Origin of the sequence: Rhizobium sp. SG570, assembly GCF_012275345.1 — a bacterium.
Taxonomy (GTDB): Bacteria; Pseudomonadota; Alphaproteobacteria; order Rhizobiales; family Rhizobiaceae; genus Rhizobium; species Rhizobium lusitanum.
Genome location: NZ_JAAZQI010000004.1, coordinates 226935 through 283501 on the forward strand (window position 1 = coordinate 226935; position 56567 = coordinate 283501).

Annotated in this window: 54 protein-coding genes and 2 pseudogenes (2 of these 56 cut by a window edge); 21 read left to right on the forward strand and 35 right to left on the reverse strand. The window is 60.6% G+C overall.

Translation table 11 applies throughout. The annotated features are described in order from the left end of the window. Positions 1 to 768 carry the 5' portion of a GlxA family transcriptional regulator gene (locus FHT28_RS10940; RefSeq protein ID WP_047558744.1) on the reverse strand. The gene continues 225 nt to the left of window position 1, outside the view, so 768 of the gene's 993 nt are visible here — the first part of the coding sequence; it begins with the start codon at positions 766 to 768; its stop codon lies off the left edge, out of view. Between the two features lie 123 nt (positions 769 to 891). Here FHT28_RS10940 and FHT28_RS10945 point away from each other — a divergent pair, with 123 nt between their 5' ends. Beyond that, a complete protein-coding gene (locus tag FHT28_RS10945; protein WP_168596249.1) occupies positions 892 to 1686 on the forward strand; it encodes an SDR family oxidoreductase in 795 nt (264 codons plus the stop codon). Positions 1687 to 1816: 130 nt separating this feature from the next. On the opposite strand, the gene FHT28_RS10950 is transcribed toward FHT28_RS10945, so the two are convergent. After that, on the reverse strand, positions 1817 to 2458 hold the full coding sequence (locus tag FHT28_RS10950) for a dihydrofolate reductase family protein (protein ID WP_168596250.1): 642 nt from the start codon (positions 2456 to 2458) through the stop codon (positions 1817 to 1819). 211 nt (positions 2459 to 2669) lie between these two features. Next, positions 2670 to 3296 (reverse strand): TetR/AcrR family transcriptional regulator, encoded by a 627-nt coding sequence (locus FHT28_RS10955; protein ID WP_037192937.1) that lies wholly within the window; start codon positions 3294 to 3296, stop codon positions 2670 to 2672. A gap of 114 nt (positions 3297 to 3410) precedes the next feature. On the opposite strand from FHT28_RS10955, the gene FHT28_RS10960 reads away from it, so the two are divergent. From FHT28_RS10960 to FHT28_RS10970, 3 genes are all read left to right on the forward strand, one after another. Beyond that, the gene (locus FHT28_RS10960; protein WP_202032778.1) at positions 3411 to 4166 is read left to right on the forward strand and encodes an SDR family NAD(P)-dependent oxidoreductase; all 756 of its coding nucleotides are present in this window, start codon (positions 3411 to 3413) and stop codon (positions 4164 to 4166) included. Positions 4167 to 4237: 71 nt separating this feature from the next. Beyond that, positions 4238 to 5269: an aldo/keto reductase gene (locus FHT28_RS10965; protein ID WP_047640386.1), complete on the forward strand. Its 1032-nt coding sequence runs from the start codon at positions 4238 to 4240 to the stop codon at positions 5267 to 5269. Between the two features lie 369 nt (positions 5270 to 5638). Beyond that, on the forward strand, positions 5639 to 6319 hold the full coding sequence (locus FHT28_RS10970) for a hypothetical protein (RefSeq protein ID WP_168596252.1): 681 nt from the start codon (positions 5639 to 5641) through the stop codon (positions 6317 to 6319). 20 nt (positions 6320 to 6339) lie between these two features. Here the strand turns inward: FHT28_RS10970 and FHT28_RS10975 are convergent. The 3 genes and pseudogenes from FHT28_RS10975 to FHT28_RS10985 form a co-directional block, all read right to left on the reverse strand. Beyond that, positions 6340 to 6561: pseudogene (locus tag FHT28_RS10975) on the reverse strand (SDR family oxidoreductase); the annotation flags it as partial. 194 nt (positions 6562 to 6755) lie between these two features. Next, positions 6756 to 7598, reverse strand: coding sequence for an alpha/beta hydrolase (locus tag FHT28_RS10980; RefSeq protein WP_168596253.1), 843 nt, complete (start codon positions 7596 to 7598; stop codon positions 6756 to 6758). Between the two features lie 57 nt (positions 7599 to 7655). Next, on the reverse strand, positions 7656 to 8366 hold the full coding sequence (locus FHT28_RS10985; RefSeq protein ID WP_210255721.1) for an alpha/beta hydrolase: 711 nt from the start codon (positions 8364 to 8366) through the stop codon (positions 7656 to 7658). Between the two features lie 165 nt (positions 8367 to 8531). On the opposite strand from FHT28_RS10985, the gene FHT28_RS10990 reads away from it, so the two are divergent. Then, positions 8532 to 9155, forward strand: coding sequence for an ABATE domain-containing protein (locus tag FHT28_RS10990; RefSeq protein ID WP_168596254.1), 624 nt, complete (start codon positions 8532 to 8534; stop codon positions 9153 to 9155). A 232-nt stretch (positions 9156 to 9387) separates the two neighbouring features. Here the strand turns inward: FHT28_RS10990 and FHT28_RS10995 are convergent. Together FHT28_RS10995 and FHT28_RS11000 are read right to left on the reverse strand one after the other, a co-directional pair. Next, positions 9388 to 9516 (reverse strand): annotated as a pseudogene (locus FHT28_RS10995) (AraC family transcriptional regulator); the annotation flags it as partial. 227 nt (positions 9517 to 9743) lie between these two features. Next, positions 9744 to 10412, reverse strand: a complete 669-nt coding sequence (locus tag FHT28_RS11000; RefSeq protein WP_037193346.1) for a GntR family transcriptional regulator — start codon at positions 10410 to 10412, stop codon at positions 9744 to 9746. Positions 10413 to 10751: 339 nt separating this feature from the next. On the opposite strand from FHT28_RS11000, the gene FHT28_RS11005 reads away from it, so the two are divergent. From FHT28_RS11005 to FHT28_RS11035, 7 genes are read left to right on the forward strand one after another with little or no spacing between them, the layout of a single operon-like run. After that, positions 10752 to 11879, forward strand: coding sequence for a BMP family ABC transporter substrate-binding protein (locus FHT28_RS11005; RefSeq protein WP_037192951.1), 1128 nt, complete (start codon positions 10752 to 10754; stop codon positions 11877 to 11879). Between the two features lie 19 nt (positions 11880 to 11898). Then, complete coding sequence (locus FHT28_RS11010) at positions 11899 to 13029, forward strand: ABC transporter permease (RefSeq protein ID WP_168596255.1); 1131 nt, start codon at positions 11899 to 11901, stop codon at positions 13027 to 13029. Further along, complete coding sequence (locus tag FHT28_RS11015; protein ID WP_168596256.1) at positions 13029 to 13955, forward strand: ABC transporter permease; 927 nt, start codon at positions 13029 to 13031, stop codon at positions 13953 to 13955. The genes FHT28_RS11010 and FHT28_RS11015 overlap by 1 nt, the downstream gene beginning before the upstream one ends. A gap of 11 nt (positions 13956 to 13966) precedes the next feature. Beyond that, entirely contained in the window at positions 13967 to 14680 is a 714-nt protein-coding gene (locus FHT28_RS11020) for an isochorismatase family cysteine hydrolase (protein WP_168596257.1), read from the forward strand. Beyond that, positions 14677 to 16227, forward strand: a complete 1551-nt coding sequence (locus FHT28_RS11025) for an ABC transporter ATP-binding protein (protein WP_168596258.1) — start codon at positions 14677 to 14679, stop codon at positions 16225 to 16227. Before FHT28_RS11020 ends, FHT28_RS11025 begins: the two co-directional genes overlap by 4 nt. After that, positions 16227 to 16895, forward strand: a complete 669-nt coding sequence (locus FHT28_RS11030) for an isochorismatase family cysteine hydrolase (protein ID WP_168596259.1) — start codon at positions 16227 to 16229, stop codon at positions 16893 to 16895. The genes FHT28_RS11025 and FHT28_RS11030 overlap by 1 nt, the downstream gene beginning before the upstream one ends. After that, the gene (locus FHT28_RS11035; RefSeq protein ID WP_047558722.1) at positions 16888 to 17235 is read left to right on the forward strand and encodes a cupin domain-containing protein; all 348 of its coding nucleotides are present in this window, start codon (positions 16888 to 16890) and stop codon (positions 17233 to 17235) included. Before FHT28_RS11030 ends, FHT28_RS11035 begins: the two co-directional genes overlap by 8 nt. Positions 17236 to 17282: 47 nt before the next feature. Here the strand turns inward: FHT28_RS11035 and FHT28_RS11040 are convergent, their stop codons facing one another. The 10 genes from FHT28_RS11040 to FHT28_RS11085 form a co-directional block, all read right to left on the reverse strand. Then, a complete protein-coding gene (locus FHT28_RS11040; RefSeq protein WP_037192961.1) occupies positions 17283 to 17492 on the reverse strand; it encodes a hypothetical protein in 210 nt (69 codons plus the stop codon). Positions 17493 to 17560: 68 nt separating this feature from the next. Continuing rightward, the gene (locus tag FHT28_RS11045; protein WP_047558719.1) at positions 17561 to 18361 is read right to left on the reverse strand and encodes an ABC transporter permease; all 801 of its coding nucleotides are present in this window, start codon (positions 18359 to 18361) and stop codon (positions 17561 to 17563) included. Continuing rightward, positions 18358 to 19212, reverse strand: a complete 855-nt coding sequence (locus FHT28_RS11050) for an ABC transporter permease (RefSeq protein WP_168596260.1) — start codon at positions 19210 to 19212, stop codon at positions 18358 to 18360. Before FHT28_RS11050 ends, FHT28_RS11045 begins: the two co-directional genes overlap by 4 nt. 105 nt (positions 19213 to 19317) lie before the next feature. Continuing rightward, a complete protein-coding gene (locus FHT28_RS11055) occupies positions 19318 to 20490 on the reverse strand; it encodes an extracellular solute-binding protein (RefSeq protein WP_047558715.1) in 1173 nt (390 codons plus the stop codon). A 47-nt stretch (positions 20491 to 20537) separates the two neighbouring features. Further along, on the reverse strand, positions 20538 to 21632 hold the full coding sequence (locus FHT28_RS11060) for an ABC transporter ATP-binding protein (RefSeq protein ID WP_168596261.1): 1095 nt from the start codon (positions 21630 to 21632) through the stop codon (positions 20538 to 20540). A 1-nt stretch (position 21633) separates the two neighbouring features. After that, positions 21634 to 23697 carry a hydantoinase/oxoprolinase family protein gene (locus FHT28_RS11065; RefSeq protein ID WP_168596262.1) on the reverse strand — a complete coding sequence of 688 codons (2064 nt, stop codon included), beginning with the start codon at positions 23695 to 23697 and terminating at the stop codon, positions 21634 to 21636. Continuing rightward, positions 23694 to 25373 carry a hydantoinase B/oxoprolinase family protein gene (locus FHT28_RS11070; RefSeq protein WP_168596263.1) on the reverse strand — a complete coding sequence of 560 codons (1680 nt, stop codon included), beginning with the start codon at positions 25371 to 25373 and terminating at the stop codon, positions 23694 to 23696. The genes FHT28_RS11065 and FHT28_RS11070 overlap by 4 nt, the downstream gene beginning before the upstream one ends. Before the next feature lie 115 nt (positions 25374 to 25488). Further along, positions 25489 to 28089, reverse strand: a complete 2601-nt coding sequence (locus tag FHT28_RS11075; RefSeq protein ID WP_246704843.1) for a LuxR C-terminal-related transcriptional regulator — start codon at positions 28087 to 28089, stop codon at positions 25489 to 25491. A 272-nt stretch (positions 28090 to 28361) separates the two neighbouring features. Then, positions 28362 to 29276: a polyphosphate kinase 2 gene (gene ppk2 / locus FHT28_RS11080; RefSeq protein WP_037192980.1), complete on the reverse strand. Its 915-nt coding sequence runs from the start codon at positions 29274 to 29276 to the stop codon at positions 28362 to 28364. An 87-nt stretch (positions 29277 to 29363) separates the two neighbouring features. Beyond that, the gene (locus tag FHT28_RS11085; RefSeq protein ID WP_047558700.1) at positions 29364 to 30152 is read right to left on the reverse strand and encodes a 3-hydroxybutyrate dehydrogenase; all 789 of its coding nucleotides are present in this window, start codon (positions 30150 to 30152) and stop codon (positions 29364 to 29366) included. A 207-nt stretch (positions 30153 to 30359) separates the two neighbouring features. Between FHT28_RS11085 and FHT28_RS11090 the strand changes: the two genes are divergently transcribed. Together FHT28_RS11090 and FHT28_RS11095 are read left to right on the forward strand one after the other, a co-directional pair. Continuing rightward, positions 30360 to 31106, forward strand: a complete 747-nt coding sequence (locus FHT28_RS11090; RefSeq protein ID WP_168596265.1) for an acetoacetate decarboxylase — start codon at positions 30360 to 30362, stop codon at positions 31104 to 31106. Between the two features lie 35 nt (positions 31107 to 31141). Continuing rightward, complete coding sequence (locus tag FHT28_RS11095) at positions 31142 to 32299, forward strand: patatin-like phospholipase family protein (protein ID WP_168596266.1); 1158 nt, start codon at positions 31142 to 31144, stop codon at positions 32297 to 32299. A 19-nt stretch (positions 32300 to 32318) separates the two neighbouring features. On the opposite strand, the gene FHT28_RS11100 is transcribed toward FHT28_RS11095, so the two are convergent. Beyond that, positions 32319 to 33089: a metallophosphoesterase gene (locus tag FHT28_RS11100; RefSeq protein WP_168596267.1), complete on the reverse strand. Its 771-nt coding sequence runs from the start codon at positions 33087 to 33089 to the stop codon at positions 32319 to 32321. 154 nt (positions 33090 to 33243) lie between these two features. On the opposite strand from FHT28_RS11100, the gene FHT28_RS11105 reads away from it, so the two are divergent. Next, positions 33244 to 33966 carry a winged helix-turn-helix domain-containing protein gene (locus FHT28_RS11105; RefSeq protein ID WP_210255723.1) on the forward strand — a complete coding sequence of 241 codons (723 nt, stop codon included), beginning with the start codon at positions 33244 to 33246 and terminating at the stop codon, positions 33964 to 33966. 47 nt (positions 33967 to 34013) lie between these two features. On the opposite strand, the gene FHT28_RS11110 is transcribed toward FHT28_RS11105, so the two are convergent. The 3 genes from FHT28_RS11110 to FHT28_RS11120 are packed head-to-tail and all read right to left on the reverse strand — an operon-like array spanning position 34014 to position 37758. Continuing rightward, positions 34014 to 36302 carry a xanthine dehydrogenase family protein molybdopterin-binding subunit gene (locus FHT28_RS11110; protein ID WP_168596269.1) on the reverse strand — a complete coding sequence of 763 codons (2289 nt, stop codon included), beginning with the start codon at positions 36300 to 36302 and terminating at the stop codon, positions 34014 to 34016. Continuing rightward, positions 36299 to 37282, reverse strand: coding sequence for a xanthine dehydrogenase family protein subunit M (locus tag FHT28_RS11115; protein WP_168596270.1), 984 nt, complete (start codon positions 37280 to 37282; stop codon positions 36299 to 36301). Before FHT28_RS11115 ends, FHT28_RS11110 begins: the two co-directional genes overlap by 4 nt. Beyond that, positions 37282 to 37758, reverse strand: a complete 477-nt coding sequence (locus tag FHT28_RS11120; protein ID WP_168596271.1) for a (2Fe-2S)-binding protein — start codon at positions 37756 to 37758, stop codon at positions 37282 to 37284. The genes FHT28_RS11115 and FHT28_RS11120 overlap by 1 nt, the downstream gene beginning before the upstream one ends. 210 nt (positions 37759 to 37968) lie before the next feature. Here FHT28_RS11120 and FHT28_RS11125 point away from each other — a divergent pair, with 210 nt between their 5' ends. Continuing rightward, the gene (locus FHT28_RS11125; RefSeq protein ID WP_080760598.1) at positions 37969 to 38580 is read left to right on the forward strand and encodes a TetR/AcrR family transcriptional regulator; all 612 of its coding nucleotides are present in this window, start codon (positions 37969 to 37971) and stop codon (positions 38578 to 38580) included. Between the two features lie 46 nt (positions 38581 to 38626). Here the strand turns inward: FHT28_RS11125 and FHT28_RS11130 are convergent, their stop codons facing one another. After that, positions 38627 to 39961 (reverse strand): aspartate aminotransferase family protein, encoded by a 1335-nt coding sequence (locus FHT28_RS11130; RefSeq protein WP_168596272.1) that lies wholly within the window; start codon positions 39959 to 39961, stop codon positions 38627 to 38629. Positions 39962 to 40102: 141 nt separating this feature from the next. On the opposite strand from FHT28_RS11130, the gene FHT28_RS11135 reads away from it, so the two are divergent. Then, the gene (locus FHT28_RS11135; RefSeq protein ID WP_168596273.1) at positions 40103 to 40651 is read left to right on the forward strand and encodes a cupin domain-containing protein; all 549 of its coding nucleotides are present in this window, start codon (positions 40103 to 40105) and stop codon (positions 40649 to 40651) included. An 80-nt stretch (positions 40652 to 40731) separates the two neighbouring features. Next, on the forward strand, positions 40732 to 41361 hold the full coding sequence (locus FHT28_RS11140) for a ParB-like protein (RefSeq protein WP_168596274.1): 630 nt from the start codon (positions 40732 to 40734) through the stop codon (positions 41359 to 41361). Positions 41362 to 41434: 73 nt separating this feature from the next. On the opposite strand, the gene FHT28_RS11145 is transcribed toward FHT28_RS11140, so the two are convergent. The 3 genes from FHT28_RS11145 to FHT28_RS11155 form a co-directional block, all read right to left on the reverse strand. Next, positions 41435 to 42475, reverse strand: a complete 1041-nt coding sequence (locus FHT28_RS11145) for a fatty acid desaturase (RefSeq protein ID WP_168596275.1) — start codon at positions 42473 to 42475, stop codon at positions 41435 to 41437. A 557-nt stretch (positions 42476 to 43032) separates the two neighbouring features. Next, complete coding sequence (gene groL / locus FHT28_RS11150) at positions 43033 to 44667, reverse strand: chaperonin GroEL (RefSeq protein ID WP_037193007.1); 1635 nt, start codon at positions 44665 to 44667, stop codon at positions 43033 to 43035. 48 nt (positions 44668 to 44715) lie between these two features. Beyond that, positions 44716 to 45024, reverse strand: a complete 309-nt coding sequence (locus FHT28_RS11155) for a co-chaperone GroES (protein WP_047558842.1) — start codon at positions 45022 to 45024, stop codon at positions 44716 to 44718. 529 nt (positions 45025 to 45553) lie between these two features. On the opposite strand from FHT28_RS11155, the gene FHT28_RS11160 reads away from it, so the two are divergent. After that, positions 45554 to 46258: an SDR family oxidoreductase gene (locus tag FHT28_RS11160; protein WP_168596276.1), complete on the forward strand. Its 705-nt coding sequence runs from the start codon at positions 45554 to 45556 to the stop codon at positions 46256 to 46258. A gap of 57 nt (positions 46259 to 46315) precedes the next feature. Here FHT28_RS11160 and FHT28_RS11165 read toward each other — a convergent pair whose 3' ends face one another. The 8 genes from FHT28_RS11165 to hppD form a co-directional block, all read right to left on the reverse strand. Beyond that, positions 46316 to 47590, reverse strand: a complete 1275-nt coding sequence (locus FHT28_RS11165) for an MFS transporter (protein WP_168596277.1) — start codon at positions 47588 to 47590, stop codon at positions 46316 to 46318. Further along, positions 47587 to 48264 (reverse strand): FadR/GntR family transcriptional regulator, encoded by a 678-nt coding sequence (locus FHT28_RS11170; protein WP_047558672.1) that lies wholly within the window; start codon positions 48262 to 48264, stop codon positions 47587 to 47589. The genes FHT28_RS11165 and FHT28_RS11170 overlap by 4 nt, the downstream gene beginning before the upstream one ends. A 110-nt stretch (positions 48265 to 48374) precedes the next feature. Beyond that, positions 48375 to 49577 carry an MFS transporter gene (locus FHT28_RS11175; protein ID WP_037193019.1) on the reverse strand — a complete coding sequence of 401 codons (1203 nt, stop codon included), beginning with the start codon at positions 49575 to 49577 and terminating at the stop codon, positions 48375 to 48377. A gap of 216 nt (positions 49578 to 49793) precedes the next feature. Then, on the reverse strand, positions 49794 to 50309 hold the full coding sequence (locus tag FHT28_RS11180) for a DUF3455 domain-containing protein (protein WP_168596278.1): 516 nt from the start codon (positions 50307 to 50309) through the stop codon (positions 49794 to 49796). Between the two features lie 479 nt (positions 50310 to 50788). Next, positions 50789 to 51421 carry a maleylacetoacetate isomerase gene (maiA, locus tag FHT28_RS11185; protein ID WP_168596279.1) on the reverse strand — a complete coding sequence of 211 codons (633 nt, stop codon included), beginning with the start codon at positions 51419 to 51421 and terminating at the stop codon, positions 50789 to 50791. Then, positions 51418 to 52443, reverse strand: a complete 1026-nt coding sequence (locus FHT28_RS11190) for a fumarylacetoacetate hydrolase family protein (RefSeq protein WP_168596280.1) — start codon at positions 52441 to 52443, stop codon at positions 51418 to 51420. The genes maiA and FHT28_RS11190 overlap by 4 nt, the downstream gene beginning before the upstream one ends. 37 nt (positions 52444 to 52480) lie before the next feature. Further along, positions 52481 to 53842 (reverse strand): homogentisate 1,2-dioxygenase, encoded by a 1362-nt coding sequence (gene hmgA, locus FHT28_RS11195; protein ID WP_168596281.1) that lies wholly within the window; start codon positions 53840 to 53842, stop codon positions 52481 to 52483. A 59-nt stretch (positions 53843 to 53901) separates the two neighbouring features. Further along, positions 53902 to 55011, reverse strand: a complete 1110-nt coding sequence (gene hppD / locus FHT28_RS11200) for a 4-hydroxyphenylpyruvate dioxygenase (RefSeq protein WP_168596282.1) — start codon at positions 55009 to 55011, stop codon at positions 53902 to 53904. A gap of 130 nt (positions 55012 to 55141) precedes the next feature. On the opposite strand from hppD, the gene FHT28_RS11205 reads away from it, so the two are divergent. Next, entirely contained in the window at positions 55142 to 55621 is a 480-nt protein-coding gene (locus FHT28_RS11205; protein ID WP_037193029.1) for an Lrp/AsnC family transcriptional regulator, read from the forward strand. A 30-nt stretch (positions 55622 to 55651) separates the two neighbouring features. Here the strand turns inward: FHT28_RS11205 and FHT28_RS11210 are convergent, their stop codons facing one another. Further along, positions 55652 to 56113 (reverse strand): Lrp/AsnC family transcriptional regulator, encoded by a 462-nt coding sequence (locus tag FHT28_RS11210; RefSeq protein WP_037193369.1) that lies wholly within the window; start codon positions 56111 to 56113, stop codon positions 55652 to 55654. A 123-nt stretch (positions 56114 to 56236) separates the two neighbouring features. Here FHT28_RS11210 and FHT28_RS11215 point away from each other — a divergent pair, with 123 nt between their 5' ends. Then, positions 56237 to 56567 carry the beginning of a phenylalanine 4-monooxygenase gene (locus FHT28_RS11215; protein ID WP_047558656.1) on the forward strand. Its footprint extends 461 nt past the window's final position, so only the first 331 of its 792 coding nucleotides appear in the window; it begins with the start codon at positions 56237 to 56239; its stop codon lies off the right edge, out of view.

Below are 56567 nucleotides of genomic sequence, written 5' to 3' on the forward strand. Positions count from 1 at the left end.
CCGTTCGACGGCCTTGGCGGGCGACTGGCCGGTTTCCTCGCGAAAGATGCGGCTGAACTGACGCGCGCTAAGGCTTGCCGCCTCGGCCAGTTCCTCGACCGTCAGCGGATTGCGGAGATGCTCCTTGGCATGGACCAGGGCGCGACGAACCCGATCCGAACGCGGCTCCAGTTCCAACAGGGCCGAGAACTGCGACTGCCCGCCGGGGCGCCGATGATAAACAACCATTTTGCGGGCGATCGCGCGGGCGAGTTCTACCCCATGGTCGTCTTCGATCAGTGCCAGCGTCAGATCGATGGCGGAGCTCATGCCGGCCGAGGTCCAGATATTGCCATCGACAACGAAGATCCGGTCTTCATCCACTTTGATCGAGGGGAAGCGCTCCTGGAGAGTGCGGGCATGTATCCAGTGCGTGGTGGCAGTCCTGCCGTCGAGAAGCCCGGCCTCCGCCAGAAGGAATGCGCCGGTACATACGCCGGCGACACGGCGCGACTCCAGGCCCGCAGCCGCAATGTAATTCCGAAGGGCGGGAGTGATGGGACGAGGCACCATTTCCCCGATCACCATGAGCGTATCGGGGAAGTCGCCCAGCGCCTGTGTCTCGATACCTATACCGAGCGAAGAGCGGATCGTGCCTCCCCTCTCCGACATGACGCTCAATCGATAAGCTTCATGGCCGAGATCGGCATTGGCAAATTCAAACGCCGTCAGCGCCGCCATCCCCATCACTTGAAACCCGTCTTCCATGATGAAGCCGATCTGTCTCATGCGCATCTCCAGACGTTTGTCCGTTTTTGCCGGTTATATGACATTTGAGACATTGCCGTCCAGCGTTACCATTCTGTCATTCTTGAAAACAAAAACCCTTCGAAGCAGGACAAGGACAGTACAATGACTACCTCCCATGGAACCGTTCTCATCACCGGCGCATCGTCTGGCATCGGCGCCGTCTATGCTGACAGATTCGCAGCACGCGGCCACGATCTCATCCTCGTCGCACGCAATAGGCAAAAGCTCGACGCCGTCGCCGACAGGCTTGCCGGCCGGTACGGAGTGAAGGTTCGCACGATCGTCGCCGACCTGACCGATGGCGCCCAGCGCGACCAAGTCGAAGCGACCCTGAAAACGGACGATACGATCACCCATCTCGTCAACAATGCCGGCTTCGGCAGCGCCGCACCGCTCGTCTCGGCATCGGTCGACGACATGCAAAGCATGATCGACATCAATGTTACGGCACTCACACGATTGACCTATGCCGCCGTACCAGGGTTCGTTGCGCGTGGCAAAGGCACCATCATCAACATCTCCTCCATCGTCGCCATTGCGCCGGAGTTGCTGAACGGTGTTTACGGAGGGACGAAGGCATTCGTATTGTCCTTCAGCCATTCGCTGCGCAAGGAACTCAAAGACACCGGCGTTCATGTGCAGGTCGTGATGCCCGGCGCAACGGCGACTGAATTCTGGGATGTTGCCGGCTTGCCGTCCAGCAATTTGCCGAGCGAGTGGGTCATGTCGACCGAGGATCTCGTCGATGCGGCCCTCGTGGGCCTCGACCGGGCCGAGTTTGCAACGATACCCTCACTGATGGACGCGGCAGAATACGATGCCTGGGAAGCGACACGACAGATTATGCTGCCGCATCTTTCAAGCGCTGTTCAGGCCGAGCGCTACCGGTCAAAGTGATAGGGCCTAAGTGCATGGAGTGATCGATCGAGAAGCGCCGGATAACACCATGGCGCTTCAATATCGGGCTCACTCCTTCCGAATGAACTGGACAGGTTGGCATCCGGATTTCCGCGTCAACTTGGACTGACTATTTGGTCAGGACGACATGGGTCGCATGAGCAGTTGCGACATGCTCGCTGACGCGGAAGCCGAGGGCAGGCAGATCAATTCCCTCGAACATTGCCTCACCCTTGCCAAGCACGACCGGCGAGATTGCAAAATGGACCTCGTCAATCAGACCGGCATTCAGATATTGGCGCACTGTGCTGACGCCGCCGCCGATCTTGACATCCTTGCCACCGGCAGCAGCCTTTGCTTGCGCAAGCGCCGCCTCAATGCCGCCCGTGACGAAATGGAATGTCGTGCCGCCCTCCATCTCGATGGATGGGCGAGGATAATGCGTCAGGATGTAGGTTGGGGTATGGTATGGAGGATTGTTTCCCCACCATCCCTTCCAGCTATCATCCGGCCATTCGCCGCGGATCGGGCCAAACATGTTTCGGCCAAGAATGAAGGCGCCGAAATTGGCCATCCCCCGCGCCGCATAGTCATCGTCCACATCGGTCGAGCCCTCCTCCTTCCCGAACATCTGCTGGAACGTACGCGTGCGGAAAAACCAGTTGTGAAGCTCCATTCCACGCTTGCCCAACGGATCATTGAGGCTCTGCTCGGGTCCCGCACCAAAACCGTCAACGGAGAGGGAAAATGCTGCAACTCGCACCTTGCTCATGACGTCCTCCATCTGATTGCATTTCGCAACTGGCTATGATGTCGCATATCTGATGCAATAACGCAACTGGTTTTATTATCGAGACAGTTTTTTGAACTTCGTATATTTTTCTCGCTTCTGATGTTTTCGACATCAAAGCCGTTGCCCGGAAGAGCATAGGAACCGCTGCGGCGCTTGCTCAACACATGACGCACAGTAAACATGCGGCACGTTACCTAGGATTGTTCGCGCCCGCTCCGTAACGCAGGCCATCGATGAGCAGCGCTACCATCCGCCGCGCGTGATCAGGCCCGACATTATGGGCTGGCGTGCAGAGCCTTGCGACCGCATGCAGCAGGTCGTTCGGCTCGACCCCGGCCCGTATCTCGCCCGCCGCAGCGGCGGCATCCAGCAATGATTCCAGCGCTGGACGCAGCCGCTTGTCGAAATAGGCCGGCAAGGCTTCGTAGGCCGGATCGCCGGAATGAAGTGCAGCGGCCAATCCACGCTTGGCCGAGATGAAGTCGACAAAACGCTGCATCCACCGCGCCAGCGCTTCGCCGGGATCGTACTCCCCGGCCAAAACGGATGCCGCGTCCGCACAGGCATCGATCTCGCGACGGAAGACCGCCTTGATGAGGTCGGAGCGCTGCGGAAAGTGGCGATAGACCGTGCCGACGCCGACGCCGGCAGTCTTTGCGATTTCACGCACGGGAGCGTCCACCCCGGAAGCTGCGAACACCGCCATGGCCGCCCGCAGCAGCCCGTCGAGATTGCGCTGGGCGTCAGCGCGTACGCGCCGATCTGTCGAGCCCGTTGGCTCCCCGACATCATCCCGCTCGTCGATTTTATCGCTCATGCATTTTTCCATTTGCTAAACGGAACATTGTTCCGTATAAACCGGAATAGCGTTCCGTTTATCTTTCTAACACAGGACAGTGGCGCTTGCCACAGATCGCTGCGCCAAAGGAGAATGATTGTGCAGGACAAACCCGTCGCCCTCGTCACCGGGGCCAACCAAGGGATCGGTCTTCAAATCGCCAGGGAACTCGCGGCTAACGGCTACACTGTGCTCGTCGGATCGCGAAACCTCGAGCGTGGTGAAGAGGCAGCCAAAAGCATCGGAGCGGATGCCCGTGCCCTCCAGCTCGATGTCACCGATCAGGCCTCCATCGCCGCAGTAGCGGAGCGCATCCGGATCGAGCTTGGCCGCCTTGACCTGCTTGTCAACAACGCGGCCATCTCGCATGCGGGAAGGCCGGGCAGATCGCTCGCCGAGATACTGCAGTCGAGCCGCGCCAGCGTTGCGTCACTCGACGAGGTGCGCGCTGTTTTCGAGACGAATGTGTTCGGGGTCATTGCCGTCACACAGGCGATACTTCCTTTGCTGCGTGAAGCACCTGCAGGGCGCATCGTCAATGTAACGAGCGGCGTCGGCTCGCTGACGTTGAACGCTGACCCGAACTTTCCCTATCGCTCGGGATTCGGCGTCGTCTACGCCGCATCGAAGACTGCCCTCAATGCGATCACGCTTTCCTTCGCGATTGAACTCGAATCGACAAACATCAAGGTCAATGCCGCAGGTCCGGGCTTCACCGCAACGGCCCTCAACAACTTCGAGGGCATCGAGACGGTCGAACAGGGTGCCCGCAACCCCGTGCGCGTCGCCCTCGACGTGAACGGCCCGACGGGCACGTTTACGAGCGCGGACGGCCCGCTCCCTTGGTGATGCGCGCGCGGGAAATTTGACGCAGCAGGTGGGCACCGCCCCGGATCACTGAACAGAAGAAGGAATAGACCATGCAATATCGCACGCTGGGAAAAACCGGCATCAAAGTCAGCCCTTATTGCCTCGGCGCGATGATGTTCGGCGCCGCCGGCAATCCCGATCACGACGAAGGCATCCGGATCATCCACAAGGCCCTGGATGCAGGCATCAACTTCATCGACACCGCCGATGCGTATAGCCGAGGTGAATCGGAAGAGATCGTGGGCAAGGCGCTCAAGGGCAGGCGCGATAATATCGTGCTGGCCACGAAGGCGCATATCCCGATGGGTGACGATCCTAACCAACAGGGCAATTCGCGGCGCTGGCTCATGCGCGCCGTGGAGGACTCCTTGCGCCGGTTGCAGACCGACCACATCGACCTCTTCCAGATCCATCGGCCGGCACCGGATACCGACATCGAGGAAACCCTTTCCGCCCTCACCGACCTGATGCGGGCGGGGAAAGTGCGCGCCATCGGCTCTTCGACATTCCCGGTCTCGGAGATCATCGAAGCGCAGTGGATCGCGGAACGGCGCGGGCTGGCGCGCTTCCGCACCGAACAGCCGCCCTATTCCATCCTGAACCGCGGCATCGAACGCGAGGTACTACCTGCCTGTGAGCGCTATGGAATGGGTGCGATGGTCTGGAGCCCGCTGGCGATGGGCATGCTCACCGGCCGCTACCGCAAGGGCGAACCACAGCCCGATAGCGGACGCGCCAGACGTTTTCCGAAGCAGATGTCCGACGAACGCAGGCTGGACGCGGTCGAGCAGCTTATTCCCCTGGCGCAGGAAGCAGGGCTGCCGCTGGCGCATATGGCCTTGGCTTTCGTGATGGCACATCCCGGCGTCACATCCGCAATCATCGGTCCTCGCAAGATGGAGCACTTCGACGATCTGCTCGCGGCCTCTGAGGTCCGATTGACCGACGAGATCCTTGATCAGATCGACGCGATCGTCCCACCCGGCACCGATATCGGGCCGCTTGAGGCGAACTACAATCCGCCGGCGATTTTGAAGGCGGCGTTGCGCCGCAGGTCTATGACCGACCGCGCCGCCGCATAGGCAAGGCAAAGACCCCGTGTCCTGGAACCTTAGGACACGGCTGCCGGCCGGAGGAATACCATGAGGAGCAAGCTACATCGCTTGACATAAGCAGCACGGCCGAGAACATGGCGCGACTTTGTATTTGCCGATCTCCTCAATCAGAGAACCGTAAAGATGCGCTCCTTCCTGCTGTTGCCTCTCCTCTTCTCTTTCGCCCCTCTTTCCGCTGTAGCCGCCGGAACCCCATGTGCCGAGCTTGTCGACAGCAGCGCAGTCGTCCAACATAGGGATGGCTTTGCCATCTCCGAACTGCACGATGGCTGTGCGGTGACAAACGGACTTTTCAAGTCCGGCAACAGAATGGGATGGACCTTCGATCGCGCGGAATTGAAGGGCGACGACCTTGTCGCTTTCCTCAAGACCATCGCCAGCAAGCCCGACCATGTTCCCACCTGGGGACGATTCTCCGTCGAAGGCATGCGCTTTACACCGCTGTTGGACAATGCGCTTGCCAACTACATCGCCACGGCCCAGCAATGGCCGATGGATATTTCGGGCGCATTTCGCTTCGACCCCAAGGACGGCTATCTGGACATTCAGGAGTTGGAACTCACCAATCTACGCCTCGGCAAAGCGTCGCTATCGGCTGAGCTCACCCTGCCCAAAGACACGAATGTGCAGGCATTGACCCAAGGCGGTTCTGTCGGCCTGACGCATCTGCGCTTCCGGCTCGATAATCAGGGTCTGTTCGAGGGAATGGCCGTCCCGTCACTTGCTGCATTTCAACAGCAGCTGACGGGCGCGGACGATCCCGAGCAGGGCATCAACCAATTGCGCGGCAACGCGGTGGCAGCCCTACAGATTCTTCCAGACAACCAGATCGACGCGGAATCAAAAAAGGCCCTACTTCGCTTCGTGCAGGATCTACCGCATCCGACGGGCTTCTTTACCCTCGATCTCGCCTTCGACAAACCCTTGCAAATCGGCTCGCTCGGTCTCGACGCCACACAACTGGCCCAGACCGCTTTGGCAAGTGCAAAGATTTCGGTCAGCTACAAAGCGCGCTGACGCCAGGCGGCGATCGGTCTTCAGATGGACTTCACCTCGCCGCCATCCATGCGCAAGGTCAAGCTGGTCATCCAACGCGCAGCCGGCGAGACCAGAAAGGCCATCAGTTCGGCAATCTCCTCTGGTTCGCCATAACGAGCGATGCCCGCCTCCTGCGGAAACCTGGTGGTTGCCTCCTCAAGGGTAATAGCGTGCAAAGGCGCTCAATGCTCGAGATAGGACCGGCGCCGGCCGGTCATGACGGCCTTGGCCGTCTGCGCGACAAGCACCAGCGCGGAAAGTCTCTCGCGAGACGGACGGCGCTTGCCTGGCCAATGCCCTGGCTCGCGTCCGAGATGATAGCGACTGAATGAGACATGTCATCGTTCCCTATAAACGAAGGCTGGACGCACGCGATCACCCGCCGGCAGCGCGCCGGCGGGTGATCGTTCAGATCTCAGCCGAGGAAATCGCGGATAGCGGCGGCAATCTCGACCGCATGGGTTTCGAGCGCGAAGTGGCCGGTGTCGAAGAATTTGACGGTGGCGTCCGGAATATCCCGGCGGAAGGCTTCCGCTCCAGGCGGCAGGAAGAACGGATCGTTCTTGCCCCAGACCGCCAGGAAACGTGGCTTGTGGGTGCGGAAATAGGTCTGAAAGGTGGGATAGAGTGCCACATTGCTCTTGTAGTCGCCGAAGAGATCGAGCTGCACATCCACCGCACCCGGCCGCGTTATATAGAAACTGTCGAGTGAATAGCCGTCAGGAGAGACCTTGGCGATATCCGGGGCACCATGCGTGTACTGCCACGCTATCGATTCCGGTTCGAGGAAAGGCTTCAGCGCATTGCGATTTTCTTCCGACGCATCCTGCCAATAGGCCTGGATCGGGTTCCAGCCTTCGCTCAGGCCCTCTTCATAGGCATTGCCGTTCTGCGAAATGATCGCCGTAATCCGCTCCGGATGCTTTACCGCCAAGCGGAAACCGGTCGGCGCGCCGTAGTCGAAGACATAGACGGCATAGCGATCGAAACCGACGATCTCGGTAAAGCGATCGATCGTTTCGGCGATGCTGTCGAAGCTGTGGCCACGTCCCGGCAGGTCGGACTGGCCGAAACCTGGAAGGTCCGGCGCCATGATGTGATAGCGATCGGCGAGCAGGGGGATGAGATCGCGGAACATGTGGCCGGAGCTCGGGAAGCCGTGCAGCAGCAGGAGCTTCGGCTTATCGGGCGAACCCGCCTCGCGGTAGAAGACTTTGACGCCGTCGACGTTGATGGTGCGATAGCCGACGTTGGTCATGACAAGGTCCTTTCGTTAACCTTCTAATTCAATTTTTACCGGTTACTTTTCCCGCGTTCACGCGTCGGCCACTGCGGCGGCAGCATCGCGGATGACCTCGACGACAACCTCGGGTGCTGTCGTCATCGGCGTATGATCGACCGGAAACGAGCGCTGCGTGGCCTGCATGCGCTCGGCCATGAAGTGTTGATTGGCAGCGCTGATCATTCGATCCTCTTCGGCGATCAGGAACCAGGCCGGACGGCTCTTCCAGAGCGGGCGCGGCCCAGGAACGGTAATGCAGGCGGGCGATATCGGCCGCTGGGCGGCGGCGAGAACGGCCAGTTCCTCGCCCCTCGCATTCTGGGCATAGGCCGCTGCAAAGGCCTCATGGGGAAGGTAGATGAAGCCGTGGCTATCGGGTGCCAGCTTCGGCGCCTGCGGATGAGGTTCGCCGCGATAAAACACATCGGCCACAGTCTCGCCCTCTTCCGGTGCAAGCGCGGCAACATAGACCAGCGCCTTGACCTTCTCGCTCCGCACGCTGGCGATGACCGCTCCGGCATAGGCGTGGCCGACCAGAACGACCGGACCCGTCACACGCTCCAAGGCGCGCTCCAGGGCGGCGATATCATCAGCAAACGAGGTCAGCGGCAGCGGGGCGGCAGTCACCGCAAAACCGCTGGCCGAAAGCGGAGCAATGACCTTTGCCCAACCCGAACCATCGCCCCACGCACCGTGGACGAGGACAATATCGACATTCTGCGAGGATATCTTCTGCGGTGACATCGGCCTTCTCCCTGTGACCTGAAATCGAGTAACCACTTAAGCTGCTCCAGTAGGGTTACGCTCGATGTGCGTAACTTGTCAAGAGCCTTTTAGCAGGTTATATGCTATTCATGTTTTCGAGAGGCAGCCTGGCGTCCATGCCCGGCCACCAAAACAGGAGCCGCAATGGACAACCACTCTCCCGCCATTTTCGTCGGCGACACGCTGGGGCTGGATTTTCTGAATTCGGTGGCGACACCCCTCGATGTCCAGGTCGACTGGATCGAGGACGGCGAAGGCCTGCTTCGCTGGCTGGCGCAGGCGGGGCTGGTGCCGCGCGAGACGCTGGAAGTGATACGCAGCCAAGCCCTGCCGGGCGAACTCGACAAGATCGCCGATCAGGCAAGGAGCCTGCGCGAGTGGTTCAGAACCTTCGTGCATGCACATAGGGGGCGGCCGCTGACAGCCGCAGCGCTGGACGAACTTGAGCCGCTGAACCGCTTGCTGGAGCGTGACGAAGGCTTCAGCCGGATCACGGCAAAACAGCCGGGCGAAGGCGGTGGCCTTGATTTTCAGTCGATGCGCAAGTGGCGCTCGCCGGAGGCGCTGCTTCTGCCGATCGGCGAAGCGCTCGGGCGCTTCGTCTGCACGGAGGATTTTTCAGACGTGAAGGCCTGCGAGGGGCATGCCTGCACCCTGCTCTTCGCCGACCATACGCGCGGCCACCGCAGGCGTTGGTGCAGCATGGCCATGTGCGGCAATCGCGCCAAGCAGACGGCCCATCGGCATCGGCTGAAGCAGGGTCAATAGGCGGCGAAGGGCCGCTCGCGTCGTCTCTTTGCATGTCGCAGATCGGGTCGAGCCGAAACCTGTTCGTCCCGGCGTGACGTCATCTCTGTGCCTGCCTCAAGCAGGTGGATCCGGGGCTCGGCAAGTGAAAACCGAACGAGATCCCCCGCCTTCGGGCTACCTGCCGCCTTGACGAGAGCACGGACTTCGTTGCCGCACTTCGAACTCAGCGGAAGAGGACAGCAATTCCAGAAAGATGAATTTCGATTTCGGAGTGATAGTTCCAGGCGTTTCGCTCCCAGGGATAATCGTCCGCACGCCACAGGAAGGTCTCGTTCGCGTTCGTCACAATATGTTCGACGGCCGGGAGATTTGCTGACATTGCAGGCGGCTTCGCTCCCGATACACGCTTGCCTGCAGTAGGCCCAATGCTGAATCTCCTCGCGCTGTCGTTGAGATCTGTCAACATGGAATCCCAAAGATGCGGTGTTGCGACGGATCGCCAGGCGCGGGACGACCGGGCGGCGGTCCAGCCATATCGATTGTGTGGGAAAGCAGAGCTAGCGGCACGACTGTGACCGCAAGAGCGGCCGGGTCACGGAGAAACTATCAGTCTCCGGCAAAAACGATGCTGGCGTCGCTGACGATAGCGACATGCGAATAAGCGGCCTGGCTGGCAGCTGCAGCATCCGCACGCATGATTGCGGTCACGATGACATCATGCTCGCTGAAGGATTTGGCAAGGCGGCCCGGCAGACGAAACTGGGCACGACGGAAAGGTGCCAGCCTGGCGCGGGTCTGCGTTACCAGCTCGAAAATATGATCGTTGTGAGCGCCGCGATAGAGCTGGCTGTGGAACTCGGTATTGTAGGTGGCGTAGTCCTCCTCGGCGCCGGTACGCACGAGCCGCGCCGACGCACGGTGATCGAGCTCCAGTGTGCGGCGCTCATCAACCGTCATCCGCTCGGCGGACAGGCGCGCGCAGATCGCCTCAAGCTCCGCCATCGCCTCGAACATCGAATGCAGATAGGTGCCACTGACATTCGTCACCACGGCGCTGCGGTTCGGCTCCCGTCCGACCAGGCCCATGGCGCCAAGCTCCCGCAAGGCTTCCCGCACCGGCGTGCGCGACACCTCGAAACGGCCTGCCAACGATATTTCGTCGAGCTTCTCCCCCGGCAGAAGCACGCCCGTTACAATCATATCCGCAATGGAACGCACCATCTGCTCGACGGTCGTTCCGGCTCTGATCACTTCTCTGCGCTTGACTTGCTTCAAGGGGACGAATCTGCCTTCCAATTCTTGCATACAGATTTATGCCAGCGGTCCTCAAAGTCAATTGTTGAATTAAACATATGTTTTTAAATAGTATTTATACGCTTTCCGCCGCTAGAGAAGCGGGATATCGGCTTAGTCTCTCTTTCTAAAGATTAAAAAAAGAGCATCACTTTCCGGAAAGCCTATTTTGCAGCAGAAATCTGCATACACTTTTCGCACGCCTTTTTGCTGCAGGAATTTATGTCATAAAAATCAATATTTTAAAATCTGGCATGGTGATTGCATACACTTTTTCGTAACCCTTTTTACGAACCGGCTACCGCCCCAAGGAGCATGCCCATGACCAGCCTCCTTTCCATGAATCGCCGCAATTTTCTCCGCACCTCCGCAGCCGGCGCTCTCGTCGGCGCCGTGCCGGGCCTCCTGTCCTCCCGCGCCTTTGCCCAGAGCGCGCTCACCGTCGGCTTCATCTATGTCGGCCCCAAGGACGACTATGGCTACAACCAGTCCCATGCCGAGGGCGCGGCCGCCGTCAAGAAGCTCGCCGGAGTGACTGTTGTCGAGGAGGAGAACGTTCCCGAGACCGTCGACGTGCAGAAAACGATGGAATCGATGATCAATCTCGATGGAGCGGCGCTGCTGTTTCCGACCTCCTTCGGCTATTTCGATCCGCATATGCTCGCGATGGCCGCCAAATATCCGGAGGTGCAGTTCCGCCATTGCGGCGGCCTCTGGCAGGCCGGCAAGCATCCGGCGAATACCGGCTCCTATTTCGGCTACATCTTCCAGGGCCAGTATCTGAACGGCGTCGCGGCCGGCTATGCAACCAAAAGCAAGAAGATCGGCTTCGTGGCCGCCAAACCCATCCCGCAGGTTCTGCAGAACATCAACGCGTTCCTCCTCGGCGCCCGCTCGGTCGATCCCGCCATCACCTGCCAGGTGATCTTCACGGGCGAATGGTCGCTGGCCGTCAAGGAAGCCGAGGCCACCAATGCGCTCATCGACCAGGGCGCGGATGTCATCACCTGCCATGTCGACAGTCCGAAGGTGGTTGTCGAGACAGCCTCCGGACGCGGCGCTTTCGTCTGCGGCTATCATGCAAATCAGAGCCCGCTTGCGCCGGCGAAATACCTGACCGGTGCCGAATGGGCCTGGGGGAATGTCTATTCGGATTTCGTCAAGAAGGCGCAGGCCGGCGAAAAGCTCGGCAATTTCGTGCGCGGCGGCCTGAAGGACGGCTTCGTCAAGATGAGCCCGCTCGGTCCCGGCGTTTCCGATGAATCCCGCAAGAAGTTCGAGGCGACGCTCGCTCAGATGATGGCCGGCAGCTTCTCGGTCTTCAAGGGCGCGCTCAAGGACAACAAGGGCAATGTCGTCATCACCGCGGACAAGAGCTACGCCGAAGATGCGATCGAGCTCGAGAGCATGAGCTATCTGGTCGAGGGTGTCGTCGGATCGACCGCCTGATCACAAGGGGAGAAGCGTCATGACGGCAGAAATTGACGACCGCACCCTGTCCATTCCGGCCGAAAGGCAGGCTCTCCTGCGCCCGGCGCTCGAGTGGCTCGCGCGAAAAGCCGAGCCGGTGGCAATCACGCTTGGCGCCATATTGGCAGGCACGGCGCTCTTCTCCCTGTTCATCCTTTCGGTCGGCAAATCGCCGGCCGACCTCTATCGCTTCATGTATACCGGCGGTTTCGGCAGCTGGTTTTCCGTCCAGAACAGCCTGAGCCGCGCCTCTCCCCTGCTGCTCACGGCGCTTTGCGTCGCACTGCCGGCAAGGCTCGGTCTCGTCATCATCGGCGGTGAGGGTGCAGTCGTTCTCGGCGGCGTCGCGGCGGCGGCGATCGCGCTGCCGATCGTCGGCCTGCTGCCGCCGATCGTCACTCTCGCCCTGATGGCGCTTGCCGCCATGGTGATCGGCGGCATCTGGATCGGTCTTTCCGGCTTCTTGCGCCACTATCGCGGCGTCAACGAAACCATTTCATCGCTTCTGCTCGCCTATATCGCCATCGCCCTGATGAACCAATTCGTCGAAGGGCCCCTGCGCGATCCGGCAAGCCTCAACAAACCCTCCACCAAACCGCTGCCGCACGACTATATGCTCGGCAACATTCCGGGCATGGATGTGCATTGGGGCCTCGTCATCGGCATCGTCGCCTGCATCCTCTCCTGGATCCTGATCGAGATGACCAGCTATGGATTTGCCGCACGCATCGCCGGCGGCAATGTCCGGGCCGCGCAGATCCAGGGCTTGCCCGTCGGCCGCCTCATCGCCGGTTTCACGGCGATCGCCGGCAGCTTCGCGGGTCTGGCCGGCATGATCGAGGTCGCCGCCGTCCAGGGCAGCGCCAATGCGTCGCTCGCCGCCGGCTACGGCTACACCGGCATCCTCGTCGCCTTCCTCGCCCGGCACAATCCGCTGGCGATCATCCCGGTCGCCATTTTGCTCGGCGGCATCGATGCCTCCGGCGGGCTCATCCAGCGCCGCATGGGCCTGCCCGACGCGACTGTTCTGGTCCTGCAGGGCACGCTCTTCATCGTCATTCTGTTTTGCGAAACCTTCTACGGCCGTTTCAAGATCTTCAATCCCGACCTCTGGAAAAGGAGCGCATGATGGACGACACTGCCATCGGTCTTTGGGGCGTGCCCCTTGCCATCTTCGCCGGCGCAATCCGCGTGTCGACCCCCTTCATCTTCGTCAGCCTCGGCGAGACGATCACCGAACGCTCCGGTCGCATCAATCTTGGGCTCGAAGGCACGCTCGTCTTCGGCGCCATGATCGCCTATGCCATCGCGGTCCTCAGCGGTTCGGCCTGGCTCGGCGTTCTGGCTGCCATGGCGACCGGCGCTGTCTTCGGCGCAGTGCACGGCTGGATATGCAAGTGGCCGAAGGTCAATGACATCGCCATCGGCATCGCGATGATGCAGTTCGGTCTCGGCCTTGCCTTCTTTCTCGGCAAGCCCTTCATCCAGCCCGTCGCGCCGCATCTGCCGGCAATCCCCTTCGGCTTCTGGTCGAGCCTGCCGCCGGTAGAGGCCGCGCTCAATATCAATATCCTCTTCATCCTCGGGGCAGTGCTTGCCGTCGTCTTATGGTGGGCGCTGAAGAACACCCGGATCGGCCTTGTGCTGCGCGTCGTCGGCGACAGCACGGATGCGGCGCGCGCCATGGGCATCAATCCCGACCGCGTCCGGCTGCTGGCAACGGCCGTCGGCGGTTCGCTGGCGGCAATCGGCGGCGCCTATCTCTCACTCTACTATCCGGGCTCCTGGAACGAACGCATCTCGTCGGGCCAGGGCCTGATGGCCGTGGCGCTGGTGATCTTCGCCCGCTGGAACCCGATTGGCTGTTTCGTCGCGGCACTTCTCTTCGGCGGCGCCGGCGCACTCGGTCCGGCCCTGCAATCGGTCGGCGTGACCCAGGGATATTATCTTTTCTACGCCGCTCCCTACGTGCTCACGCTCGTCATCATGATCATCACTTCCTCGCCCACGCGCGCGCTTGCCGGCGCTCCGGGCGCACTCTCGCTCACCAAATAGGGAGATCAGCCATGAACCATCCCGCGACCGCCACCGCAGACCAGACGCTGGCCTATATCGATGCCGACCCCTATGTTTGGCCCTATAACGGCGCCTTGCGACCCGACAATACCGCCCTCATCATCATCGACATGCAGACGGATTTCTGCGGGCCGGGCGGCTATGTCGACCACATGGGCTACGATCTGTCGCTGGTGCGCGCGCCGATCGAGCCGATCAAGAGAGTTTTGGCCGCCATGCGCGCCAAGGGCTATCACATCATTCACACCCGCGAGGGCCATCGCCCGGATCTGGCCGACCTTCCGGCCAACAAGCGGTGGCGGTCGCAGCGCATCAATGCCGGCATCGGCGATCCCGGCCCCTGCGGCCGCATCCTCGTGCGTGGCGAACCGGGCTGGGACATCATCGATGAGCTGAAGCCGATCGAGGGCGAGACGATCATCGACAAGCCGGGCAAGGGTTCGTTCTGCGCCACCGATCTGGAACTCATCCTCAATCAGAAGCGCATCGAAAACATCATCCTGACCGGCATCACCACCGATGTCTGCGTCCATACCACCATGCGCGAGGCCAACGACCGCGGCTTCGAATGCCTGCTCCTCGAAGACTGCTGCGGCGCGACCGACTACGGCAATCATCTGGCCGCCATCAAGATGGTGAAGATGCAGGGCGGCGTCTTCGGCTCCGTCTCCAATTCCACGTCCCTCGTGAGCCAGCTGCCATGAGCGTCATCCGCGACACGCCCCTGCCCCAGGCGGGCAAAGCCGTCGGCATCGAAACGCTTGATATGACCATGCGCTTCGGCAGCTTTACCGCGCTCGACCATGTGTCGGTCAGCATTCCGGCCGGCAGCTTCCACGCCCTGCTCGGCGAAAACGGCGCGGGCAAATCGACCCTGGTCAAATGCATCATGGGCTTCTACCACCAGACATCCGGCTCGCTGTCGGTCGACGGCCGCGAAGTGACGATCACCTCGCCGAAGGATGCCGCCGCCTATGGGCTCGGCATGGTCTATCAGCATTTTACGCTCGTGCCGTCGCTGACGGGCGCTGAAAACCTCGTCATCAGCCGCACGGAAGTGCCCGCCGTCATCAACTGGCCCAGGGAGCGCAAGGCGCTCGCCGCGTTCATGGAGCGCATGCCCTTTCAGATTCCGCTGGACCGGCCTGTCAGCCAACTGGCCGCCGGCGAAAAGCAGAAGCTGGAGATCGTCAAGCAGCTCTATCTCGGCCGCAGCTTCCTCGTTCTCGACGAGCCGACCTCGGTGCTGACGCCGGCCGAAGCCGACGAGATGCTCGGTCTGGTGCGTGGCATGACCGAGCGCGGCGAGCTTACCGTATTGATGATTTCCCACAAATTCCACGAGGTGACCAAGTTCGCCGACGCGGTATCGATCCTGCGCCGCGGCAAGTTGATCGGCGGTGGCAAGGTGGGGGAATTATCAACAGCAGAGATGGCCGCGATGATGATCGGGGACGTCAAGCTCGCCGAACTCGATACCCGCATCCCCGTGACCGAAGCGGCGAAGCCGGTGCTGCGCATCGAACAGGTCAAGGCCCCGGACCGCTCCGGCCTGAAGACCATAGAGATCGACAGCCTGACGGTGCATGCTGGCGAGATCGTCGGCATTGCGGGCATATCCGGCAATGGCCAGAAGGAACTCACCGAGATCCTTGCCGGTCAGCGGACGACACAAGCCGGCTCCGTCACCGTCAAGGGGGCCGCCTATGGTGCCACGCGACCGGAGACGCGCCGCAACAATGTCCGCTTCATTCCAGAGGAGCCGTTGCAGAATGCCTGCGCGCCGCGCATGAGCGTCAGCGAAAATCTGGCCTTTCGGACCTTCGATCTCAAGGAGAGCGGTGCGGATGCGATCTGGCTCAACAGGAACAAGATCAGGAAGGGCGCAACTGCGCTCATAGCCGATTTCAAGGTCAAGACGGCTTCGCAGTCCTCGCCGATCGCGGCCCTGTCCGGCGGCAATGTCCAGCGCGCCGTGCTGGCGCGGGAGCTGACGGGTGAGGTCGATCTCCTGATCGTCTCCAACCCCTGTTTCGGCCTCGACTTTTCCGCCGTCGCCGAAATCCGGGCCCGTATCATGCGCGCCCGCAATGCGGGGGCTGCCGTGTTGCTGCTGTCGGAGGATCTGGATGAGCTGATGGAAATGTCCGACCGGATCATGGTGATCTCCGAGGGCAAGCTCGTCTATGAGACCGCGGCGCGAAGCGCCGATATTTCGGTGATCGGCGCACATATGGCGGGGCATCACTGATGAGAGAGATCCCCGCCCAACCCTTCGCCTTCCCCCTGCAACGCGATGCTGTCGCGCTTGTAGTCATCGACATGCAGCGCGATTTCGCCGAGCCGGGCGGCTTCGGAGCAAGTCTTGGCAATGATGTCAGCCGCATCACCAGGATCGTCCCGGATGTGAAGCGGCTGATCGAAGGCTTCCGCAAGGCCGGCCTGCCGGTCATCCACACGATGGAATGCCACAGGCCAGACCTTTCGGATCTGCCCGCTGCCAAACGAAACCGTGGCAATCCCACGCTCAGGATCGGTGACGAAGGCCCGATGGGGCGCATTCTTATTGTCGGCGAACCCGGCACCGCGATCCTGCCCGAGCTCGCACCGATCGACGGCGAGACCGTCATCGAAAAGCCGGGCAAGGGTGCTTTCTACGCGACCGAACTCGGCGATATCCTTGGGGATAGGGGCATACGGCAGCTCGTCTTTGCGGGAGTGACGACAGAGGTCTGCGTCCAGACCACCATGCGCGAGGCGAACGACCGCGGCTATGAATGCCTGCTCGCCGAAGAGGCCACCGAAAGCTATTTCCCTGAGTTCAAGGCCGCCGCCATCGCGATGATCCGCGCACAAGGCGCGATCGTCGGCTGGACAGCGCATGTCGATGACATTCTGGAGACCATCAATCATGCCTAGGACGACGCGCGAAACCCTGACGACGGGTGGCTGGAAGGATCTGGCCTTTGGTCCCTTTCGCGAGGACGTCACCATTCATTGGATCCAGCCTTTCGAAGGAGACCAGCCCGGCGTTGCCCTTTTGAAATACGAAGCCGGCGCTTCCGTGCCCCGCCACAGGCATGAAGGGCTTGAAACCATTCTCGTGCTCGAAGGCATACAATCGGATGAAGCCGGCGACTACGCCAGGGGCTGCTATATCGTGAATGCTGCGGGTACCGAGCATTCGGTTTGGAGCGATACGGGCTGCGTCGTGCTCATCCAATGGGACCGACCGGTGACCATATTGGAGGATAGCTGATTGGCCCTGTGTGCCTCCTCCATACATGCGTCGGCACCGCATTCTTCCTATTTCTTCTTCGGTGCCAGTTCCCACTTGCCCTGGGCGTTCTTCACGAAGCGACGATCTCCTTTGTAGAACGTCACGGCGCCCGTCCGATCGACCTTGATCGCGGTTGGCAGCGGCTGGGCCGCCGCCTTCAGCCGTTCGACCAGCTCAAATGCCTCTTCCCGCTTGCCTGCTTCGATGAGCGTCATCAGCTTTGACTTGTATTCCATCCTTATACTCCTATTCATGGAGGACTGGGGACCGACGAATTAGGCGGTCAGTCGTCTCTACATATTGATCAGCCAGTACGGCGTTGCATGAACAGCGAACGCAGTGCCACAACCACCACGCAAGCACTTGAAACCAGGAAAATGGCGCCCGACATCGCGTAAATCGTCGGGGAGGCACCAGCATTCATCTTGCCGAACAGCACGACCGGCAGCGTGTTTTGTCGGCCTGCGAGATAGAAGGCGCGTGTAAACTCGTTGAGCGACAGCAGGAACGAAAAGATGAACGCGCTTATGAGACCCGGCCGGACAAGCGGCAGGGTGATATCGTAGAATTGCCGGAAACGGCTTGCGCCGAGATCATCCGCCGCCATCAGATAGGTGCGCTTGACGGCGGCGAAGCTCGTCAGAATGACGATGAAGGCGAACGGCATCGCCCAGAGCAGATGGCCGGCGATCACAGTCAATGCCGATGCTTTCACGCCGGCCCGGCTGAGGACCGTCGAAAGCGCCAGTCCCTGTATGACACCCGGCACGAACATCGGCAAAAGCACCGTCAGAAACCATGCGGTGCGGCCGCGATGAAGCTGGCGGTAAGCAAGTGCTGCGGCCAGCGACAGGGCCGTCGCGATGACCGCCGTCGCAAGTGCGATGATGAGCGATTGGCCGAGCGCGGCGATGAGCGCATGCTCCGAACCGAGCGCTTCGTACCACTTCAAGGTTACGTCGGAGAGACGCGGCAATCCCGGCTGCAGCGACGGATTGAACGAGACGCCAAGCAGATAGAGCGGCGGGGCATAGATCACCGCAAGGCCGACCACGGTCAGCGTCCAGATGACGATGCGAGGAGTCGTTCCTTCCCTGACGATCATTGGCCGCGATCCTCAAACAGCGAGGCCAGGCCGAATACGGCGTCCCCGATCAGGACCAGCCCGAAGACGACGACCAGCATGAGCGTCGAGATAGCGAAGGCGAGCGGGAAATTGGCAACGCGCATCACGTCATTGATCATGACCGAGACGATGGAAGCACCGGCGCCACCGAGCATCTGCACCTCGGTCGAAGAGCCCGCGACCATGACAAAAACAAACAAAAATCCAGCAAAGACGCCGGAATAGGTCAGCGGCAGCAACACCGTGCGCGCCATGGTCCAGAAACCGGCGCCGAGGTCCCTCGCCGCCGCCATCGCAACCGGATCGACGCGGCGCATGGAGAGCAGGATGGGGAAGGCCGCAAACGGCAGATAGGACGCGATCAGCCCGACAATCACGGCGAAGTCGCTGAACAGCAGCCAGTCGAGCGGCGCATCCGTTATCCCAGCCTGCTGAAGGAGCGTATTGATGACGCCGGTGCGACCAAGCAGGAGCCGCCAGGAGAAGGAGCGAATGAGATAAGAGGTGAAGAACGGGATCGTCAGAAGCGCCGCGAGCGCGATCGACAGTCTGGGCCCGGCGAGGAAATACATCGCATAGGCAGTGGGGTAGGCGATCACAAGGCAAATGCTGGCCGTCAAAAACGCCTTCCCGAGCGTGGAGAGGAATACACTCCAGCGCCCCGCCTCCAGAATAGAGCCATAAGCGGCAACGCTGAATTCCGGCTTGATCCAATAGGTTGCGGAATCCCAGGCACAGAAGCTCCAAACCACGACCAGGATCAGTGGCGCAAGGCCAAGCACAAGGATGGCTGCGAGCGGTGCTGCCAGCAATAGACTCGGTGTCTTCATATCCTCGGTCCGCTTCTAAGAGCATCCATCGGCTTTGATCCCCGTCGGCTCGGGGCCGGTCGTCCTCTTTGGAAAGACAGGCCAGCCCCGGTCCATCGCATCACATCAGGCGTTGCGCAGCTTCTGCCACCATTCTTCGTAGAGTTGGAAATTATCCGGGCGGCAATTCTGCCAGTAGACCTTCCCGGAGAACTTGGCCTTCACATGGTCGGCAAGCTTGGCCACATCGTCCGCCTTGTATTCGTCCGGATGGGCCTTGGCGTAGGCAAGGTTATTGTCGGTCGGCACGAGGTAGCCGCGCGCCTTGCCCAATTCGCAGCCGTAGAGACCGGCGAGCAGACCATCGACGAACTTATGGGCAACGTCGGCCTTGCCGCGCCCCGCGGCACCCTTGAGTAGCACCGTGTTGTTGCCCCAGCCTTCATAGCCTTCCACCGGAGCGGCATATTCCACCTGAAGTCCGCGCTTGCGGCCCTCGTAGACGATCGGCTCCCAGCCGGTCATCGCGTCGACTTCCTCGTTGGCCACCAGCTGTACGCCCTGTTCCCAACCGTTCCAGAAGGTGCGGAACTGGCCGTCCTTCTTGTGCTTGATCAGGAATTCCATGACGAGGCCGAGCTCGGATTCCGAAAGGTTGCCGGGATCCTTGATCGGCTTGTTTTCTGCACCCTTGAGGTAGATGGCGGTGAAGATGGCGCTGTTGATCCAGGCGTCTTCCATGGCGACCCGGCCCTTGAGCTTGGGATCGAAGATCACGCCATAGCTGTCGACCTTGCCGAGCTTATCGGGGCGATAGATGATGGAGTCGGCGTTTACCACGGTCGGAATGCCGTATTGCTTTCCCTCGTAGGTCAGTGTCGGAATATCCTTCGCCCACTGCCAGATGCCGGCAAAGTTCGGGATCTTGGAGAGATCCCACGGAGCGATCAGCCCCTGCTTGGCGAGCTCGCGTTCGGCGCCGCCCTGAAAGCCACCGACATCGAAAAGATCGTTGGCGTTGCCGGCGGCAAGACGGGCGACGACGGGACCGACATCGTTGCCATTATCGGTGAATTCGGGCGAAACACCACTCTGGCTTGCAAATTCTTGCCATTTGTCGCCGATGTCGAGCGTCGCGGTGGCCCAGAATGCAACCGACGCCTCATCAGCCATGGCGCTGTTGGCACCGAGCCCACCAACGGAAAGCGCGGCCGCACCCGCGCCCATGAGCTTCAGCATGTCGCGGCGTTGCAGATTGCTCCTCAAGGCGGAGGAGGCGGAATTACTGCCTTTGTTCATCGTGTTATTCCCTTCCCTTTTTTCCGAGTATTTCAGCCATTTAGGTTCTACTCATCGCCTCCAGCCAGCGCCGGCATTCCGGAGCGGTCAATCAGAAGTGCTGCACCCGGCTTCAGCCGCACGCGCACCCACTCGCCCGGCATGGGGGGGGTGGTATCCGCACTTGTCGTCACCACCATGCGCTGGCTGTCGGCGAAGGCAAGGGCAACGTCATGGCTGAGCCCGCGATAGACGCTTTCTACTACTTTAAGTTCAATTGTATCGGGCTCGCTTTCAACGCTCGCGAGAAGTTCTATTCGGTCTGGTCGAATCGCCACGAAGGCATCGGCGGGCTTGGTCCCGGCAAACGTAGCGGTCAGTTTTTGACCTGCGATGACAACCACCGCCCGGTTGTCCGAAATCGAGATGCTCTCCGGCTTCAACAATGTATCGATGCCGACGAAACGTGCGACGAAAGCATTGGCCGGAGCCTCGAAGAAGCGTGCCGGCGTGTCGATCTGTTCGATGCGGCCGCTGTGCATCACCGCCATGCGATCCGAGAGGCTGAGCGCCTCATCCTGATTGTGGGTGACGAGAATGAATGTCGCGCCGGTGCGCTTGTGGAGCCGCCCGAATTCGTCCCGCATCTGTTGGCGCAAGCGCTCGTCAAGCCCGGTCAGGGGCTCGTCGAGCAACAGGATGCCGGGTTCCATGACAAGCGCGCGGGCAAGCGCCACGCGCTGACGCTGACCGCCGGAAAGGAGATTGACGTCGCGATCCGCGAAACCGGAGAGTTCGACAAGGTCCAGAGCCCCCTCGACCTTGGTCTTCAGCGCAGAACCGGACAGCCCCCGCAATTTCAGCCCGTAGCCGATATTCTGCGCGACATTCATATGCGGAAACAGCCCAAGCGACTGGAAGACGGTGTTGACCGGCCGGCGATTGGCCGGGACGCCGGCCATGTCCTTGCCATCGAAAAGGACGCGGCCTGATGTCGGCTCGTCGAAGCCACCGATCAGTTTCAACAGCGAACTCTTGCCGCAGCCTGACGAGCCAAGCAGGGTGAAGAACTCCCCTGCGTTCACGTCGAGCGTCACGTCATCGACGGCGCGAACCGGACCGTAGCTTCTGACGATATGGTCAAGACCGATCGCTATCGCCACGTCAGATACCTCCCCCATCGCGTTCACGAATGAGGAGCAGGCCCTCCTCGCTCACCTCGAGCTCCTGCCCGGCGACCACCAGCGACGTCGAGGTCGGTTCCTCGACGAGGAGCGGGCCTGAGATCTTCTCCAGATACGGCAATTTTGTGCGCTCGTAGACCGGGCAAGGCGTCCATCCGATCGCTCCGCCGAAATAGACCTCTCGCTGGCCCTTTAAGGCAGCGTCCAGCGAGCGGCCGTCAGGCTTCAATTTCGGAATGGCGATGACCGGGCCGCGCAACACCGCCTCAAGATGGATCATGGTGATCTCGATCGCCGAGGCCGGAAGGCGGAAGGCATAAGCGCGCTCATGAGCGGCATGATACCGCTCGGCAAAACTTTCAGTGTCATCGCCGGGTTCGAACAGGGCGAAGACGCCGTGCTCCTGGCCACGATAGCGGGCTTCGACGCGGCAGGTGTACCGTATGTCGGCCGCAGCGCCCTTGGCGAAGTAGGTGACCGCCTCACGCTTCAATCCATCGAAACGGCGCTTCAGCTCATTGATCGCCTCCGGTTCAAGGGGCGAGAACCAGGTACCGCGGAAATCGGCGCGCGGTTCGGCCGCCAGCATTCCCCAGGCCGAGAAGATGCCGGGATGCGGCGGCACCACCGTCACTTTCACCCCGAGATCGCGCCCGAGGCGGGAGGCAAGCGCGGGTCCGGCGCCGCCGGAAATCACAAAGGCAGCGTCGCGCGGATCATGTCCGCGTTGGACCGTCACGAGTTTGAGCGCATTGATCATCGAAGCGTGGGCGATCTCGACGATGGCGAGCGCTGCATCCTCCACGGATAACCCAAGCGGCTCAGCCACGGTTGCGATTGCCGCGACCGCCTTGTCCTTGTCGAGCTGCATCTGCCCATCCGCAAAGCTTGCCGGATCGAAAATGCCAAGCGTGAGCAGGGCATCGGAGAGGGTCGGCTTATCTCCGCCCCGACCGTAACAGGCGGGCCCAGGCATCGAGCCTGCGCTTTCCGGCCCCACGCAAAGCGCGCCGCGCTCGTCGATACGGGCGATGGAGCCACCGCCTGCGCCGATTTCGACGATATCGACGACCGGCACCTGCACGGGGTAGCCGGGTGCAATGCGGGTATGCTCGAGCTTGTATTCGCTATCGAGCGTCGGGCGGCTGTCATGGATCAATGAGCATTTTGCCGTCGTGCCGCCGACATCGAGCGAAAGTATTTCCGATTCGCCAAGCACCGCGCCGATGCGCGCCGCTCCAGCCACCCCGCCGGCCGGGCCGGATTCGACGAGCGTCAACGGGCTCATCTGCGCCTGATCGAATGTCGAGATGCCTCCGTTGGATTGCATGGCGTAATAGGGGCAGGTGAGATCGCGCTCGGTCAATGCGCTTTCGAGGCGCGCGAAGTAGCGCTTGATGATCGGCTGCACATAGGCGTTCAGCACAGTCGTATTGGAGCGCTCATACTCACGCCACTGACGGGAAACCTCATGGCTCGCGCAGACGGTCGCATCCGGCAGGGCGTCGGCCAGTGCCCTGGCACAAAGGATCTCGTGTTCGGGATTGACATAGCTATGCAGGAAGACGACCGCCACCGCCTCCACATTACGGGCGCGGCATTCGCGGATGATGGGCTCGAGATCGTCAAGCACGATCGGGGTCAATACCCGGCCCTTGGCATCCAGGCGCTCACGGACTTCGAAGCGCAGGCTGCGCGGCACGAAGGGCTCCGGGCTCTTGAAATGCAGATTATAGAGATCGGGCCGATTTCCACGGCCGATTTCCAGCACATCGCGAAAACCGGCTGTCGTCACAAGCGCCGTCTTGACGCCCTTGCGCTCAGTGATCGCATTGATGACCGTCGTCCCGCCATGGGCGAAGAAAATCACGTCGCGGGTGGAAAGCCCGTCCTTCTGTTCGGCAAGCTCGATGGCCGAGAGCACCCCTTCGGACTGATCGGGAATAGTTGTCAGGCTCTTGGCGGTGAAAACCTCGCCGGTGCGCTCGTCGTAGCCGACGAGGTCGGTAAAGGTACCTCCCACATCCGTCGCCAATCTGATCATACCGCCACCCTCTCTTCAAATCCGTACCGGCTTTTCGCCTCCTCCTTCGTGATGTAGCCGTTCTCGACATCGCGCCGGACGCTCTCGGCCTCACGAGCGCCTGCCTCGCCCCAGCCGCCGCCGCCGCCGGTGATGATGCGCACGAGATCGCCACGCTTGAGCGCGATATCCGGCTCGCGGCCAAAATTGCGTGTCAGCCCGTCGCGATCCTCCACCTGCAGGAGATTGGGAGTGCCGGGTGCGCCTCCTTCAACTCCCCAGGGGGGAGTTTGTGTCCGCCCGAAGCTGCAATAGGCGGATGCGCCGTCTTCGAGCACTTCATAGTCGCGGATGACTCCGAAGCCGCCGCGACGGCGGCCCGCGCCTGAGCCACCCTCGACATTGAGGGCATAGCGGCGCACGAGCAGCGGGAAACGCGCCTCGATGACCTCGACCGAGTAATTGTAGGTATCGCCGTCGGTGAGGGCGATCAAGGCATTTGCACCGTCCGCATCCTCGCTCGCGCCCCAGCCGCCATGCTGCGGCTCGATATGGATGAAGGGTTGGCCCGCCGCATCCTTGCCGGCGAGATAGACAACGCAGAGGCTTGTGTAGGACCCCGCCGAAAACCGTTCCGGCATGAGCCCGGCAAGGGCCTTCCACACAAGTTCGGAGGCATGAACCGAGCCTTCGTAATACCAGCCGGTCGGCGACGGCTTTTCCGCCGTAAAAACCGACCCCCGTGGCGCAACGACGGTGAGAGGCCGAAACCAGCCTTCGTTGGAGGGGGCCTGCGGCGCCACCAATGCCTTGAATATGGTGCGCACAGCCGACTGCAGCGCGCCCGCCGCACAATTGATCGGACCGGCAACGGCCGGCGGGCAACCGGTGAAGTCAGCGGTCAGTTGGTCGCCTGCAATCGTCACCGCAACCCTGACTGCGATGGGATCGGTGGTCACGCCATCCCCATCGATGATATCCTCGGCTTCATAGGTCCCGTCAGGCAAGGCGGCAATGGCGGCGCGCGCCTGCTTTTCGCTCACCGTCAGGAGATGATCGAACGCGGCCTCGACGACATCGACGCCATATTTCCGGGCAAGTTCATCCATCCGGCGCGCAGCGACCCGAACAGTTGCCACCTGTGCCGTCAGATCGCCGATGGCAATGTCGGGCAGGCGGACGTTTTCACGGATGATGCGGAGGATTTCGCCGGAGAAGCGGTCGCTACGCACCACCTTGACGCCGGGCAATCTCAGCCCTTCCTGAAAGACCGAGACGGCATTGGGCGCAAGCGAGCCGGGAACCGAGCCGCCGACATCGAGATAATGGGCAACATTGATGGCATAAGCCAAAATCCGACCATCGAAGAAGATCGGCTTGACGATGGCAAAATCGCAGGCATGCGTGCCGCCGGAATAGGGATCGTTCGTGAGCAGGATGTCCCCGTCCTCGAGATCCTCGCCATAGAGTGCGATCAGAGATTTGACCTGCATGCCGAAAGTACCGGTGAACAGCGTGATGCCGTTCATCTGCGCGACCAGTTCCCCGGTGTGCGTCAGGAGACCGCAGGCGAAATCGAGCACCTCGTAGATTACCGGGCTCATCGAAGTTCTGGCCATCACCACGCCCATCTCATCGACGGTTGCAGTCAGCTTGCCTTCGATGATCTCCTGGGTCACGGGATCGACAGTGGTCACGAAGCACCCCTCAACGCTATGTTATTAAAACATAGATTAGGGATGAATTGATCACCTCGATAGCCTTCCTGATGGGTGGGCGAGCCGCAATCCATATCCTACCCATTCAGGTGGGTTAACGACTTAGGATACCTTTGTCACGCGCCACGGACACCGCCGCAGTCCGGGTCGAGACATTGAGCTTGGCGAAGATATTGCGCAGATGGAACTTGATCGTGTTGTCGGAGAGCTTAAGGGCGCGGCCGATTTCCTTGTTGGAAAGTCCGGCGCTCAGCAGTTCCATCACCTTGCGCTCGCGGCTGGTAAAGCCGGACATATCCTCGCCGGCCGATGCGTGCTGCGCCTCATCGGCGACCACAAGCAAGGATTCGAGCCGTTTGCGGGTAATATCCGCGACGGCCGGATGATCGGCGAGCACACGAAGATCGGCGAGCCGCACCGCGTGCTCGAGATGGAGGAGCGTGCGGTAATCAGCAAGCGGCATCGTCAACACGAGATCGGAAAGGCGGGTCGCGGCCAGATCGGCACGGCCCTCGGCTGTGAGAAGCCCGATCTCGATGAGCTCGAGCTCAATGGCGCGCAGGGTATGCGGGCGCTGAGCCTGGCGCGTGATCAGCCGATTGAAAACGTCGCGTGCCTTCGAAGGTTCGCCGAGCGCCAGGTACGCGCGTGTCCAGAAGAGCGATGGGGTCACGCCACGCAGATGGATTGACAATGCATTGGCACGATCCGAGGCCTCAGCCTGCGCGCCGAAGCCGTTGGCCTCGGCATGGCGGATCGCCTGAGCCAGATCGCCCGACGCCAACAAAAGCAGGGCCCGCTCGCCATCGACCAAGCGGATGAGCCTATCGAAGCCACGGCGGCGTGCAACCGCGCGAACGCGATCCATGGCGGCATGGGCGGCAAGATGGTCCCCGCGCATGCGGAGGATCCGCTGTTCAGCCATGAAGCCGGCGGCAAGAAGATCAAACCAGGTGTCGTGACGTTCAAGATGCGGCAGCGCCCAGCCCAGCGTTTCCGCTGCCGCTTCCGTGTCGCCGCGGATGGAAAGAAGCTCGGCCTTCAGCACCTGGCCGACGGCATCGAGGTCGCTACCGGGGCCGATATTGGTCTGCGCTTCGCGGATCAGCTGGTCATAGGCCGAAATCGCGCTCGCGCAATCTCCCGAGAGGAAGGAGGCCTGACCGACATGGGTATAGAGATGCATCGCGCCGAAATCGGCACCGCCGTCGCGAAAGGCGCGGATGGCAAGCTGACCATAGTGCAATGCGCGGTCGAGCTCGCTGCGGATCAGGAAATTGTATGAGAGCATGTTCAGCGCGAGCGCCCGATGGATAAGCTCCACGCCGTCCGGCCGCTGCAAGTCGTCCTCGAGTGCCGAAAGATCGGCCGCACTTGCCCAACGATCCATGTAGAGCGCCATGAGAATGCGCACGACACGGAGATCCTTCGCCAGCGTCTCGTCAGCGGCAACAGCACGCTCCGCTATGGCGATATAATGGTTGGCGGCGTCGAGCTGCGCCGCCTTGGCGCAGAAAATCGCAAGCCCAAGGGTCGCAAGCGGAAAGCGACCAAGATCGATCTCGGCAGCGCGCCCGCTCAGCGCCTGGAAGAGCGTTGCGCCGCCGCGTGTGGTGGCGTAGATGCGCCGCCAGCCGCCGGCAGTTTCGACGATGCGCGCCGCGAGATTGGCGTCATCCGCGAGAAGCGCGTGCTGGACCGCCCGCTCGATATCACCCTGAGCTTCGAACCAGCGCGCCGCCCGGTTCAGCGTGCGCTTGGCGTCAACACCCCTGCGGCTGGCGGTTTCCTTCAGGAACGCGTTGAAGACCGGATGATAACGCATCCAGTTGCCGGGTCCGGCAAGCAGGGTGACGGGAAGGGCGTGCTGGTTCAGCCGTTCGATGATGCCCGCGCGCGCTCCCCCTTCCAACACCGCCTCGAGCAGACCACGATTGAAGGCAGGCAAGGCGGCGGTCTCGATCAGAAACAGACGGATGTCCTCAGGCAAATGTTCAAACACCTGCTCCGAGAGATAGGAGCCCATGTCGGCACTCCCGCCGTCGAACGAGGCCAGAATGGAATAACCTTCGTCCGCTTCCGAAACCAGCAGGCTCACCATCTGCAGCGCCACGGCCCAGCCCTCCGTCCGGCGATTGAAGGAGCCGACCTGCTCTTCGGTCAGATGGATACCCTTGCCGGCAAAGAATTCCCGCGCCTCGGAATCGGAAAAGCCGAGTTCGGCAATACCAAACTGCTTGAATTCGCCGCTGAGCCGCAACGCAGAAAGGGGAAAGCGCGGCGGGCTGCGGGTCACCAGCACCAGTTTGACGTGGCTGAGCGAGGGATCGGCGAGGATCTTCGCCATCAGCGCCTCGGTCGCATCCGTCTGAGCGAAATGATAATCGTCGAGGAAGACGATGACGGGGCCCTCGAGCTTGCGCAGGCGCGTCGCAAGAACGGAAAGAAGCGCGCTTGCCGGCAGATTGCCGGCGTCGCCGCCGTCCTCGGCCAGAAGCGGCTCCAGCGCATCGATGAGGGCAAGAAGAAAGGTGGCCTGATCCATATGCTCGGCATCAAGCGAGGCCCAGCAGAGACTGACACCTTCCTCCTTCAGCAGCTCGTACCATTGCGCCGCAAGCGAGGTCTTGCCGTAACCGGCAGGCGCCACGATGGTCGTCAGCCGACGCAGTCCGGCGCGCTGAAGCTGCCGCAACAGATCGCCGCGCTTGATGGTTTGCTGTCCGCTTGTTGGAGGAGCAAATCGGTTCTGTCCACTCATGGGGCGCGATGATGCGGACTTGGCAGGCTCTTGGCAAGTCAAGCTAAACCTCGTCTCTTAGTTGTCCCCTGTGGGGCAAATCTGGAAACGATTTCAGTCATTGCGCATGCTTCGAGGAAGACGACCGACAGAGATCGGTCTCGCTTACCACACAGCGGGCTTCGATGGCGGACCCGCCGAAACGGGACCGTCATCGCTTCATCGTATCAATAGATCTCCGGCACGTACATTTCCAGCGGCACCGGCGTGCGATGATAGTCGGCATTGCGCATGCGCTCGGGCAGGATGATTTCCGGCTTCGGCACATTTTCATAGGGGATCTGGGTGAGGAGATGCGCGATGCAGTTGAGGCGCGCCTTCTTCTTGTCGACGGCGTGCACGACCCACCACGGCGCTTCCGGAATGTGAGTACGTTCCAGCATCTCTTCCTTGGCCTTGGTATATTCCTCCCAGTGCACGCGGCTCTGGAGGTCCATCGGCGACAGTTTCCATTGTTTCAGCGGATCCTGAATGCGCATGCCGAAACGGAATTCCTGCTCCTCGTCGGTGATCGAGAACCAGTATTTGATGAGGATGATGCCAGAGCGCACCAGCATGCGCTCGAAATCGGGAACAGAGCGGAAAAATTCTTCGAGCTCCTCCGATGTGCAGAAACCCATGACGCGCTCGACGCCGGCGCGGTTATACCAGCTGCGGTCGAACAGCACCATTTCGCCGGCGGTCGGCAGATGGGCCGTGTAGCGCTGGAAATACCATTGATGACGCTCGCGCTCCGACGGCGCCGGCAGCGCGACCACGCGGCAGACGCGCGGATTGAGGCGCTGCGTGACCCGCTTGATGGCGCCGCCCTTGCCGGCGGAATCGCGGCCCTCGAACAGCACGACAACCTTCAGCTTCTTGTATTGCACCCAGTCCTGCAGGCGCACGAGTTCGTGCTGGAGGCGAAAGAGCTCGCGGAAATAGATCCTGCGGTCGAGCGAGGGGCCGGTCTCGTCACCCATCCCCTCGGCAACCAGCTCGTCCAGGCGATCTTCCTCGAGCTGCATCTCCAGTTCTTCGTCGAAGCTATCGACAATCTCGTCCTTGATGCGGTTGAGCCGATCCTGGGTCTCTTCGGTCATTGCGCGCTTCCTGCTCTGTTTTCCTATTGATGTTGAAATATTCGACCGGAAGGAGCCAGCGCGCTCGCGCTCACTCAAGTCGCGGTATTACTCGGCAGTCCAGCCGCCATCGACGGAAAGCGTCGTGCCGGTGATCTGCTTGGCCGCGTCGCTGCACAGAAATACGGCGACAGCGGCAATTTCATCCACGGTGACGAATTCCTTCGTCGGTTGGGCGGCGAGCAGCACGTCGTGCTTGACCTGCTCTTCCGTCATGTTGCGTGCCTTCATCGTCTCTGGGATCTGCTTTTCGACCAGCGGCGTCCAGACGTAACCCGGCGCGATCGCATTGACGGTGACGCCATCCTGCGCAGCTTCCAAGGCGATCGTCTTGGTCAGGCCGGTGATCCCGTGCTTGGCCGATACATAGGCCGACTTGAAAGGCGAGGCGACCAGCGCATGCGCCGAGGACGTGTTGATGATGCGGCCCCACTTGCGGGCCTTCATGCCGGGAATGGCGGCCTTGATCGCATAGAAGGCGGCCAGAAGATTGATGCGGATGATCGCTTCCCATTTGTCATCCGGGAATTCCTCGATCGGGGCGACAAACTGGATGCCGGCATTGTTGACGAGAACATCGAGGCTGCCGAAGGCTTTCTCGGCATCGCGCACCATTGAGGTCACTTCCTCGCCGTTCATCATGTTGGCGCCGGAATAGCGGCACTTCACGCCGAAATCGGCTTCGATCGCTGCGCGTTCCCTCTCGATCGCGTCGGCATCGCCGAGACCGTTGATCGTAACGTTCGCACCTTCGGCGGCAAAGGCGCGCGCAATCGCAAGCCCGATGCCGCTCGTCGAACCAGTGACCAGCGCATTCTTCGAAGTCAACGAACCCATAATGCAACTCCCGCAATCTCTATGACATGGTTGAGCAAATGGAAAATGCCGAGATGAGCGCACACTGCCAGTGTCATATGTCGCTTTGATAACAGATCCGACGGCCAGTCGGCGGCAACTATCCGGCAACTGACATTTCACTGTCATGCAACCATGCAAGTTTTCGCCGCTGCGCCCGGCGGTTTTCTCCAACTGTGGAAAAATGCGATGAAGGTCGAAGACATTCTGAAGCATGCCTATGCGATGCCGTTGACCAATCCTTCCTATCCTCCCGGACCCTATCGGTTCTTCAATCGCGAATACATCATCATAACCTATCGCACCACGCGCGAGGCACTGCAGGCCGTGGTGCCGGAGCCGCTCGAAATCGACGAGCCGCTGGTGAAATACGAATTCATCCGCATGCCCGACTCCACCGGCTTCGGCGACTATACGGAGACCGGGCAGGTCATCCCGGTCAGATATCGGGGCCAGGCTGGCGGCTACGTCCATTCCATGTATCTGGACGACGATGCGCCGATCACCGGCGGCCGCGAGATCTGGGGCTTCCCGAAGAAACTCGCCAATCCAAAGATCGTCAACGAAGGCGAGGTCATCGTCGGCACGCTGCATTACGGCAGCGTGCTGTGCGCGACGGGAACGATGGGCTACAAGCACAAGCCGGTAGAGCAGGCACCGTTGCTTGCCGCTCTGTCCGAGCCCAATTTCCTGATCAAGATCGTGCCGCATGTCGACGCCAGGCCGCGCATCTGCGAGCTCGTGCGCTACTACCTGACCGATATCACCATCAAGGAAGCCTGGACCTCGCCCGCCGCCCTCGATCTCAGGCCGCATGTGATGGCGGACGTGGCGCGGCTGCCGGTTCTGGAAGTGGTCTCGGCCGTCCATTTCACCGCGGATCTGACGCTCGGGCTCGGCGAAGTCGTTCACGACTATCTCGCCGAGCGCAGGTAACAAAGCCTTACCTTTCCCTTTGCTGGAGATGCACCGTGCTCGAACGAAACGCCAAAGCCGCAGTGCCGACGATCCCCGAAATTGCCGCGCAGTATGATCGTGTCGCCCTGGTATTTCAGGGCGGCGGCGCACTCGGTGCCTATCAGGCTGGCGTCTACCAGGCTCTGGCGGAGGCGGGATGCGAGCCAACATGGCTTTCCGGCGTGTCCATCGGCGCCGTCAACGCGGCCATCATCGCCGGCAACGAGCCGCGCCACCGCCTGCAGCGCCTCGAACAGTTCTGGCAGATCATTTCCGGCCGCAAGATCTGGGCCTACACGCCGGAAGGCGACGTCTTCCGCGACATCCGCAACCGCACCAGCTCATGGATGACCATGACGATGGGGCAGCCCGGCTTCTTCAAGCCGCGCTTCCCCAATCCATGGCTCGAACTGCCGGGCGCAGAGGGCGCTACAAGCTTCTATGATTCCGCCGAACTGAAGAAAACGCTGGAGATGCTGATCGATTTCGACGTGCTGAACGACGGCAAGAAGCGCTTCAGCGTCGGCGCGGTCAATGTCAGGACGGGCAACTTCGTCTATTTCGACACCGACAATCTGCGCATCGAACCGGAACACATCATGGCGAGCGGCGCGCTGCCGCCCGCCTTGCCGGCCGTCCGCATAGAAGGTGAATATTATTGGGACGGCGGCATCGTCTCCAATACTCCGCTGCAATATCTGCTCGACCAGGAGGAGGATCGCAGCTCGCTGGTATTCCAGGTCGATCTGTTCAGCGCGCGCGGCGTGTTGCCGCGCAGCATGCCGGACGTGCTGTCGCGCCACAAGGACATCATGTATTCAAGCCGCACCCGGCAGAACACCGACAATTTCAAGCGTATCCACGGGCTGAAGATGAAGCTGCTCGGCGCTCTGAAGCGCGTCCCGAAGGACCAGCTGACCCCGGAAGAGGAAGAGTTGATCATCGACTATTCCGATGCCGGCGTCGTCAACATCGTCCACCTGATCTATCAGCACAAGAACTACGAGGGCCACGCCAAGGACTATGAATTCTCCGGCACCTCGATGCGCGAACATTGGGACATGGGCCTCGAGGACACCAAGCGCACACTGCGCCATACCGAATGGCTGCTGCCGCCCCTCAGCGACGACGCCGTTGCGATCCACGACCTGCATCGCGAAGACCCGGTCTGAGACGGCACCGTTTTGGTGCCTATGCGCTCGTGAGCATCACGACTTCCGTTCTGATCCGGGCGTCATCGATTTCCACGATCCGATAGCCGAACGCGTCGGTATCCACCCGAAGCGGGTCGGAATGCCTAATGATTTGATAGGAAACAGCCGGCGTGGCGAACTGGCTGATATTCGCTTGGCGGACCTCGTCTATCATGTGGTAATGACCGCAAAATACCGATAGCTCGCAATCGGTGCGGGAAAGAAGCAGCGTCTTGACCTCATCCCGGTCACGCAAGGCGACGCCAGCCTGCTCCAGGGGCGTATCGATCGCAAGGACCGGATGATGCACAAAGAGCGCTGCCTTGCTTACGCCATCGAGTTCACGGGCAAGCCAGGCGCGCTGATCGTCGCCCAGCACGTTATCGGACGAATCAAGAAAGATGCGTTTCAGATGTCCGTTATTGTGTGAAAAGCACATCTTTCCTTCGACGGCACCATCGTCCATGCGACAATGTTGCACGACGTTGGGATAGGTATCGTGGTTGCCGAGGATGATGGACACTTTGAAATCATAGCCGCCCAGAATCTCGAAAAAGCCCCGAACCGATTCCTGCGTCCCGATATCGCCACCAAATACGACATCAGAGATGCCCTTGCCGACGATATCGTCGAGAACTAGCCGAAGATGGTCCTCATGCTCTCGAGGCTCGTCGAGATAGCGCATTTTGGTGCCGGCCATTTCGGCTCCCATCGTCAGTTTCTGGCCGAGGTGAGCGTCGGTTAAGTGAGCGATAACAGTTCTGGTCATTGCCGGACCTCAATTCGAGAAGATGCTGTGGTGTTCAGAGTCGTGATCTAACACCGCAACCTATGATGCCGACCCGACTCGATGCTTCGACCCGTGTCGAAGCGTGGGAACATCTTTCCTGCTAAGATGGCGGCTGACCTCAGGAGCCATGATGATGAACCAACAGCCGAATATTGCCGCCGCAGCCTTTCTGATTGCTGATTCCGCTCGCGCCGTCATGCTCACCGCATTGCTCGACGGACGCGCGCGGCCGGCCGGTGAGCTCGCCTATTGCGCCGGCGTGACCGCGCAGACGGCCAGCTCGCATCTGGGCAAACTGCTGGCGGGCGGCATGCTAACGGTCGAAACGGAAGGGCGTCACCGTTACTATCGCCTGGCCGGCTCTCATGTGGCCCTTGTTCTCGAAAACCTCGCCTCCATAGGACCGAGGGAACCTGTTCGCCGAAGAGCGCTCACGCATGACGCACAAAAACTCCAGTTTGCGCGCTGCTGCTACGACCATCTGGCCGGCCGCGTCGGCGTGGCGGTCGCCTGCGGGCTGCAAGAGCGAGGCTTTCTCGTTGCGGCATCCGATAAACAATTCGAGGTAACGCAAGCCGGCGCGGATTGGTTTGCATGCGTTGGCCTCGAGGTCGCGGCGGTCAAGCCGGGCCGGCGCGGTCTCGCCCGGCAATGCCTCGATTGGACGGAGCGGCAATACCATCTCGCCGGCCCGCTCGGCGTTCGATTCACCGATCTTCTTTGCAGCAAAGGGTGGATACGACGCGCAAAGTCGTCCCGCGCCGTCGAGGTCACGCCTATGGGATGGATAGGGCTGAAAAAGCATTTCGGCATCGAGGAGCAGATATTGAGGGTATCCGGCGATCATACCGTATAGCGGGCGGAGCCCAGGCTCCGCCCTTGCAGCCCTATATCAACCCGCCTCTAGAGAAGTTTTTCCAGCGTAATGGGCAGGTCGCGGATCCGCTTGCCGGTCGCATGGAACACCGCATTGGCGATGGCAGGCGCGACTCCGACAATGCCGACTTCGCCCACACCCTTGCCGCCGAGCGCCGAGGCATTGTGGTCAGGTACACCGACCGAGATCACCTGCAGATCCGGTATGTCCGAATTCGTCGGCACGAGGTAATCGCCCACATTGTTGTTGACGGTTCGCCCGTTGCGCATGTCGACCAATCCCTCCTCGAGGAGTGCCTGACCGATGCCCATGATGATGCCGCCCCGCCACTGGCTCTCGACCAGCCGCGGATTGTAGAGCCGGCCGCAATCGAAGGCCGATACCATGCGGGACACCCGCACCGTGCCGAAATCCTCGTCGACCCGCACCTCGGCAAAATGGGCGCACCAGCTGTGCATGGAATAATCGCCCATCGTCGGTCCCTGCACCTTGGCCATGGTCGTCCAGGCCTGCACCTGCTCCTGGGCGCTCGCGCCTTCAGGCAAGGTATTGCGACGAACCTCGATCTCCTCGCGCTTGAGCGCGGACATCAGTTCCGCCAGCGTGAGTGAAGGGGCTTCGCCGCGCGGCGCGGCGATGCGACCTTCGACGAAGTTCAGCGTATTCGCCCCCGTATCACGGAACGGCGAATTGGCATCGCTGAGCGCAAGGCCGATAAGCTCGTCGCGCGCGGCAACTGCGGCCTTATGGACGGCCCCCATGATCGAGCCGGCCAGCATCGAGCCACCGGCAATTGCCGAACCCGGCAGCCGTGAATCGCCGAGATGGACTTCGACCTGATCCACCGGAATGCCGAAGACTTCAGCCGCACTCTGGGCAAGGATCGTATAGGTCCCCTGCCCCATATCGATGGCGCCGCTGATGACCTCGACCTTGCCGCTGGAAAGAATGCGGATCATCGCCTCGCTCGGTGCCCGAATGACGGGGAAGGTTCCGCAGCCGATACCCCAGCCGATCAGGGTCTTGCCGTCGCGCATGGACCGTGGCGCATGGCTGCGCCGCGACCAGCCGAAGGCCTCAGCTCCTTTGGTCAATGCCTCACGCAGCTGCCGCGTCGACCACGGCTTGCCGGACTGGTAGTCGTGGTCGGCATAGTTCTTCAGCCGGAGTTCAAGCGGGTCCATACCGAGCTTGTAGGCAAGCTCCTCGATCGCGCATTCGATGCCGTAGGCACTCGGATTCTTGCCCGGCCCGCGCAGGGCGCCTGGCGTCACGCTGTTGACCGGCACGATGCGATGCTGCGAGGAGAAATTCTCGACCTTGTAGAGGATCGAGGTTGCCGCCCCCGTCTGCTCCGGCCAGTCCGCGTAGACGGACGTCTCGCTGGCGCCGCGATGAACGATCGCCTGCAGGATACCATCTTCGGTGGCGCCAAGTGCGATCTTCTGTTTCGTCCCAGCACGGCCGCCATAGCTGGTGAAATTCTGCGGACGCGTAACCGCGAGCTTCACCGGCCGGCCGAGCTTTCTTGCAGCCGCGACCGCGACAGCGCCATAGGCAAGCGGCTGCCCCTTCGATCCGAAGCCGCCGCCGATGAAGGGTGAGATGATCCGCACATTTTCATAGGGCATGTCGAACCATTCGGAATACATGCGCGCCATGCCGTGCGACCATTGGCTCGGCTCCCAGATGGTCAGCTGCTCGCCATCCCATTTGGCCGTCAGGCCGTGCGGCTCCATCGCGACGTGATATTCGCGCGGCGTGGAATATTCGGCCTCGATCCGGACCGGGGATGCGGCAAGCGCCGCCTCGGCATCGCCCCAGGCGGAGGAGAGCGCGTCCATGAGCTTGCCCTCGCCGGCATTCGGGTCGTTGAGGTTGGCGACGTATTTGCTTTCCTCGTAGGTGACCCGCACAAGCCTGGCTGCTTCCGTTGCCTGTTCACGGCTCTCGGCCACGACGGCGGCAATCGACTGGCCATTGAACTGCACCTCACGCGGCAGCGGATAGTATGGTCCTTCCGCGGGCTTGTTACCGCCCCAGTCTGCCCCGAGCTTGAGACCCAGATCATCCTCCGGCGTCAGCACCAGGAGCACGCCCGGTATCGCAAGCGCATCCGCAATGTCGACCTTCAGGACACGACCGGCCGGGATCGTGCTCTGGATGAGAACGGCATAGGCCAGGTTCTCGAACGGGTATTCCAGCGCGTAGGTCGCAGTACCCGTGACCTTCATGCTGCCTTCGAAACGTGACTGACGGCCGCCGACGGTGCCGTCTGAGGCATCGCCGTGTTTGCGAGGTTCCATCATGGTCATGCAAGACCTCCCATTTTCAAAATGGCGCGGGTAACGACGCGCGGCGCGAGTTCGATCTTGTAGTGGTTGCCGCCATGCGAGACGGCACCCTCCATGGCGAGCCGGCTTGCCTTCTCGACGGTATCAACATCGAGAGCCTTGCCGATGAGCGCCTGTTCCACGGAGCGCGCGCGCCACGGCTTGGTAGCGACGCCGCCGAGTGCTACGCGGATATCGCGGACGGTCTTGCCATCCGCCTCCAGTTCGAGGCCGACGGCAGCGCTCGCGGCGGCGAATTCATAAGACTGGCGGTCGCGGACCTTGATGTAGGTCGAATTCACGGCGGCAGCGGAGGCCGGAATGGTGATGGCGGTGATCATTTCGCCGCGTTGCAATACGGTCTCCCTATCCGGCGTATTGCCGGGCGCAAGGAAGAAATCGTCGACGGCCACCTTGCGGCCATCGAGCTCGACAACCGCATCGAAGGCAACCAGAGCGACCGCAAGATCGCCGGGATAGGAAGCGATGCAGGCCTCGCTCGCGCCGAGCACGGCATGATTGCGCGTGATACCGCCGATCGCCGCGCAGCCGGAACCGGGATTGCGTTTGTTGCAAGCCGGAAAGGCGCCGGGATCACGGAAATAGGAACAGCGGGTCCGCTGCAAAAGGTTGCCGCCGATCGTCGCCATGTTGCGGAGCTGGGCGGAGGCGGCAAGCGAAAGCGATTGCGAAACCGCGGGGAATGCTGCCTGAATATCCCCGTGGTCGGCCACTTCGCTCATCCTGGCGAGCGCGCCGATCCTGGCACCGGCCGTATCGACGGCGATGCCGCTCATGCCGGAAAGATGGGTGATATCGATGACCGTTTCAGGCTCGCTCACACCGCATTTGGCAAGATCGAGCAACGTCGTCCCGCCGGCGAGCAACATGGCACCCGCCTGCTGCGCGGCACTCCGGGCCTGGCTGGCGGATGTCGCGCGAATATAGGAGAAATCCCGCATTACGCTGCCTCCACCGCTGCTTGGCGCACCGCCGCGACGATGCTGTTGTAGGCCCCGCACCGACAGAGATTGCCGGACATGTATTCGCGGATTTCGGCGTCGGAGCCCGCATGACCCTCGCGGATGCAGGCAACTGCCGACATGATCTGGCCCGGCGTGCAGTAGCCGCACTGGAAGGCATCATGCTCGATGAATGCCGCCTGCATCGGATGCAGATCGCCGGCTTCACCGGCCAGACCCTCGATCGTGGTGATCTGGCGCCCCTCCACCTGTGCGGCAAGCGTCAGACAGGAGAGAACACGCCTGCCATCGACATGGCAGGTGCAGGCCCCGCACTGGCCCTGGTCGCAGCCCTTCTTGGTGCCCGTCAGCGTCAGATGCTCACGCAGCGCGTCAAGCAGCGTGACGCGCGGCTCGACGTCGAGCTCGTGTCGCTGCCCGTTAATATCGAGCGCAATATGAATGGATCGTGTCATGATAAGCTCCTGCCATCGTCACGAGAATGAGACGTTCGAAATCTAGACGAGTCCGGTCGGCCAGCTACTCCATCATTTTCATGGAAAACGACGCCGATGCATTTCGGCATGACATCTGGCACTCATCTAGATTAAGAAGTGGAAGGCGCTCCAGATAAACGGAGGCGCCTCCGATTAAACTAGCGGCTTGTTTGTTTTCGTCAAGCCCTGATGCGATGGGAGCTTCACCTAGCCTTGGCCGAGCAGAGGACAATATCGTTGGCGCCGACCAAGCTGCGTGCGGATGCTCGCCGCAACCGCGACAGGTTGATAGAAGTCGCTGCCGACGCCTTCGCGCAAAAAGGAGCGGAAGCCTCGCTGGAATATATAGCCCGGCAGGCCGGCGTCGGCATCGGCACGCTTTATCGGCATTTCCCGACGCGGGAACATCTGGTTGAGGTCGTCTATCGACGCGAACTCGAAGGCCTTGCTGCTGCGGCCATCGAGCTTTCCCAAAAATATGCGCCGGACGCGGCACTGGAAGAATGGATGCGGCGGTTCGTGAACTATATCGCCACGAAGCGGGGGATGTCGAACAGCCTGCGCATCCTGATGACGTCGAATTCGTCATTGTTCGCGGACAGCTCCGGCCTGCTGCGCGGCGCTTTGGGCAGCCTTCTGGAGAAGGCAGCCGAACAGGGCCTGATCCGGAAGGACATGGAAACCATGGATGTGCTGCACGCACTCTCCAGCATCTATTCCATCCCCGATGCAGCCGATTGGCGCGATCGCTCCCACCGGCTGATCGGATTGTTGATGGACGGATTGCGCTGCCACAAATAGGCAGCCGGCCACATCAAGCGGCCGGCCGCGGTCCGCCCATTGAACGTCAGGCGGCTCGCTTCAGCGCGTCGCCGAGCATCGAGACAATGGTGCCGATCTCACCGCGTTCGATGATCAGCGGCGGAGACAATGCGATGATGTCGCCGGTCACTCGAATCAAAAGCCCCTTCTGGAAGCAGTCGACAAAGACATCATAGGCACGGGCGCCCGGCGCACCTTCACGCGATGCGAGTTCCACTGCGCCGACGAGGCCGAGATTGCGGATATCCACGACATGCGGCAGACCCTTCAGCGAATGCAGCGCATTCTGCCAGTCGTCCGCCAACTCGCTGGCGCGGGTGAGCAGCCCCTCTTCCTCATAGATTTCCATGGTTGCGAGACCGGCCGCGCAGGCGACTGGATGCCCCGAATAGGTGTAGCCGTGGAAGAGTTCGATCTGATTGTCCGGACCGATCATCAAACCATCATGGACCTTGCGGCTCGCAAAGACCGCGCCCATCGGTATCGTGCCGTTGGTGATGCCCTTGGCTGTCGTGATGAGATCGGGAACGACGCCGAAATAGTCGGTCGCAAAGGGCGTGCCCAGGCGACCGAAGCCGGTGATCACCTCGTCGAAGATCAGCAGGATGCCATGCTTGTCGGCGATCGCCCGGAGTCGCTCCAGATAGCCCTTCGGCGGCAAAATGACACCCGCCGAGCCGGACATCGGCTCGACGATGACGGCGGCGATAGTCTCAGCGCCATGCAGCGCGACCAGCCGCTCCAGATCCTCGGCCAGTTCGATGCCATGGGCCGGCAGACCCTTGCTGAAGGCGTTGCGCTCGGTATCGAGCGTGTGGCGCATGTGATCGGCGGGGATCTGAGGAAAGACGCGGCGGTTGTTGACCAGGCCGCCGACCGAGATGCCGCCGAAGCCGACGCCGTGATAGCCTTTTTCGCGACCGATAATGCGCGTACGCGTCCCCTGACCGATGGCGCGTTGATAGGCGATGGCGATCTTGAGCGCGGTATCGACGGATTCTGAACCGGAACCGGTAAAGAAGATGCGGTCAAGCTTCGCGGTCGGGCCGCCCGGCGCATGCTGGGCCAGTTTGGCGGCAAAGTCGAAGGCGATCGGGTGCCCCATCTGGAAGGTCGGTGCGAAATCCATGGTGGCAAGCTGGCGTTCCACCGCATGGGCAATCTTCTTGCGGCCGTGACCCGCATTCACGCACCAGAGGCCGGCGGTGCCGTCAAGCACCTTGTTGCCGTCGACATCGGTGTAATACATGCCGTCTGCCGCGGCCAACAGCCGAGGTGCCGCCTTGAACTGGCGGTTCGCCGTGAACGGCATCCAGAAATTGTCAAGAACCGGAGTATTGGGGTGAGTGATCTTATCCATCGTCGCCTCCATTGCGCTGACATTGACATCAGCGATTTCCCTGTTTCGAACAAGCCCTTTTCTTTATGACTACAACGCATTGATTTTATTGGAGTGAATAGTAAAGTTTGCGATATTTCGAACATCCGAAAAGGTGAAACTATGTCCGTCGACATCGGCAACCGCCTTCGCCATCTGCGTCTCGCACGCAATCTTTCCCAGCGCGAGCTCGCCAAGCGCGCCGGCGTGACCAATTCGACCATTTCGTTGATCGAGTCCAACTCGGCCAACCCTTCGGTCGGCGCCCTCAAGCGCATTCTGGATGGCATCCCGATCGGCCTTGCCGAGTTCTTTGCCTTCGAGCCGGATAGGCCGAAGCAGGCTTTCTATGCCGCCGAGGAACTGGTCGAGATCGGCAAAGGCCCGATCTCCTATCGCCAGGTCGGCGAAAACCTGTTCGGACGTAGTCTCCAAATCCTGAAAGAATGCTACCAGCCGGGAGCTGACACCGGCAAAGTGCCGCTGGTCCATGACGGAGAAGAAGGCGGCATCGTGCTATCAGGCCGCCTGGAGGTGACCGTCGATGACGAGCGGCGCGTTCTTGGACCGGGCGACGCTTATTATTTCGAAAGCCGCCGGCCGCATCGCTTCCGCTGCGTCGGCCCGGTCCCCTGCGACGTCATCAGCGCGTGCACGCCCCCAAGCTTCTGATCGCTATTATCAGGACCAATTTGTCCAACTCGCGGCTCATGCTACGCTCCGCTGATGCCACCTTCGCGGAGAACTTCCAAATGGTTATGCTGCGTGAACCGATCCTGCATCCAGTTCCGATCGAGGAGCTGCGGCCTACCCAGATCACCGTCGGCATGCGCGAGGTGAAGGCCAAGCGAAAGGCTTGGCGCGCGAAAGCAGAGGCTGAAGATGAAAAGGCCGGAGAGTTCCTGGGAAACCACATGGTGCCGGCAATCCGTGGGCCACGCGGGCGATATTATGTCATTGACCATCATCACCTGTCGCTTGCGCTCCATGAGGAGGGCGTGAGGGACATTCTGGTCACGACGGTGGCCGATCTCTCACGGCTTGATCAGGATTCCTTCTGGTTCGTGATGGATTGCCATGACTGGATGCATCCGTTCGACGAAGACGGCAAACGACGCGGCTACGAAGCCATCCCGAAAAGCATCAAGGATCTGGTCGATGACCCTTATCGTTCGCTGGCGGGCGAACTGCGCCGGCATGGCGGCTACGCCAAGGACACGACCCCTTTCAGCGAATTTCTCTGGGCGGATTTCCTGCGCCGCCGCCTGAAGCGGAAGGACGTCGACCGAGATTTCGACGACGCCCTGGAAAGGTCGCTCGCGCTCGCCAAAGGCAGGGAGGCGGATTACCTGCCGGGCTGGTGTGGATCGATTGCCGAATGACTGAATCTGAAATCAAGGCGTAACGCTGGCCAGTTTGAGACTGCGTCAAGCTTCGTGTGGACCTGCCCCGCGCCTATCTGGAGCGTCGCAGCTTTGTCGCATCGCGAAACGAAATGAGGCGCTGGTTCTGTTCATCCCAGAGAACCAGTTTTACGCAGCGCAGGCTCTCCATCATGGTGATCCGGCCTATATCAGCCAGTTCCGGATGGTCTTTGAGCACTTCCGGAAGCCTGTAGTAGGGTATCCTGCTCGACAGATGATGAATGTGATGAATGCCGATGTTGCCGGTGATCCAGCGCAGGATCAGCGGCAGATCATAGTACGACGCGCCATGAAGCGCCGCGTGTTGAAACCGCCATTCAGGCTCTTTCGACCAATGGGTTTCTTCGAACTGATGCTGCACATAGAAGAGCCATATGCCGGCGGCTCCCGCCAGCAGGACGATCGGCAGATGCACCAAGAGGAAGGGCAGGATGCCGATTGCCCAGATGAGCAACGCGGAGGCGATGGCGATGGCCAGGTTTGTCGCCATGGTGGATACCCAGGGCAAAAGGCCGGATCGCATCATGCCGAAAGGCAACCGTTGCTTGAACAGGAACAGCCATGCCGGGCCTATGCCGAACATGATCGCCGGGTGCCTGTAAAGACGGTAGGCAAGCCGCCCGCGCCATGGCCGGCTACTGTATTCCTCAACGGTCAGCGTGGTTATGTCGCCGACGCCGCGTTCGTCGAGGTTCCCCGCCGAGGCATGATGCTCCGCATGCGCCCTGCGCCAATAGTCATAGGGTGTAAACGTCAGGACGCCGATAGCGCGGCCGGTCCAGTCATCGATACGCCGGCGCGCAAAGAAAGAACCGTGGCCACAATCATGCTGGATCATGAACAGACGCAGAAGAAACGCAGACGCGGGAATGATGAGGATAAGGCCCAACCAGAAGCCAAAGTAAACGGCTGCCCATGTCCCGGCCCACAACAGCGCAAATGGGATGGCCGTCACCGCGAGTTCGATAAGGCTGCGTCTGGCACGTGGCTGGCGATACCGGGCGAGGATTTTGAGCCATGCTTTTTCGTCGAAAAGAGGCGCAGATGGGTCGTGGTCGATGGCCTCGCTCAAAAGATAACTCCCCGAGCCGCAATGAATGCCAACAAGGCAAGAGCTATCACAGCAGCTGAACCGATTGGGAGCAGCAAATAATCGAAGCGATAGATCGCCTGAAGAACATTCATCGTTGTCGTGTCTCCTGAGTTTCTCGACCACGTCCTCGCATGGCCGTTCACGTGGTGCCTGGCTGCCGGCACCTGACAATCATTCCCGATCGAGCTCAGCTCTTGCCTTTACCGCTCGGCGGATTGTTCTTTGTCGCGACCTTGATCTGACTCGCGAACGTACTCTCTACCTTTGCGGCAGGCTTTTCCTGTTTCGGTTTGCGAACCTCGCGGTTGCCTCTCACTTGTCCCTTGGCCATCGATGCGATCCTTCTTGAGGTTGATATCAGCTAGTGGAACGGCAGCCGCTCGAATGTGATATCCTCGAACGACTACCCCAGAGTATTTGGAGGCCCGCATTGCGAGCAACCACATAATGCCTGTTCGCTCAACGGAGTGATATTACCACTCAAAATGGCGAAAATACCGCCCGGCCAAACTGGCCGAGCGCTTCAGGCACTGCTCTCAATATCCCATATTGCCCATGGCGCCATTTCCGGTGTTTTGGGCAAGTTCTTTGGCGGGAATATCGGCGATCATGGCTTCGGCGGTGATCAGAAGCGCCGCAATCGAGCCGGCGTCCTGCAACGCGGTCCGCACGACCTTGGCTGGATCGATGATGCCGGCTTCGATCATATCGACATAGGTTTCCGTCTGCGCGTCGAAGCCCTCATTAGGATCCTTGCTGTCGTCAAGTTTTCCGATGACGATCGAACCTTCGACACCGGCATTGTCGGCGATCTGCCGGATCGGCGCTTCCAGTGCTCTGCGCACGATCGCGATGCCCGCCGTCACGTCGGCGTTTTCGCCGGTGAGCCCAATGAGGACCGCTTTCGCACGCAAGAGCGCAACGCCGCCGCCGGCCACGATGCCTTCCTCGACCGCCGCACGGGTGGCATTCAGGGCATCGTCGATGCGGTCCTTCTTTTCCTTGACTTCGATCTCGGTCGAGCCACCGACGCGGATCACCGCAACGCCGCCGGTGAGCTTTGCCAGCCGCTCCTGCAGCTTTTCCTTGTCGTAGTCTGAGGTCGTCTCCGCGATCTGCGCCTTGATCTGCTTGATACGTGCCTCGATGGCGGCTTTATCGCCAGAGCCATCGATGATCGTCGTGGTATCCTTCTCGATCAGCACGCGCCTGGCACGGCCGAGCATATCGAGTGTGACGTTCTCCAGTTTGATGCCGAGATCCTCGGAGATCATCTGTCCGGCCGTCAGGACGGCGATGTCTTCCAGCATGGCCTTGCGGCGGTCGCCGAAACCCGGCGCCTTGACGGCAGCGACCTTGAGGCCGCCCCGCAACTTGTTGACGACCAATGTCGCCAGCGCTTCGCCTTCGACATCTTCCGAGATGATCAGCAACGGTGTGCCGCTCTGCACCACACCCTCGAGGATCGGAAGCATCGCCTGCAGATTGCCGAGCTTCTTTTCGTGAATGAGAATATAGGGGTTCTCCAGTTCCACGCGCATCTTTTCGGCATTGGTGACGAAATAGGGCGAGAGATAGCCGCGGTCGAACTGCATGCCCTCGACGACATCGAGTTCGTTCTCAGCCGTCTTGGCCTCCTCGACGGTGATGACACCTTCGTTGCCGACCTTTTCCATGGCCTTGGCGATCATCTCGCCAACGCTGGCATCGCCATTGGCGGCGATCGTGCCGACCTGCGCGATCTCGCTTGAGGACTTGACCTTGGTGGCGCGCGCCTTGATTTCCGCAAGCACGGCGGTAACGCCGAGATCGATGCCGCGCTTGAGGTCCATGGGGTTCATCCCGGCGGCAACCAGCTTGGCACCCTCGCGAAAGATGGACGCGGCGAGCACGGTCGCCGTCGTGGTACCATCGCCGGCAAGGTCGTTGGTTTTTGAAGCCACCTCGCGCACCAGCTGCGCGCCCATGTTCTCGAACTTGTCTTCAAGCTCGATTTCCTTGGCGACCGATACGCCATCCTTGGTGATGCGCGGAGCGCCATAGGGTCTGTCGATGACGACGTTGCGGCCCTTGGGACCGAGCGTCACCTTGACGGCATTGTTCAGCAATTCCACGCCACGAAGCAATCGGTCGCGGACGTCGGTAGAAAAAATGATTTGCTTGGCAGACATTGTCTTTGCCCTGTTCAGTCTTGAGATAAAGGAGCTAAATTCGGTGGATCAGGCAGCCTTGTCGACGGCGTTCTCGATGATGCCCATAATGTCGGCCTCCTTCATGATCAGAAGGTCTTCACCATTGATCTTGACCTCGGTTCCCGACCATTTGCCGAACAGGATCGTATCGCCAGTCTTGACGTCGAGCGGGATCAGCCTTCCATTTTCGTCGCGGGAACCGGGACCGACGGCGATCACTTCACCTTCCTGCGGCTTTTCCTTGGCGGTATCGGGAATGATGATCCCGCCCTTGGATTTGATATCACCTTCGGCGCGTCGGATGACGACGCGGTCGTGCAGCGGGCGAAATAGCATAAAGATCTTTCTGCGGCCGGCGCATAGGGCGGCTGCAACCATAAAATAACATTCTTGGCACTCGATTGATAGGAGTGCCAACGAATATTATTTGGAGAATAAAATCATACGAGAATGGCGTCCATGATTCCATAGAATTGTATGGGCAATTCTGATGAAAATTACCGGCTCCATTGTAATGACGAATGAGTTTTTATTTCAACTAACCGGATTTTCTCCAAGATAAATATCGATCGGTGCTTCGCATATCAGTTTGCTGCGGACGCGGCCGGGTATGGGAAGATGCTTTGGCAGCGCTTTCGACGGCCGCCCGTTCGTCCATGAGCAATTGTAACGGACGATCGTCACGGCCGCCCTTTTGGTAGTTGGGCGGAACCTTGACCGCGGTCAGGATGGGCACCCGCAAAACGGATCTTCATCTCAAATAAAAACGCAACTGGTTGGTGCCAGCGCGCCTGAAATGCTATTTGACTCATAAAAGTCAGGCAATCTTTCCTTGCCCGCAAACGAACAGAGAGAGGCTCACGGCATGTCGATAGAAAAAGTAGCAATCATCACGGCGGGCGGCAGCGGCATGGGTGCGGAAGCCGCCAAGCGCCTTGCCGCCGATGGATTCAGGGTTGCGATCCTTTCATCCTCCGGCAAGGGAGAGGCCCTTGCGGCGTCGCTCGGCGGCATCGGCATCACCGGTTCGAATCAGTCGAACGACGATCTCAAACGCCTGACCGATGCGACGATGGAGAAGTGGGGTCGCATCGACGTACTGGTCAATAGTGCCGGCCACGGACCAAGAGCGCCGATCATCGAGATCACCGACGAGCAATGGCACACAGGCCTTGACGTCTATCTGATGAACGTAGTCCGCGCCGTTCGTCTGGTCACCCCGATCATGCAGGCGCAAAAGTCGGGTGCGATCATCAACATCTCCACGGCCTGGGCCTTCGAACCATCGGCGATGTTTCCGACATCAGCCGTTTTCCGTGCCGGCCTTGCCGCCTATACCAAGATTTTCGCGGATACCTATGCGGCCGATAATGTCCGCATGAACAATGTACTGCCGGGCTGGATCGACAGCTTGCCGGCAACCGAAGAGCGCCGCGACGGCGTGCCGATGAAGCGCTACGGCACGAGTTCGGAGATTGCCGCCACGATCGCGTTCCTCGCATCCGATGGCGCAGGCTACATCACCGGCCAGAACCTCAAGGTCGATGGCGGACTAACCCGCTCCATATGAGACCTGCCGGCCGGCGAAACCGCCCCTCGTTCCAGTCGGGTCAGCACGTAGTCCGAATTACGTGCCGGTTTCTATCGTCGTGGCATTGACGTTGATGGCGCGGCCGGCAAACCAGCCATTGATGGCGGCGCCGAGACCAAGCAGGACGAACAGAACCGAACACCAGGCGAAACTTCCCGTCCAACCGTGGATCATGCCGACGACGAGCGGCCCGATTGCGGCAAGCAGGTAGCCTATGAACTGCGCCATGCCGGACAGATGCGCGGCGACGTGCGGGTCGGGCGAGCGCAGCACGATCACGGTCAGCGCCACCGCGATCAGCCCTCCCTGCCCGATACCCTGGAGCACGGCCCAGAACCATACCGTCCAGAGCGGCGCGAAGAGCAGGCCCAGCAGCGCCGTGACCGCGACCGCACAAAGAATGACGTTGATGGCCCGCTGGTCCTTGCCCCTGACGGCGATGTGAGGTGCCACAAGACACGAAGCCGCCTGCACCATGACTGAAACCGACACGATTGCGCCGGCCGTCACGCCATCGAGGCCACGCTCGCGCAGAATTGGGACCAGCCAGCCGAAGACGCAATAGGCAAGCGCCGATTGTAGCCCCATGAAGAGCGTTACCTGCCAGGCGACGGCATCAGTCCATAGGCCCATGACGCGGAAGCCGGTGCGCCGCGCTTGGGTGCCCGATCCAATCACCTGCGGCAGCCACAGAAGCCCGACCACGAGGGCCGGCAAGGCCCAGGCCGCAAGCGCGCCGCCGAGCGACCCGCCAAGACTATGCTCGATCGGAAGCGTGAGTCCGGCTGCACTCGCCGCGCCCGCGCACAGAGCCATTGTGTAGCAGCCCGTCATCAGGGCCGCCTTGTCCGGAAAATCACGCTTGACCACGCCCGGCAAGAGAACATTGCCGATCGCTATGCAGGCGCCGGTCAAGGCCGTCCCGAAGAACAGCAGGGAGATAGAGGAAATGCCGCGTAACGCCGTGCCGAGCGCAAGGAAGAGAATCACGCCGAGCAGCACGCGCTCCGTCCCCAATCGCTGCGCCAGTCTTGGCGCGAGCGGTGAAAACAGGCCCATGCAGACGACAGGCAATGTGGTGAGGATGCTCGTACCGAATACGGTAAGGCCAAGCCCGCTTCGGATTTCGGGCAATAACGCCGAGGCGCTCGAGAAGACCGGCCGGAGATTGAACGCAATCAGCACAAGGCTTGCGCCGAGAAGAAATCTGCCGATTGGCGATTTGCCCCGATGCGGCTGCGGTGGCGGGATTTCATCGGCCTCGGCATCGATCAGTTCAAGAGAAGCGGCATTCTGCGAAGGTGTGTTCATGACATCAGCAACCGATCGAGGGTGGCGACAACCGGAGCCATGAAGCGGCGCACGGCAGAGCCTGCCGCTTCCGGATCACCTGTTTCAATGGCGTCGACGATTGCGACATGCGCTTGCATATCCGGCTCGGGAAGATCCTCGCCGAGCGTCGCCTCGATGGTCTCGGCGATCGACACGGAAAAGAATTCGTAGATCTCGATCATCGCCCTGTTCTGCGACGCCGCGATCACCGCCTTGTGGAAGGCGAGGTCTCGCTCGATAAATGCGGTCTTGTCTCCGCCATCATAGTTTCCTCGCGCCTTCAGCAGCGCACGCAATTGCAAAATCACCTCCGGCGTCTGTCGCAGAGCGGCCAGGCGTGCAGCCTCGACGTCGAGCGCCAAACGCGCTTCGAACTGGTCCCGGAGCCCGGCCCGGCGCGCCATGTCGAAAGGGCGGCCGAGGTTGGTCGTCGAGCGCACGTAGGTGCCGGATCCCTGTCGTGTCTCGATATAGCCTTGAGACGCCAGCACCCGGACTGCCTCGCGGATGGTGCCACGGCTGACGGAAAGCATGGATGAGAGAGAAGCCTCATTGGGCAATTTCTCGCCGACATGCCATCGCCCTGCAATGATTTCGCCGCGGATTGCTTCGACCGCTGTTTCAGCGAGCGTGGTTTTGGTCAGGGCGCGCATGATCACATCTCATCAAGTCATCAGATGACTTGATGACTAATCGAATGACGAGGTGTCGTCAACAAATGTCCTGGCTGCTGCCAGGTCGAACAAGGGAAGCGCGCCTGCGCCTATCCGCGCCGCCTGGCGCCATCAAAGAAGAGCAGCATGGCAAGTCCGACCACGCCGGCAACCGCTCCGATGACTGCCGTTCCCGAATAGCTGCTCGTAGCGGTTCCGAGCGCAAACAGGAGGGCGCTCAGGCCGGCGCTGAGGAAAATATTGACCGATATGAGGGCGCTGCCGAGCCCCGGACGCTCGGCGATCAGATCCTGCAGATAGGTGATGGGAATGCTGATGAGGGCAGCCGCTCCGATGCCGCTGATAAGGGTCAGCGCATAGACGTGCCAGGGCGCCGATGCCAACCCGAGCAACAGCAGGTAAACGACATAGATGACCGTGCCGAGGGCCAGCGCTGTCACATGGCTCATGATCCGTTGGGCGCGTCCCCACACGACGATGAATATGACTTCCAGAAGCGCAACGATCCCGACGAGCACGCCGATATCGGCGACGGAGCCGTGGGCGGCACCGGTGACGATGAGAGGCAGAATGGCACCATTGACATGAAGCGTGCTGCTGATCAAAGCCACCGCGATCACCCGCACAAAAACCGGCGGCGAGATGACCTCGCCGAGTGCCGCGAGATAGGAGAGATGGCGCGTTGCCGCCTTGTCGGTGCCGCTCTGGCGGGGAAGGAAAACCGCAATCAATCCGAAACAAACCGCACAGGCCAAACCGGCGAAAAGATAGGCGGGTAACATGCTTGCGGAGTTTGCGAGCAGCGCCCCGGTGATACCAGGCACGAGAACCCAGGATAGCGAAATCATCGCCCTGACGCCCGAATTTACGGTCGCCACGTTGTTGCGCTCCATCCCATTGGTCGCGACCCTGACATTGGCAAACAGCAGTGAATTGAGGGAACCGTAGATCGGAAGGAGAAACAATGCGGCGAGAATGAAGGTCGCCTGCGTGGGAACGACGTAGACCGCGCCATAACCCAGGATGCCGAAGAGCGCGACCGTCAGCATCATCGTGCGATATTCACCGATCCTGTCCGCCAGGTTTCCCAGCAGAATGCTGACGATGACGTTGACCGCAGCCGCACAGAAGATCAGTGCCGAATATAGCCCATTGCTCAGGCCGAGTTCGCGAATACCCACGACGGACTGATAAGGCGATGTCGCGGCTCCGGCAAAGCCGAAGGCAAAGATGGCAAGCATGCTCACCCGGATCGTCGGGTCGCGGAATACTTCGGGAATGAGGCGGGTCATCGGTTGTGTCGAAGGTCTGTCAAATCACCCGTCTTGCGGGTGAGCGGCTTTTAGCAGGTTTGAGCCCGACGGAAACGTGCAAAAATAAATATTGGCTGCACTGGCGATGCTGCGTATCGGAAGCCGGATGGAAGGACGCCTCGCCAGGGACCCGATGGCAATTGGCGGCTCTTGTGCACCCGGCTCCGATGCCGGGGCGCTGCCTGACGGACGCGATCAGTTCGCAAGGAAAACGTAGCGGGCTGTATAGGGTTCAAGATGCATCGCGCCCGGTTGGTCGCAAGCGCCGGAGAATACGCCGCCCTTCGTGTCCAGACGCTGCACCGCCGTCACCTTCGACAACGCTCCATCACCCCGATGTTCGACGACATCGAGCCTCAGAATGGCGATGTCGTTCTTTGTGGCACCTGGAGCCTGGCTCGCGACCTTGCCTTTGATGGAGCTGCCATCGGCAAACTCCCAACCGGGACCCGCAAAATGGCGCCCGACGGTCGTGCCGTCCTGCAGCAACGTTGCCAGCGGCTCGCGGAACTGCCAGCTCATCTTATTGTCCGAGCCGGTTTTGCACTCGTAGATCTGAACGCCTTCGGCATGCACGGTTGCAACTGACGTTGCGTCCTTGACCTCTATATTCGCGGGGAGGTCGGCAGCGTTGGCTCGCTGAGAGTTGGCCGAAATAGATGCTGCGAATGCCAGACAAGGCACGAATAGGCCGATGGAAAGAAGCTTCATCCTTCGAAGTCGCTTACCGAGCCGGATTGTGGCGACGCCAGATCTGCGAAAATATAGAATGTGCATGATATACTCATACTCCTCGTTCATCCCAGGCAAGTCCGGTTCGCCTGCGGGCGAACGATTCCTGCGCCCCATTTCAAGTCCTGAATTCGAGCAGGATCAAGCTGGTGGTCCCACAACATAACGTGACCCCGACGTGAAACCGCCGGTGCCGGATCCAGCATATGGCGCCTGCACGCATTATACGGCTGCACCGGCTCGCAGGTTCAGACGAAACCGGAAATAGTTTCGCTTTGAGCAATGCCCTGGGGGTGGAAAAGAAGATTATTGTCATTGACGGCCGGGAAGCTCATCCTCCCCGGCTCTTTTTCTCGCGCCGGCGATCGGTGTCTGCCTTGGCTGCGGACACCACCATCGATTTGATTTCGAGACCTACGCAAAAGCCTGGGCGAATTCTCGCCGTTACAGCTCTGACGTTATGGTTTCACGCGGTCCGGATGCGCTGCCTGGAAGGCAGACAGTTTGGCGCACCGGCCATCGATTTCAACGATGCGCTTGAGGTCGGTCATATCAACTCCCCAGCGACGGGCATTGTAGACTTGCGGGACAAGGCAGAGGTCCGCCATTGTCGGCCGATCTCCAAAGCTAAAATCCCCGTTGAATTCGCCAAGCATCGCTTCCAGCTTGCGAAGTCCATCCGCAATGAAATGCTTCATCCATTCTTCGCGGGCTTCGGCCTTGTCCGTTATGGTCATGACATAGGCTGCGACATGCGTGTTGCATATCGGATGGATGTCCATGGCGATCGCGTAGGCAAGTGCCCGCACGTGCTGGCGGCCTGCAGTATCCGCCGGCATCAAACCGCACTCCGGCCGAAGCTCCGCCAGATATTCGATGATGGACAGCGACTGCGTCAACGTTCTCCCATCGATCACCAGCGCCGGTACGAGCCCCTGCGGGTTGAGCGCCAGATAGTCCGGGCCTCTCTGTTCACCTTCCAGCAAGTTGATCGACACGGTCTTATGGTCGATCTCAAGCATATTGAGCGCGATGCGGACGCGATAGCTCGCCGACGATCGCCAATAGTCGTAGAGAACGACCTCATTCATTGCAGCTCCGATCCCCCATGTCTTTCGACGCTCTGCTCGATTGCCCCGAAGATCGAATGCCCTGACCGGTCGTGCATCTCGATGCGGACCTGGTCACCGAACCGCAGGAAGGGAGTCTTCGGCGCTCCGCTTTCGATGGTCTCGATCATCCGGATCTCGGCGATGCAGGAGTAGCCGGCACCGCCGCTCTCGACCGGCTTGCCCGGACCGCCGTCGAGCTTGTTGGACACCGTTCCCGAGCCGATGATCGTTCCGGCCACAAGGTCACGGGTCTTGGCGGCATGGGCGATCAGCTGGCCAAAATCGAACGTCATGTCGACACCGGCATTCGCCTTGCCGAATGGCTTGCCGTTCAAGGTCACGAGCAAGGGGAGATGCAGTTTGCCGCCATCCCACGCCTCACCCAGTTCGTCGGGCGTGACCGCGACCGGAGAAAATGCCGATGCCGGCTTGGACTGAAAGAAGCCGAACCCTTTTGCCAGCTCTTGCGGAATGAGGCCGCGCAACGACACGTCATTGACGAGCATCACCAGGCGGATGGCGCTCCGGGCAATGTCCGAACCCGAACCCATGGCGACGTCGCCGACGATGACGGCGACCTCGCCCTCCATGTCGATCCCATGGGCCTCGTCGGCCGCCACGATCGGATCGCGCGGTGCGAGGAAACTATCCGAGCCGCCCTGGTACATCAGCGGATCGGTCCAGAAGCTTGTCGGCAACTCGGCACCGCGCGCCTTGCGCACCAACTCGACATGATTGACATAGGCAGAGCCGTCAGCCCACTGGTAGGCCCGTGGCAAAGGCGATGCGGCGTCATGCTCATGGAACCTCAGCGTCGGCTGGGCACCCGTCTCGATACCTTCGGCAACCTGCGCGAGTCTGGGCGCCACATGCTCCCAATCGTCGAGGGCAGCCTGCAAGGTGCGGGCGATATGACCGACCTCGGAGCAGCGGGTCAGGTCGCGGGAGACGACGACGAGCCGGCCGTCCCTCGTGGAGTCTTTCAAAGTCGCAAGCTTCATGTGCTGGTTCCACCGTAAGAGGATGCGTGGCCGATCTTCACTTGATGCCGGGCGTGCCGTCGAACCTGCGCTCCAGGCCATCCCAGCACTCCAGGTAATTGTCCTGCAACGTTTCCAGTTCCGCCGCATATTTCGTCACCTGCTGCGGGTACCGGGTCTCGAACATGAAGGCCATGGTATTGTCGAGCTTCACGGGCTTGAGTTCCGCATTGGATGCCTTTTCGAAGCCCGACGCATCCGGTCCGTGGGGAAGCATCATGTTGTGCAAGCTTATACCACCAGGCACGAATCCCTCTTCCTTCGCGTCGTATTGACCGTGGATCAGCCCCATGAATTCGCTCATGATGTTGCGGTGGTACCAGGGCGGACGGAAGGTGTGTTCGGCGACCAGCCAGCGCGGCGGAAAGATCACGAAATCGACATTCGCCGTGCCCGCTGCTTCGGTCGGGGCGGTCAGCACCGTGAAAATCGACGGATCGGGGTGGTCGAACAGGATCGCGCCGACCGGGGAGAATGTCCGCAGGTCGTATTTGTAAGGCGCATAATTGCCGTGCCAGGCCACCACATCGAGGGGCGAGTGGCCAATGTCCGTCACGTAGAATTTCCCGCACCATTTGACATGCACGCGGCAAGGCGTTTCCTTGTCCTCGAACGCCGCGACCGGTGTCTTGAAGTCTCGCGGATTTGCCAGGCAGTTCGCGCCGATCGGCCCGCGATCCGGCAGCGTGAATTTCGCGCCGTAGTTCTCGCAGATATATCCGCGCCAGACCTTCTGGTCGCCGATGCGCAACACCTTGAACATCATGCCGCGCGGGATGATGCATATTTCCAAGGGCTCGACATCGATGACGCCCATTTCAGTGAATATTCGAATGGCGCCGATCTGCGGGACGACCAGCAATTCGCCATCGGCATTGAAGACGTAATCGTCCACCATGTCCTCGTTTAAGACATAGGCATGAGCGGCCATCCCTGTCTGGGTCAGGACATCGCCCGCCGCCGTGATCGTCCGCACTCCCTTGAGGAAGCTCAGCTTCTCGTCGGGCACCGGCACGGGACCCCAGCGGAGTTGGCCGAGCGGAAGCGAATGGTCGTCCAGACAGGGCGCGGATTTCCAGAGCGGGTAGGAGGTGTTCGAAAAGCGCCGGGTATGGCGCACGCTCGGACGGATGCGATAGAGCCAGGACCGTTCGTTCGTCCCGCGCGGTGCCGTGAAAGGCGAGCCGGAAAGCTGCTCGGCATAAAGACCGTAGTTGCATTTCTGGGGACTGTTCTGGCCTTGCGGCAAAGCGCCGGGAAGCGACTCGCTTTCGAAATCGTTGCCGAATCCGGGCATGTATTTGAGATTACTTGCCGCCAGCGCCTCATGGTCGGAAGTCTTAGATATCGTCTGGTCCATCGCTCAATTCCTCCCGAAAACTGAGGGCGACCCCATGCAATCACCGGGTCGCCTAGAGATCATTCGGCCGCCGTGCCGATGACGCCGCGCTTGATCTGATCTGCCTCGATCGACTCGAAGAGAGCACGGAAATTGCCTTCGCCGAAGCCCTCGTCGCCTTTGCGCTGAATGAATTCGAAGAAGATCGGGCCGATGACCGTCTTGGAGAAGATCTGCAGCAGGATCTTCGTCAGGCCGCCATTCACCACGCCTTCGCCGTCAATGAGGATACCATGCTTCTTCATGCGGTCGATGGGCTCGTCGTGGCCGTTCACACGCTTATAGGACATATCGTAGTAGGTCTCCGGCGGACCTGGCATGAAGCGCAGGCCATTATCGGCAAGCCTGTCGGTGCCTTCGTAGATGTCTTCAGTTCCGACGGCGATGTGCTGGATGCCCTCGCCCTTGTACTTCTTCAGGAACTCCTCGATCTGGCTTGTGTCGTCCTTCGATTCATTCAGCGGAATGCGGATCTTGCCGCAGGGAGACGTGATCGCGCGGCTCACCAGACCGGTGATGCGCCCGTCGATATCGAAGAAGTGAATCTGCTTGAAATTGAACAGTTCGCGATAAAATGCCCACCACTTGTCCATGTTGCCGCGAAAGACGTTGTGCGTCAGATGGTCGAGATAATAGAAGCCGACACCTTCGGGATGCGGGTCGCGCTCGCCCAGCCAATCGAACTCGACATCGTAAGCCGATCCCTTTTTTCTATAGGTTTCGACGAAATAGAGCAGCGAACCGCCGATGCCGACAATTGCCGGGACATCGAGCGCCTTGTCATTCCCTTCATAGGGAACAGCACCTTTTGACACGGCATGGTCGAAGGCGTGCTTGGCGTCAACGACCCGCCAGGCCATCGACGGAGCAGCGGGGCCGTGTTCTGCCGCGAATCGGGCGGCATGACTGCCCGGCTCGGCATTCAGCACATAATTGATATCGCCTTGACGCCAGACGGTGATGTCCTTCGTCTTGTGCTTGGCAACAGGAGTATAGCCCATGCGCGTGAAGAGCTCACACAGCTTCTCGGGCTCGGGATGAGCGAATTCAACGAATTCGAAGCCGTCGGTGCCGGCCGGATTGTCGGCGGTAATTTCCGACGGCGGCGCGTCATGCGGAAAAGGACCCATTTTCTCCTCCTCGGAAGATTGGACTCTGTCTATGCAAAGTGTGGCCCAAAACGCATGCAAAGTTCTTGCATTCTTCATGCGAAGCGAAAATATTATACACGATCTGTGAGGATTTTGGAAGTTTTGCGCAATGGATGAACAACTCGACAAATTGGATCTGCGCCTGCTGCAGGAGCTCCAGAAAGACGGCCGGCTGACGAACAACGAACTGGGCGAGCGGATCGCGCTTTCACCCTCGCAATGCTCGCGCCGGCGAACGAGGCTGGAAGCCGAAGGATATATTCGCAGCTACCAGGCAAACCTCGATCGGCAGAAGCTCGGTCTGGATATGCTGGTGGTTATCTCGGTGACGCTTGCGACCCATAACAGGGACAACGCTCGCCGATTTTCCCAGCTGATCAACGGGCTGCCGGAAGTTCTCGAAGCCTATGCGCTGACGGGTGAGATGGACTACCACCTGAAGGTCGCGACACGCGGGCTCGCTGACCTCTCGAGATTCGTCAACGACATCCTGTTGCCGCACGAGTCGGTGCAACACGTAAAGACTTCCATTGTGCTCGATACGCTCAAGACATTCGAAGGGTTCCCGGTGCTCATGCCGCACAGCTGACATGGTGGCGCGCATCCGGCCTGACAGACGCTAGATCGGCAATTCGGTCGAGAATTTCAGCTCGCGCAGCACAAAGCTCGAAACGACCGTGCGAACACGCCGGTTGCGCAGCAGGTAATGGGTCATGAACGCCTCGTAGCTTTCCACGTCCTTCGCCCTGATCTTCAGCATGTAGTCGAAGGCGCCGGACAGGGCATAGCATTCCATGATCTCCGGCCGCTCCGATACCACCGATGCGAAAGACGCCACTGTCTCCTCGTGGTGGTCCTCCAGTGTTACATGCGCGATCACACAAAGCTTGAGATCGAGTTTGCCGGGATCGAGCAGCGTCACACGCTTGCGGATGACACCCTCCGATTCCAGTTCCTGGATCTTCCGCCAGGTCGAACTCTGCGACATACCGGCCTTTTCCGACAGGTCTGCCAGCGAAAGACTGCCATCGGCCTGGATCGATTGCAGAAGCTTGCGGTGAGGATTCCCAGATTCTTTCATCTTCTGCACCATTTTTGAGAAGATTTACCAATACCACGTCCATTTTTACCGGAAAAGGAAAGAATTTCCCGCGAACTCGGTTCATAATTGGAAAGATACCGCAGCATCTGGGAGGATCGAGCTATGGTCAAGGAAAGCAGCTACACCGCCAAATTGCCAGGCCCGGATGGCTTATACGCCTATACCGCCGAAGAAGATGCGATATGGGGCGAACTCTATCGGCGTCAGTTGAAGCTGCTCGCCAATATGGCCTGCCGCGAATATCTGGACGGCGTCAAAACACTGGGGCTGAAGCCGGACAAGGTGCCTCAGCTGCGCGACGTCAACCGCCGCCTGAACGAAACGACGGGCTTCGGGGTGGAAGGCGTGCCGGCGCTCATTCCGCCTTCCCGCTTCTACGAGCTCCTGTCGCAAGGCAAGTTTCCGCTCGCCACCTTCCTGCGCCGTCGCGAGC

Bases quoted from the DNA above. Each gene is read 5' to 3' on its own strand.
- groL (WP_037193007.1), bottom strand. From the start codon at position 44,667: ATGTCTGCCAAGCAAATCATTTTTTCTACCGACGTCCGCGACCGATTG.
- FHT28_RS11050 (WP_168596260.1), bottom strand. From the start codon at position 19,212: ATGAAGACACCGAGTCTATTGCTGGCAGCACCGCTCGCAGCCATCCTT.
- FHT28_RS11165 (WP_168596277.1), bottom strand. From the start codon at position 47,590: ATGAACACACCTTCGCAGAATGCCGCTTCTCTTGAACTGATCGATGCC.
- FHT28_RS11105 (WP_210255723.1), top strand. From the start codon at position 33,244: ATGAACCAACAGCCGAATATTGCCGCCGCAGCCTTTCTGATTGCTGAT.
- FHT28_RS10980 (WP_168596253.1), bottom strand. From the start codon at position 7,598: ATGACCAACGTCGGCTATCGCACCATCAACGTCGACGGCGTCAAAGTC.
- ppk2 (WP_037192980.1), bottom strand. From the start codon at position 29,276: ATGACCGAAGAGACCCAGGATCGGCTCAACCGCATCAAGGACGAGATT.
- FHT28_RS11120 (WP_168596271.1), bottom strand. From the start codon at position 37,758: ATGACACGATCCATTCATATTGCGCTCGATATTAACGGGCAGCGACAC.
- FHT28_RS11015 (WP_168596256.1), top strand. From the start codon at position 13,029: ATGGACGACACTGCCATCGGTCTTTGGGGCGTGCCCCTTGCCATCTTC.
- FHT28_RS11160 (WP_168596276.1), top strand. From the start codon at position 45,554: ATGTCGATAGAAAAAGTAGCAATCATCACGGCGGGCGGCAGCGGCATG.
- FHT28_RS11020 (WP_168596257.1), top strand. From the start codon at position 13,967: ATGAACCATCCCGCGACCGCCACCGCAGACCAGACGCTGGCCTATATC.
- FHT28_RS11135 (WP_168596273.1), top strand. From the start codon at position 40,103: ATGTCCGTCGACATCGGCAACCGCCTTCGCCATCTGCGTCTCGCACGC.
- FHT28_RS11140 (WP_168596274.1), top strand. From the start codon at position 40,732: ATGGTTATGCTGCGTGAACCGATCCTGCATCCAGTTCCGATCGAGGAG.
- FHT28_RS11125 (WP_080760598.1), top strand. From the start codon at position 37,969: ATGCGATGGGAGCTTCACCTAGCCTTGGCCGAGCAGAGGACAATATCG.
- FHT28_RS11175 (WP_037193019.1), bottom strand. From the start codon at position 49,577: ATGACCCGCCTCATTCCCGAAGTATTCCGCGACCCGACGATCCGGGTG.
- FHT28_RS11115 (WP_168596270.1), bottom strand. From the start codon at position 37,282: ATGCGGGATTTCTCCTATATTCGCGCGACATCCGCCAGCCAGGCCCGG.
- FHT28_RS11130 (WP_168596272.1), bottom strand. From the start codon at position 39,961: ATGGATAAGATCACTCACCCCAATACTCCGGTTCTTGACAATTTCTGG.
- FHT28_RS11210 (WP_037193369.1), bottom strand. From the start codon at position 56,113: ATGAAAGAATCTGGGAATCCTCACCGCAAGCTTCTGCAATCGATCCAG.
- FHT28_RS11190 (WP_168596280.1), bottom strand. From the start codon at position 52,443: ATGAAGCTTGCGACTTTGAAAGACTCCACGAGGGACGGCCGGCTCGTC.
- FHT28_RS11065 (WP_168596262.1), bottom strand. From the start codon at position 23,697: ATGATCAGATTGGCGACGGATGTGGGAGGTACCTTTACCGACCTCGTC.
- FHT28_RS10985 (WP_210255721.1), bottom strand. From the start codon at position 8,366: ATGTCACCGCAGAAGATATCCTCGCAGAATGTCGATATTGTCCTCGTC.
- FHT28_RS11030 (WP_168596259.1), top strand. From the start codon at position 16,227: ATGAGAGAGATCCCCGCCCAACCCTTCGCCTTCCCCCTGCAACGCGAT.
- FHT28_RS11170 (WP_047558672.1), bottom strand. From the start codon at position 48,264: ATGCGCGCCCTGACCAAAACCACGCTCGCTGAAACAGCGGTCGAAGCA.
- FHT28_RS10965 (WP_047640386.1), top strand. From the start codon at position 4,238: ATGCAATATCGCACGCTGGGAAAAACCGGCATCAAAGTCAGCCCTTAT.
- FHT28_RS10960 (WP_202032778.1), top strand. From the start codon at position 3,411: ATGATTGTGCAGGACAAACCCGTCGCCCTCGTCACCGGGGCCAACCAA.
- FHT28_RS10955 (WP_037192937.1), bottom strand. From the start codon at position 3,296: ATGAGCGATAAAATCGACGAGCGGGATGATGTCGGGGAGCCAACGGGC.
- FHT28_RS10990 (WP_168596254.1), top strand. From the start codon at position 8,532: ATGGACAACCACTCTCCCGCCATTTTCGTCGGCGACACGCTGGGGCTG.
- hppD (WP_168596282.1), bottom strand. From the start codon at position 55,011: ATGGGTCCTTTTCCGCATGACGCGCCGCCGTCGGAAATTACCGCCGAC.
- maiA (WP_168596279.1), bottom strand. From the start codon at position 51,421: ATGAATGAGGTCGTTCTCTACGACTATTGGCGATCGTCGGCGAGCTAT.
- FHT28_RS11035 (WP_047558722.1), top strand. From the start codon at position 16,888: ATGCCTAGGACGACGCGCGAAACCCTGACGACGGGTGGCTGGAAGGAT.
- FHT28_RS11045 (WP_047558719.1), bottom strand. From the start codon at position 18,361: ATGATCGTCAGGGAAGGAACGACTCCTCGCATCGTCATCTGGACGCTG.
- FHT28_RS11055 (WP_047558715.1), bottom strand. From the start codon at position 20,490: ATGAACAAAGGCAGTAATTCCGCCTCCTCCGCCTTGAGGAGCAATCTG.
- hmgA (WP_168596281.1), bottom strand. From the start codon at position 53,842: ATGGACCAGACGATATCTAAGACTTCCGACCATGAGGCGCTGGCGGCA.
- FHT28_RS11155 (WP_047558842.1), bottom strand. From the start codon at position 45,024: ATGCTATTTCGCCCGCTGCACGACCGCGTCGTCATCCGACGCGCCGAA.
- FHT28_RS11005 (WP_037192951.1), top strand. From the start codon at position 10,752: ATGACCAGCCTCCTTTCCATGAATCGCCGCAATTTTCTCCGCACCTCC.
- FHT28_RS11100 (WP_168596267.1), bottom strand. From the start codon at position 33,089: ATGACCAGAACTGTTATCGCTCACTTAACCGACGCTCACCTCGGCCAG.
- FHT28_RS11110 (WP_168596269.1), bottom strand. From the start codon at position 36,302: ATGACCATGATGGAACCTCGCAAACACGGCGATGCCTCAGACGGCACC.
- FHT28_RS10950 (WP_168596250.1), bottom strand. From the start codon at position 2,458: ATGAGCAAGGTGCGAGTTGCAGCATTTTCCCTCTCCGTTGACGGTTTT.
- FHT28_RS11180 (WP_168596278.1), bottom strand. From the start codon at position 50,309: ATGAAGCTTCTTTCCATCGGCCTATTCGTGCCTTGTCTGGCATTCGCA.
- FHT28_RS11025 (WP_168596258.1), top strand. From the start codon at position 14,677: ATGAGCGTCATCCGCGACACGCCCCTGCCCCAGGCGGGCAAAGCCGTC.
- FHT28_RS11090 (WP_168596265.1), top strand. From the start codon at position 30,360: ATGAAGGTCGAAGACATTCTGAAGCATGCCTATGCGATGCCGTTGACC.
- FHT28_RS11085 (WP_047558700.1), bottom strand. From the start codon at position 30,152: ATGGGTTCGTTGACTTCGAAGAATGCGCTGGTCACTGGTTCGACGAGC.
- FHT28_RS11010 (WP_168596255.1), top strand. From the start codon at position 11,899: ATGACGGCAGAAATTGACGACCGCACCCTGTCCATTCCGGCCGAAAGG.
- FHT28_RS11205 (WP_037193029.1), top strand. From the start codon at position 55,142: ATGGATGAACAACTCGACAAATTGGATCTGCGCCTGCTGCAGGAGCTC.
- FHT28_RS11040 (WP_037192961.1), bottom strand. From the start codon at position 17,492: ATGGAATACAAGTCAAAGCTGATGACGCTCATCGAAGCAGGCAAGCGG.
- FHT28_RS10945 (WP_168596249.1), top strand. From the start codon at position 892: ATGACTACCTCCCATGGAACCGTTCTCATCACCGGCGCATCGTCTGGC.